This window comes from Streptomyces sp. NPDC046197 (assembly GCF_040646295.1).
Classification (GTDB): domain Bacteria; phylum Actinomycetota; class Actinomycetes; order Streptomycetales; family Streptomycetaceae; genus Streptomyces.
On the sequence record NZ_JBEYZY010000002.1, the window covers coordinates 114,963 to 172,490 of the forward strand.

The 57,528-nt window shown below is 71.3% G+C and carries 48 protein-coding genes, 2 pseudogenes and 1 riboswitch (1 of these 51 cut by a window edge); of the genes and pseudogenes, 29 read left to right on the forward strand and 21 right to left on the reverse strand.

The features are described from left to right. The 5 genes in view from AB0A61_RS03225 to nuoN are tightly spaced (at most 15 nt apart) and all read left to right on the forward strand, a layout consistent with a single transcriptional unit that may run on beyond the window. On the forward strand, positions 1–490 hold the 3' portion of the coding sequence (locus AB0A61_RS03225) for an NADH-quinone oxidoreductase subunit J (RefSeq protein ID WP_361285276.1). The gene continues 353 nt to the left of window position 1, outside the view; only the last 490 of its 843 coding nucleotides appear in the window; its start codon lies beyond the left edge, outside the window; its stop codon occupies positions 488–490. Next, on the forward strand, positions 487–786 hold the full coding sequence (nuoK, locus tag AB0A61_RS03230) for an NADH-quinone oxidoreductase subunit NuoK (protein WP_307133024.1): 300 nt from the start codon (positions 487–489) through the stop codon (positions 784–786). Before AB0A61_RS03225 ends, nuoK (AB0A61_RS03230) begins: the two co-directional genes overlap by 4 nt. Before the next feature lie 15 nt (positions 787–801). Next, positions 802–2,748, forward strand: a complete 1,947-nt coding sequence (gene nuoL / locus AB0A61_RS03235) for an NADH-quinone oxidoreductase subunit L (protein ID WP_361285279.1) — start codon at positions 802–804, stop codon at positions 2,746–2,748. Positions 2,749–2,753: 5 nt separating this feature from the next. Further along, entirely contained in the window at positions 2,754–4,325 is a 1,572-nt protein-coding gene (locus tag AB0A61_RS03240; protein ID WP_361285282.1) for an NADH-quinone oxidoreductase subunit M, read from the forward strand. Continuing rightward, positions 4,322–5,971 (forward strand): NADH-quinone oxidoreductase subunit NuoN, encoded by a 1,650-nt coding sequence (gene nuoN, locus AB0A61_RS03245; protein WP_361285285.1) that lies wholly within the window; start codon positions 4,322–4,324, stop codon positions 5,969–5,971. The genes AB0A61_RS03240 and nuoN overlap by 4 nt, the downstream gene beginning before the upstream one ends. A gap of 72 nt (positions 5,972–6,043) precedes the next feature. Here the strand turns inward: nuoN and AB0A61_RS03250 are convergent, their stop codons facing one another. Continuing rightward, positions 6,044–6,646 carry a Uma2 family endonuclease gene (locus AB0A61_RS03250; protein WP_361285288.1) on the reverse strand — a complete coding sequence of 201 codons (603 nt, stop codon included), beginning with the start codon at positions 6,644–6,646 and terminating at the stop codon, positions 6,044–6,046. Between the two features lie 200 nt (positions 6,647–6,846). On the opposite strand from AB0A61_RS03250, the gene recQ reads away from it, so the two are divergent. Further along, positions 6,847–8,817, forward strand: a complete 1,971-nt coding sequence (gene recQ, locus AB0A61_RS03255; RefSeq protein ID WP_361286219.1) for a DNA helicase RecQ — start codon at positions 6,847–6,849, stop codon at positions 8,815–8,817. A gap of 107 nt (positions 8,818–8,924) precedes the next feature. Here the strand turns inward: recQ and AB0A61_RS03260 are convergent, their stop codons facing one another. From AB0A61_RS03260 to fahA, 8 genes are all read right to left on the reverse strand, one after another. Next, positions 8,925–11,669, reverse strand: a complete 2,745-nt coding sequence (locus tag AB0A61_RS03260; protein WP_361286222.1) for a fumarate reductase/succinate dehydrogenase flavoprotein subunit — start codon at positions 11,667–11,669, stop codon at positions 8,925–8,927. Positions 11,670–11,731: 62 nt separating this feature from the next. Next, positions 11,732–12,631 carry an ABC transporter ATP-binding protein gene (locus AB0A61_RS03265; protein ID WP_361285291.1) on the reverse strand — a complete coding sequence of 300 codons (900 nt, stop codon included), beginning with the start codon at positions 12,629–12,631 and terminating at the stop codon, positions 11,732–11,734. Further along, positions 12,615–13,592 carry an ABC transporter permease gene (locus AB0A61_RS03270; RefSeq protein WP_361285294.1) on the reverse strand — a complete coding sequence of 326 codons (978 nt, stop codon included), beginning with the start codon at positions 13,590–13,592 and terminating at the stop codon, positions 12,615–12,617. The genes AB0A61_RS03265 and AB0A61_RS03270 overlap by 17 nt, the downstream gene beginning before the upstream one ends. A gap of 26 nt (positions 13,593–13,618) precedes the next feature. After that, positions 13,619–14,965 carry an ABC transporter substrate-binding protein gene (locus tag AB0A61_RS03275; RefSeq protein WP_361285297.1) on the reverse strand — a complete coding sequence of 449 codons (1,347 nt, stop codon included), beginning with the start codon at positions 14,963–14,965 and terminating at the stop codon, positions 13,619–13,621. Positions 14,966–14,981: 16 nt separating this feature from the next. After that, on the reverse strand, positions 14,982–15,209 hold the full coding sequence (locus tag AB0A61_RS03280) for a ferredoxin family protein (protein ID WP_361285300.1): 228 nt from the start codon (positions 15,207–15,209) through the stop codon (positions 14,982–14,984). A 91-nt stretch (positions 15,210–15,300) separates the two neighbouring features. After that, a complete protein-coding gene (locus AB0A61_RS03285; RefSeq protein ID WP_361285303.1) occupies positions 15,301–16,092 on the reverse strand; it encodes a GntR family transcriptional regulator in 792 nt (263 codons plus the stop codon). A gap of 174 nt (positions 16,093–16,266) precedes the next feature. Further along, complete coding sequence (locus AB0A61_RS03290) at positions 16,267–17,205, reverse strand: M56 family metallopeptidase (protein WP_361285306.1); 939 nt, start codon at positions 17,203–17,205, stop codon at positions 16,267–16,269. Positions 17,206–17,788: 583 nt separating this feature from the next. Next, on the reverse strand, positions 17,789–19,000 hold the full coding sequence (fahA, locus tag AB0A61_RS03295; RefSeq protein ID WP_361285308.1) for a fumarylacetoacetase: 1,212 nt from the start codon (positions 18,998–19,000) through the stop codon (positions 17,789–17,791). A gap of 196 nt (positions 19,001–19,196) precedes the next feature. On the opposite strand from fahA, the gene AB0A61_RS03300 reads away from it, so the two are divergent. The 3 genes from AB0A61_RS03300 (at position 19,197) to AB0A61_RS03310 (ending at position 23,012) form a co-directional block, all read left to right on the forward strand. Continuing rightward, complete coding sequence (locus tag AB0A61_RS03300) at positions 19,197–20,465, forward strand: ATP-grasp domain-containing protein (protein ID WP_361285311.1); 1,269 nt, start codon at positions 19,197–19,199, stop codon at positions 20,463–20,465. Between the two features lie 187 nt (positions 20,466–20,652). After that, positions 20,653–21,855, forward strand: coding sequence for an FAD-dependent oxidoreductase (locus AB0A61_RS03305; RefSeq protein ID WP_361285314.1), 1,203 nt, complete (start codon positions 20,653–20,655; stop codon positions 21,853–21,855). A 344-nt stretch (positions 21,856–22,199) separates the two neighbouring features. Next, positions 22,200–23,012, forward strand: a complete 813-nt coding sequence (locus tag AB0A61_RS03310) for an HAD family hydrolase (RefSeq protein WP_361285317.1) — start codon at positions 22,200–22,202, stop codon at positions 23,010–23,012. A gap of 96 nt (positions 23,013–23,108) precedes the next feature. Here the strand turns inward: AB0A61_RS03310 and AB0A61_RS03315 are convergent, their stop codons facing one another. Then, complete coding sequence (locus tag AB0A61_RS03315; RefSeq protein ID WP_361285320.1) at positions 23,109–23,594, reverse strand: transglycosylase SLT domain-containing protein; 486 nt, start codon at positions 23,592–23,594, stop codon at positions 23,109–23,111. 2 nt (positions 23,595–23,596) lie between these two features. Then, positions 23,597–23,786: riboswitch (cyclic di-AMP (ydaO/yuaA leader) on the reverse strand. A gap of 889 nt (positions 23,787–24,675) precedes the next feature. Here AB0A61_RS03315 and AB0A61_RS03320 point away from each other — a divergent pair. The 5 genes from AB0A61_RS03320 to AB0A61_RS03340 all read left to right on the forward strand — a co-directional run bounded on the left by AB0A61_RS03320 (position 24,676) and on the right by AB0A61_RS03340 (position 30,445). Further along, complete coding sequence (locus AB0A61_RS03320) at positions 24,676–25,686, forward strand: polyprenyl synthetase family protein (RefSeq protein ID WP_361285323.1); 1,011 nt, start codon at positions 24,676–24,678, stop codon at positions 25,684–25,686. 191 nt (positions 25,687–25,877) lie between these two features. Further along, positions 25,878–26,846 carry a CHRD domain-containing protein gene (locus AB0A61_RS03325; protein ID WP_361285326.1) on the forward strand — a complete coding sequence of 323 codons (969 nt, stop codon included), beginning with the start codon at positions 25,878–25,880 and terminating at the stop codon, positions 26,844–26,846. 372 nt (positions 26,847–27,218) lie between these two features. Beyond that, the gene (locus tag AB0A61_RS03330; RefSeq protein WP_361285329.1) at positions 27,219–28,421 is read left to right on the forward strand and encodes a DUF2092 domain-containing protein; all 1,203 of its coding nucleotides are present in this window, start codon (positions 27,219–27,221) and stop codon (positions 28,419–28,421) included. Between the two features lie 34 nt (positions 28,422–28,455). Next, positions 28,456–29,481 (forward strand): ABC transporter ATP-binding protein, encoded by a 1,026-nt coding sequence (locus tag AB0A61_RS03335; protein ID WP_361285332.1) that lies wholly within the window; start codon positions 28,456–28,458, stop codon positions 29,479–29,481. Beyond that, positions 29,468–30,445, forward strand: a complete 978-nt coding sequence (locus AB0A61_RS03340) for an ABC transporter permease (protein ID WP_361285335.1) — start codon at positions 29,468–29,470, stop codon at positions 30,443–30,445. The genes AB0A61_RS03335 and AB0A61_RS03340 overlap by 14 nt, the downstream gene beginning before the upstream one ends. 7 nt (positions 30,446–30,452) lie before the next feature. On the opposite strand, the gene AB0A61_RS03345 is transcribed toward AB0A61_RS03340, so the two are convergent. Together AB0A61_RS03345 and AB0A61_RS03350 are read right to left on the reverse strand one after the other, a co-directional pair. Then, on the reverse strand, positions 30,453–31,043 hold the full coding sequence (locus AB0A61_RS03345) for an NAD(P)H-dependent oxidoreductase (protein WP_361285338.1): 591 nt from the start codon (positions 31,041–31,043) through the stop codon (positions 30,453–30,455). Between the two features lie 81 nt (positions 31,044–31,124). Then, positions 31,125–31,646 (reverse strand): DUF6668 family protein, encoded by a 522-nt coding sequence (locus AB0A61_RS03350; protein ID WP_361286225.1) that lies wholly within the window; start codon positions 31,644–31,646, stop codon positions 31,125–31,127. A 178-nt stretch (positions 31,647–31,824) separates the two neighbouring features. Between AB0A61_RS03350 and AB0A61_RS03355 the strand changes: the two genes are divergently transcribed. Beyond that, entirely contained in the window at positions 31,825–33,585 is a 1,761-nt protein-coding gene (locus AB0A61_RS03355) for a tetratricopeptide repeat protein (protein WP_361285341.1), read from the forward strand. Positions 33,586–33,602: 17 nt separating this feature from the next. Here the strand turns inward: AB0A61_RS03355 and AB0A61_RS03360 are convergent, their stop codons facing one another. From AB0A61_RS03360 to AB0A61_RS03370, 3 genes and pseudogenes are all read right to left on the reverse strand, one after another. Beyond that, positions 33,603–34,073 (reverse strand): VOC family protein, encoded by a 471-nt coding sequence (locus AB0A61_RS03360; protein ID WP_361285344.1) that lies wholly within the window; start codon positions 34,071–34,073, stop codon positions 33,603–33,605. A 273-nt stretch (positions 34,074–34,346) separates the two neighbouring features. After that, positions 34,347–35,447: an EamA family transporter RarD gene (gene rarD / locus AB0A61_RS03365; protein ID WP_361285347.1), complete on the reverse strand. Its 1,101-nt coding sequence runs from the start codon at positions 35,445–35,447 to the stop codon at positions 34,347–34,349. A gap of 139 nt (positions 35,448–35,586) precedes the next feature. Next, positions 35,587–36,001 (reverse strand): annotated as a pseudogene (locus AB0A61_RS03370) (KR domain-containing protein); the annotation flags it as partial. A 65-nt stretch (positions 36,002–36,066) separates the two neighbouring features. Between AB0A61_RS03370 and AB0A61_RS03375 the strand changes: the two are divergent. Further along, positions 36,067–36,249 (forward strand): annotated as a pseudogene (locus AB0A61_RS03375) (winged helix-turn-helix transcriptional regulator); the annotation flags it as partial. A gap of 33 nt (positions 36,250–36,282) precedes the next feature. On the opposite strand, the gene AB0A61_RS03380 reads toward AB0A61_RS03375, so the two are convergent. From AB0A61_RS03380 to AB0A61_RS03400, 5 genes are all read right to left on the reverse strand, one after another. Next, the gene (locus AB0A61_RS03380; RefSeq protein WP_361285350.1) at positions 36,283–37,362 is read right to left on the reverse strand and encodes a 2-oxoacid:ferredoxin oxidoreductase subunit beta; all 1,080 of its coding nucleotides are present in this window, start codon (positions 37,360–37,362) and stop codon (positions 36,283–36,285) included. Further along, entirely contained in the window at positions 37,355–39,283 is a 1,929-nt protein-coding gene (locus AB0A61_RS03385) for a 2-oxoacid:acceptor oxidoreductase subunit alpha (RefSeq protein ID WP_361285353.1), read from the reverse strand. The genes AB0A61_RS03380 and AB0A61_RS03385 overlap by 8 nt, the downstream gene beginning before the upstream one ends. Positions 39,284–39,559: 276 nt before the next feature. Further along, on the reverse strand, positions 39,560–40,219 hold the full coding sequence (locus tag AB0A61_RS03390) for a response regulator transcription factor (protein WP_361286228.1): 660 nt from the start codon (positions 40,217–40,219) through the stop codon (positions 39,560–39,562). Positions 40,220–40,534: 315 nt separating this feature from the next. Further along, a complete protein-coding gene (locus tag AB0A61_RS03395; RefSeq protein WP_361285356.1) occupies positions 40,535–41,914 on the reverse strand; it encodes a sensor domain-containing protein in 1,380 nt (459 codons plus the stop codon). Between the two features lie 198 nt (positions 41,915–42,112). Then, positions 42,113–43,321: a sensor domain-containing protein gene (locus AB0A61_RS03400; RefSeq protein WP_361285359.1), complete on the reverse strand. Its 1,209-nt coding sequence runs from the start codon at positions 43,319–43,321 to the stop codon at positions 42,113–42,115. Positions 43,322–43,537: 216 nt separating this feature from the next. Here AB0A61_RS03400 and AB0A61_RS03405 point away from each other — a divergent pair, with 216 nt between their 5' ends. From AB0A61_RS03405 to AB0A61_RS03465, 13 genes are all read left to right on the forward strand, one after another. Then, a complete protein-coding gene (locus AB0A61_RS03405) occupies positions 43,538–43,945 on the forward strand; it encodes an NADH-quinone oxidoreductase subunit A (RefSeq protein ID WP_361285362.1) in 408 nt (135 codons plus the stop codon). Continuing rightward, positions 43,936–44,634 (forward strand): NADH-quinone oxidoreductase subunit B family protein, encoded by a 699-nt coding sequence (locus tag AB0A61_RS03410; protein ID WP_361285365.1) that lies wholly within the window; start codon positions 43,936–43,938, stop codon positions 44,632–44,634. Before AB0A61_RS03405 ends, AB0A61_RS03410 begins: the two co-directional genes overlap by 10 nt. Next, entirely contained in the window at positions 44,631–46,268 is a 1,638-nt protein-coding gene (locus AB0A61_RS03415; protein ID WP_361285368.1) for an NADH-quinone oxidoreductase subunit C, read from the forward strand. The genes AB0A61_RS03410 and AB0A61_RS03415 overlap by 4 nt, the downstream gene beginning before the upstream one ends. Next, on the forward strand, positions 46,265–47,233 hold the full coding sequence (locus AB0A61_RS03420; protein WP_361285371.1) for a complex I subunit 1 family protein: 969 nt from the start codon (positions 46,265–46,267) through the stop codon (positions 47,231–47,233). Before AB0A61_RS03415 ends, AB0A61_RS03420 begins: the two co-directional genes overlap by 4 nt. Further along, positions 47,233–47,796 (forward strand): NADH-quinone oxidoreductase subunit I, encoded by a 564-nt coding sequence (locus tag AB0A61_RS03425; RefSeq protein WP_361285374.1) that lies wholly within the window; start codon positions 47,233–47,235, stop codon positions 47,794–47,796. Before AB0A61_RS03420 ends, AB0A61_RS03425 begins: the two co-directional genes overlap by 1 nt. Then, positions 47,793–48,506, forward strand: coding sequence for an NADH-quinone oxidoreductase subunit J (locus AB0A61_RS03430; protein WP_361285377.1), 714 nt, complete (start codon positions 47,793–47,795; stop codon positions 48,504–48,506). Before AB0A61_RS03425 ends, AB0A61_RS03430 begins: the two co-directional genes overlap by 4 nt. After that, positions 48,506–48,895, forward strand: a complete 390-nt coding sequence (nuoK, locus tag AB0A61_RS03435) for an NADH-quinone oxidoreductase subunit NuoK (protein ID WP_361285380.1) — start codon at positions 48,506–48,508, stop codon at positions 48,893–48,895. The genes AB0A61_RS03430 and nuoK (AB0A61_RS03435) overlap by 1 nt, the downstream gene beginning before the upstream one ends. After that, positions 48,892–50,886, forward strand: coding sequence for an NADH-quinone oxidoreductase subunit L (locus AB0A61_RS03440; protein ID WP_361285383.1), 1,995 nt, complete (start codon positions 48,892–48,894; stop codon positions 50,884–50,886). The genes nuoK (AB0A61_RS03435) and AB0A61_RS03440 overlap by 4 nt, the downstream gene beginning before the upstream one ends. Positions 50,887–50,892: 6 nt before the next feature. Then, on the forward strand, positions 50,893–52,467 hold the full coding sequence (locus AB0A61_RS03445; RefSeq protein ID WP_361285386.1) for an NADH-quinone oxidoreductase subunit M: 1,575 nt from the start codon (positions 50,893–50,895) through the stop codon (positions 52,465–52,467). After that, positions 52,464–53,987, forward strand: coding sequence for an NADH-quinone oxidoreductase subunit N (locus tag AB0A61_RS03450; protein WP_361285389.1), 1,524 nt, complete (start codon positions 52,464–52,466; stop codon positions 53,985–53,987). Before AB0A61_RS03445 ends, AB0A61_RS03450 begins: the two co-directional genes overlap by 4 nt. Before the next feature lie 232 nt (positions 53,988–54,219). Beyond that, the gene (gene htpX, locus AB0A61_RS03455; RefSeq protein WP_361285392.1) at positions 54,220–55,083 is read left to right on the forward strand and encodes a zinc metalloprotease HtpX; all 864 of its coding nucleotides are present in this window, start codon (positions 54,220–54,222) and stop codon (positions 55,081–55,083) included. Further along, positions 55,080–55,472 (forward strand): YccF domain-containing protein, encoded by a 393-nt coding sequence (locus AB0A61_RS03460; RefSeq protein WP_361285395.1) that lies wholly within the window; start codon positions 55,080–55,082, stop codon positions 55,470–55,472. Before htpX ends, AB0A61_RS03460 begins: the two co-directional genes overlap by 4 nt. 98 nt (positions 55,473–55,570) lie before the next feature. Beyond that, positions 55,571–56,137, forward strand: coding sequence for an SMI1/KNR4 family protein (locus AB0A61_RS03465; protein ID WP_361285398.1), 567 nt, complete (start codon positions 55,571–55,573; stop codon positions 56,135–56,137). A gap of 84 nt (positions 56,138–56,221) precedes the next feature. Here the strand turns inward: AB0A61_RS03465 and AB0A61_RS03470 are convergent, their stop codons facing one another. Then, positions 56,222–57,472: an APC family permease gene (locus tag AB0A61_RS03470; protein WP_361285401.1), complete on the reverse strand. Its 1,251-nt coding sequence runs from the start codon at positions 57,470–57,472 to the stop codon at positions 56,222–56,224. Positions 57,473–57,528: the final 56 nt, after the last annotated feature.

Genomic DNA, 57,528 nt, shown 5'->3' on the forward strand with positions numbered 1-57,528 from the left:
CGCCGGCATCGCCAACGCCTCCCTCAAGGAGTTCGACGGCACCGGCAAGGCGAACGCCAACGGCAACGTGGAGGGCCTGGCGTCCCTCATCTTCACCAAGTACGTCTTCGCCTTCGAAATCACCGGCGCCCTGCTGATCACGGCCGCCGTGGGCGCCATGGTGCTCACCCACCGCGAGCGCACCGAGCGCGCCAGGACCCAGCGCGAGCTGGCCGAGCAGCGGGTGCGTGAGGGGAAGCACGTACCGCCGCTGCCGGCGCCCGGCGTCTACGCCCGGCACAACGCCGTCGACATCGCGGGCCTGCTGCCCGACGGCACCCCGTCCGATCTCACGGTCAGCAAGACGCTGCGAGAGCGCGGCCAGATCCGTGATGTGTCGGCCGAGGCGCTCAACGACCTCAAGGCCCTGGAGCAGCGCGCGGAGGAGCGGCTGGAGCGCACCGCGATCGAGCCGACGACCTTCAAGCGGTCCGAGGAGGCGTCCAAGTGAACCCCGTCAACTACCTCTACCTCGCCGCCCTGTTGTTCACGATCGGCGCCACCGGGGTGCTGGTCCGGCGCAACGCCATCGTGGTCTTCATGTGCATCGAGCTGATGCTGAACGCCTGCAACCTCGCGTTCGTCACCTTCTCCCGGATGCACGGCAACCTCGACGGCCAGATCATCGCCTTCTTCACGATGGTCGTCGCCGCAGCGGAGGTCGTGGTCGGACTCGCGATCATCGTGTCGCTGTTCCGTTCCCGCCACTCGGCCTCGGTCGACGACGCCAGCCTGATGAAGCTGTAAGGGGTCGGAAGAATCGTGGACAACCTGATTGCGCTGCTGATCGCGGCGCCCCTGCTCGGAGCGGCCGTCCTCCTGGTCGGTGGCCGGCGCCTGGACGCCGTCGGCCACTGGCTCGGCACCCTGATGTCGGCCGTCTCCTTCGTGATCGGCCTGGTCCTCTTCGCCGACCTGCTCGGCAAGGACGCCGAACACCGGACCCTGATCCAGCACCTGTACACGTGGCTCTCGGTCGGGAACTTCCAGGCGGACGTCACCTTCCGCCTCGACCAGCTGTCGATGACGTTCGTACTGCTGATCACCGGCGTCGGCTCCCTGATCCACCTGTACTCGGTCGGGTACATGGAGCACGACGAGCGGCGCCGCCGCTTCTTCGGCTACCTCAACCTGTTCCTCGCGGCGATGCTGCTGCTCGTCCTCGCCGACAACTACCTGCTGCTCTACGTCGGCTGGGAGGGCGTGGGCCTCGCGTCCTACCTGCTGATCGGCTTCTGGCAGCACAAGCCCAGCGCGGCCACCGCCGCGAAAAAGGCCTTCCTGGTCAACCGCGTCGGCGACATGGGCCTGTCGATCGCGATCATGCTGATGTTCACGACCTTCGGGTCCTTCACCTTCGGACCCGTCTTCAGCCACGTCGGCGACACCTCCCAGGGCAGGCTCACCGCCATCGGCCTGCTGCTGCTGCTCGCCGCCTGCGGCAAGTCCGCCCAGGTGCCGCTGCAGTCCTGGCTCGGGGACGCCATGGAGGGCCCGACCCCGGTCTCGGCCCTCATCCACGCGGCGACGATGGTGACCGCGGGCGTGTACCTGATCGTCCGCTCCGCGGCGATCTTCAACGCGGCGCCCGACGCGCAACTCGTGGTCACCGTGGTCGGCGGAGTCACGCTGCTGTTCGGTGCGATCGTCGGTTGCGCGAAGGACGACATCAAGAAGGCGCTGGCGGGCTCGACGATGTCGCAGATCGGCTACATGGTGCTGGCCGCGGGTCTCGGCCCCATCGGCTACGTCTTCGCGATCATGCACCTGGTGACGCACGGCTTCTTCAAGGCCGGGCTGTTCCTCGGCGCCGGTTCGGTCATGCACGGCATGAACGACGAGGTCGACATGCGCCGTTACGGCGGCCTGCGCAAGTACATGCCGATCACGTTCATCACCTTCGGCCTCGGCTATCTCGCCATCATCGGCTTCCCCGGCCTGTCCGGCTTCTTCTCCAAGGACAAGATCATCGAGGCGGCCTTCGCCAAGGGCGGCACCGAGGGCTGGATCCTCGGCGGTGTGGCCCTGCTGGGCGCGGCCATCACCGCGTTCTACATGACGCGCGTGATGCTGATGACCTTCTTCGGCGAGGAGCGCTGGCGGCACCGGCCGACCCCGTCCCCGGCCGAACCCAGTGTGGAACCGGCCGCCGAGGAGCGCGGTGAGCACACGGAACCGCACCCGCACGAGTCGCCCAAGGTCATGACGATCCCGATGATCGCGCTGGCGGTCGGATCCGTCTTCTGCGGCGCGTTCTTCAGCATCGGCGACCGCTTCCTGCACTGGCTGGAGCCGGTCACCGGGCACAGCGAGGGCCACTCGCCGGTCAGCGCCCTGACGGTCACCGGCGCGACCATGGTCTGCCTGGTCGTCGGCGTCGCCATCGCCTGGGCGCAGTACGGCCGCAAGCCGGTCCCGGCCGTGGCCCCCCGCGGGTCGCTGCTCACCCGGGCCGCCCGGCGCGACCTGCTGCAGGACGACTTCAACCACGTGGTCCTGGTCCGCGGTGGCGAGCACCTCACGCGCTCCCTGGTCTACGTCGACCACACCCTGGTGGACGGCGTCGTCAACGGCACGGCTGCCTCGGTCGGCGGTCTGTCCGGGCGGATGCGCCGACTGCAGAACGGCTTCGCGCGCTCCTACGCGGTCTCGATGTTCGGCGGTGCGGCACTCCTCGTCGCCGCGACCCTGCTGATGAGGGCGGTCTGATACCGATGTCCTTTCCTCTGCTGACAGCGACGGCGGCGCTCCCGGCCGTCGGGGCGGTCGCCACGGCCGCCGTGCCGGCCGCGCGGCGCACCACCGCCAAGTGGCTCGCGCTGGTCGTCTCCCTCGGCACACTCGCGCTGGCCGTCACGATCCTGGTCCGCTTCGACCCGAACGGCGCCCGCTACCAGCTCACCGAGTCCCACGCCTGGATCAAGGACTTCGGGGTCAGGTACGAGGTGGGCGTGGACGGCATCGCGGTGGCGCTGATCGCGCTGACCGCCCTGCTGATCCCGTTCGTCATTCTCGCCGGCTGGCACGACGCGGATCCGCTGGAGACCGGAAGCCGCCGCTGGCGGCCGACGCAGGGCTTCTTCGCGCTGATCCTCGCCGTCCAGGCGATGGTGGTCATCTCCTTCGAGGCCACCGACGTCTTCCTCTTCTACATCTTCTTCGAAGCCATGCTCATCCCGATGTACTTCCTCATCGGCGGCTTCGGGGACCGTGCCCACGAGCACGGGGAGGAGGCGGCGTCGACGCAGCGGTCGTACGCGGCGGTGAAGTTCCTGCTCTACAACCTGGTCGGCGGCCTGATCATGCTGGCCGCGGTGATCGGTCTGTACGTGGTAGCCGGGAACTTCTCGCTCACGGAGATCGCACAGGCCCGCGCCAACGGCTCCCTGCACATGGCGACCAGCACCGAACGCTGGCTGTTCCTCGGCTTCTTCTTCGCCTTCGCGGTGAAGGCGCCGCTGTGGCCGCTGCACACCTGGCTGCCCAACGCCATGGGGGAAGCCACCGCGCCGGTCGCCGTCCTCATCACGGCGGTCGTCGACAAGGTGGGCACCTTCGCGATGCTCCGCTTCTGCCTCCAGCTGTTCCCGCAGGCCAGCAAGTGGGCGACGCCGGTCATCCTCGTGCTGGCGCTCATCAGCATCATCTACGGGGCGCTGCTCGCGGTGGGTCAGCGGGACATCAAACGCCTGGTGGCCTACGCGTCGATCTCGCACTTCGGGTTCATCATCATGGGCATCTTCGCGATGACCAGCCAGGGCCAGTCCGGGGCCACGCTCTACATGGTCAACCACGGGATCTCCACGGCCGCGCTGATGCTGGTGGCCGGCTTCCTGATCTCCCGGCGCGGCTCCCGGCTCATCGCCGACTACGGCGGGGTGCAGAAGGTCGCTCCGGTGCTCGCCGGCACCTTCCTGATCGGCGGCCTCGCGACCCTGTCACTGCCGGGCCTCGCGCCCTTCGTGAGTGAGTTCCTGGTTCTCGTCGGCACGTTCACGCGCTATCCGGCGATCGGTATCGCCGCCACGTTCGGCATCGTGCTCGCCGCGCTCTACACCCTTGTCCTCTACCAGAGGACGATGACGGGCCCGGTGAGGCCGGAGGTGTCCGCGATGCCGGACCTGCGTGTGCGGGAGGTGCTGGTCGTGGCCCCGCTGATCGTGCTGCTGATCTTCCTGGGCGTCTACCCGAAGCCCGTCACGGACATCGTCAACCCGGCGGTCAAGCAGACCATGTCGGACGTACACAAGACCGACCCCAAGCCCGAGGTGGAGGCGGCCAAGTGAGCGCAGTAGCCGTCCACAGCCTGTGGACAACCGCGGCCGATTCGATTCCGAAGATCGGCGCTCCGAAGATCGAATACGGGCAGTTGTCGCCCACCCTGATCGTCATCGGCGCGGCGATCGTCGGGGTACTGGTGGAGGCGTTCGTCCCGCGCAAGTCCCGTTACTACGCGCAGGTGTTCGTGTCCGCCGTCGCACTCGCCGCGGCCTTCGCCGCGGTGATCGCACTCGCGGCGGACGGATACGGCACCACCAAGGCGCACATCGCCGCCATGGGCGCGATCGCGGTCGACGGGCCGTCGCTGTTCCTGCAGGGCACGATCCTGCTGGCGGGCCTGGTCGGCCTGTTCACCTTCGCCGAGCGGCGCCTGGACCCGGAGGCGCACGGCAACCGGGTCGACTCCTTCGCCGCACAGGCCGCGTCCGTGCCGGGCAGCGACAGCGAGAAGGCGGCGGTGAAGGCCGGTTTCACCACGACCGAGGTCTTCCCGCTGCTCCTCTTCGCCGTCGCGGGCATGCTGGTGTTCCCCTCGGCCAACGACCTGCTGACGCTGTTCGTGGCCCTGGAGGTCTTCTCCCTGCCGCTGTACCTGCTGTGCGCCCTGGCCCGTCGCAAGCGGCTCATGTCGCAGGAGGCCGCGGTCAAGTACTTCCTGCTCGGCGCGTTCGCCTCCGCGTTCACCCTGTTCGGCATCGCGATGCTGTACGGCTACGCGGGCTCGGTGTCGTACGCGACGATCGCGCAGGTCGTCGACGGGAACGTCCCCAACGTCGACCCCGCGCTGGCCAACACCATGGGCAACGACGCGCTGCTGCTGATCGGCGCCGCGATGGTGGTGATGGGGCTGCTGTTCAAGGTCGCCGCGGTGCCCTTCCACATGTGGACGCCGGACGTCTACCAGGGAGCGCCGACCCCGGTCACCGGGTTCATGGCGGCCGCGACCAAGGTGGCGGCGTTCGGTGCGCTGCTGCGGCTGCTGTACGTGGTGCTGCCGGGGATGCGCTGGGACTGGCGGCCGGTCATGTGGGCCGTCGCGATCCTCACCATGCTGGGCGGCGCGATCGTCGCGATCACTCAGACCGACATCAAGCGCCTGCTGGCGTACTCGTCGATCGCGCACGCGGGCTTCATCCTCGCGGGTGTCATCGCGACCTCGAAGAACGGCGTCTCGTCCGTCCTCTTCTATCTGGCCGCGTACTCCTTCGTCACGATCGGCGCGTTCGCCGTGGTGACGTTGGTGCGCGACGCGGGAGGCGAGGCGACCCACCTGTCCAAGTGGGCAGGGCTCGGCCGCCGTTCACCGCTGGTGGCGGCCGTGTTCGCGGTGTTCCTGTTGGCCTTCGCCGGTATCCCGCTGACCTCCGGCTTCGCCGGTAAGTTCGCCGTGTTCAAGGCGGCTGCGGAAGGCGGCGCCGTCCCGCTGGTCGTCATCGGTGTGATCTCCTCCGCGATCGCTGCGTTCTTCTACATCCGCGTGATCGTGCTGATGTTCTTCAGCGAGCCGCGGCCGGAGGGTCCGACGGTGGCCGTGCCGTCGCTGCTGACGACGACCGCGATCGGGTTCGGCGTGGTTGTGACGCTGGTCCTCGGTGTGGCCCCGCAGTACTTCCTGAACCTGGCGAGCCAGGCGAGCGTGTTCGTGCGCTGAGGCGCACCACTCACCTCACCCACGACCGCCCGGCACCTCCGTCAGGGGTGCCGGGCGGCGGTGCGCGTGAGGTCACTGCTCCTTGTCGCGGCGTGCCCTGATCCGGGTCAGGTCCAGGTCCACCGGGAAGGGAACGTCCATCTTCATCCGCTCACGGTGGATGCCGGTGCTGGTGTACGTGCCGGTGGTGGGCTCCAGCTCAAATGTGTGAACGGCGGCCCGGCCGTTCTCGTTCTCCACTCGCCAGTAGTGGGGGATCTTCGCCCGGGCGTACTTCAGCGGGTTGGTCTCGCGGTCGCGTGAGACGGAGTCCTCGGAGACGACCTCGATGGCGAGGACGACTGCATCCGCCGGGAAGCGAGTCTGCCCCGGATCTTCCACCACGTCCCCGCGTACGACGACCACGTCCGGCTCGGGCCGGTTCTGGCGGTCGAGGTCGCTGGTGAACTCGCGGACGACCTCAAGGTCCTCGGGCGCGACGGACTGTAGCTGCCAGTTGAAGAAGTCGACAGCGCGTGAGTGGAAAAGGGTCTGCGGACTCGCGAAGACGAGACTCCCGTCGATCAACTCCGTGTGCGGAGGGAGATTCGGGAGGCGGTCCAGGTCGTCGGCGGTCCAGCCGCCTTCCGGCGGGGTCGGCCAGCTGGGCGTGGACGCCTTCGGTGCGACGCTCATCAGTGCTCCCATGGGACGGAGTCACGCCGGTGCATTCAGACTATCGGCCGGAAACGGGCACGTCTCCCACGCACGTGCGAACGACTGGCACGTCCTTGACCTCGGCCGCTGGGGCCGGCCTGTGGATAACTCCGGAGCTGTCGGCGCTGCCCCCTATCGTGGAGGCAGTGGTCGAGGGACGACGTACGGGGGACGAGACGATGGGCGGGACGGGCGGTATCACCGAGATGCCAGTGACGGAGAGCGAGGCGCTGGCCACGCTGCACCGGGTCTTCGGATACGAGGCCTTCCGGGGCGAGCAGGAAGCGGTCATCGAGCATGTGGTGGCGGGTGGCGACGCCGTCGTCCTCATGCCCACCGGCGGCGGCAAGTCGCTGTGCTACCAGATCCCGGCCCTGGTCAGACCGGGTACGGGCGTCGTCGTATCCCCCCTCATCGCGCTGATGCAGGACCAGGTGGACGCCCTGCGGGCGCTGGGTGTGCGCGCCGGGTTCATCAACTCCACGCAGGACTTCGACGAGCGGCGCGTGGTGGAGGCGGAGTTCCTGGCAGGCGAGCTGGACCTGCTGTACCTGGCCCCGGAGCGCCTGCGCGTCGACGCCACGCTCGACCTGCTGTCCCGCGGCAAGATCGCCGTCTTCGCGATCGACGAGGCGCACTGCGTGTCCCAGTGGGGGCACGACTTCCGCCCCGACTACCTGACTCTGTCGTTGCTCGGCGAGCGCTGGCCGGACGTGCCGCGGATCGCGCTCACGGCGACCGCCACCCGAGCGACGCACCAGGAGATCACTCAGCGGCTGCACATGCCGCGGGCCCGGCACTTCGTGGCGAGCTTCGACCGGCCCAACATCCAGTACCGGATCGTGCCGAAGGCCGACCCCAAGAAGCAGCTGCTGACCTTCCTGCGCGAGGAGCACACGGGCGACGCGGGCATCGTGTACTGCCTCTCACGCAACTCCGTGGAGAAGACGGCGGAGTTCCTCACCCGCAACGGCGTCGAGGCGGTCCCCTACCACGCCGGCCTCGACGCCGGGACGCGCGCCGCCCACCAGTCCCGCTTCTTGCGCGAGGACGGCCTGGTGGTGGTCGCCACGATCGCCTTCGGCATGGGCATCGACAAGCCGGACGTGCGGTTCGTCGCCCACCTGGACCTGCCGAAGTCGGTGGAGGGCTACTACCAGGAGACCGGTCGAGCCGGACGCGACGGACTGGCCTCCACGGCCTGGATGGCGTACGGGCTGAACGACGTCATACAGCAGCGCAAGCTGATCCAGTCGGGTGAGGGCGACGAGGCTTTCCGCCGCCGGGCCGCCGCCCACCTGGACGCGATGCTCGCGCTGTGCGAGACGGCCCGGTGCCGCCGCGGTCAGCTGCTCGCCTACTTCGGCCAGGATCCGGACCCGTCCGGCTGCGGAAACTGCGACACATGCCTGACCCCGCCCGAGACCTGGGACGGCACCATCGCCGCCCAGAAGGTGCTGTCGACGGTGGTACGGCTGCAGCGGGAGCGGGGGCAGAAGTTCGGCGCGGTCCAGATCGTCGACATCCTGCTGGGCCGGCGGACCGCGAAGGTGATCCAGTTCGACCACGACCAGCTGTCCGTGTTCGGCATCGGCGAGGAGCTCACCGAGGGCGAATGGAGGGGTGTCGTACGGCAGTTGCTGGCGCAGGGGCTGCTCGCGGTCGAGGGCGAGTACGGCACGCTGGTCCTGACCGACACCAGTGCCTCGGTACTGCGGCGCGAGCTGGAGGTGCCCCTGCGCAAGGAGCCGAAGAAGCCGGTGACCACGCGGCCCGCCTCGTCGTCCTCGGGCTCCTCCTCGGGCCGCGGGAAGTCCAAGGCCGCGGCGGCCGAGCTGCCCGAGGAGCTGCTGCCCGCCTTCGAGGCCCTGCGGACCTGGCGCGCAGAACAGGCCCGTGAACAGGGCGTCCCGGCCTACGTCATCTTCCACGACGCCACGCTGCGCGAGATCGTCACGGTCTGGCCGGCGTCGGTGGCGCAGCTGGGCACGGTCAGCGGCGTGGGCGAGAAGAAGCTGGCCACTTACGGCGAGGGCGTGATCGGGGTGCTGCAGTCGCTGGGCGGTCCGTCCGCAGCGGCGACGCCAGACTCCGGCCAAGCGGAGCCGGCGGACGACTGGGACGAGCCCGCACCCGACGACTTGATATAGCGACGCGTCACGGACCGGGTGAGCCAAAGCGCAACAGGTCACGGGGCACAGCCACGGGGCACACGCCACGGGTCACGGGTCACAGGCCACGGGGTACAGGTCACGCGTCACAGGCCGCGTGACGCGTACGCCCTGACGTCCGCGTCCGTGTCCGTCGTCGCGGTGGCGAGCGCGGCGCGGGCGGATTCCGAGTCGCTGTGCCGGGCCAGGGCGAGGACGGCCGCCTTGCGGACGTCCGCGTTGGTGTCGGCGAGGGCCTCGGCCAGAGCCGGTACGGCGACCTCCGGGTCCGCGGCGGACAGAGCGGTGGCGGCACCGGAGCGGACCTGCCACGCCGGGTCGCCCAGCGCCGCAACGGCCCGCTCGGTCAGCGCGGCCGGCCCGTCCGAGGAGGCCAGCGCCGCGAACGCGGCACCGCGGACCAGGGGATCGGCATCCACGGTCAACCGGTCCAGCGCGGCCTCGGCGAGGTGGCCGCCGCGGAGGTTCGCCAGTGCCTTGGCCACCGTGACGCGCACCTCGCGAGCGGGGTCGCCGGCCGCGCGCGCGATCGGCTCGGCGGCATCCACCGACACCAGGGCGCGCACCGCCTCGACACGGACGGCGGTGTCGGCGTCGGCGAGGGCCGCGGCGAACAACTCGGCGCCGCACAGGCGCAGGGCGCGCAGTACGTCGAGGGCGGCTGCCCGCACCACCGGGTCCGACTCGGCCAGGGCGTCGGTGAGGCCCTCGCGCAGGGCCGGGTCGGGCGGCAGGGTCTCGACCAGTTCGCGCAGGGAGGCGGCCGCGGCGGCGCGGACGTCACCGTGCGGATCGCGCAGTGCGGCGGCGAGGGCGGGACCGGTCCCGGTCGGCACGGTCTCGGTGAGGACGCTCACGGCGGCCCGCCGGACATCGGCGTCGGGGTCGGCCAAGTAGCGCCGGAGCACGGGAAGTTCCGGCTCCCGGTCGGCCAGGGCGACCAGCTCCAGGAGCCGCGAGGCGGCTTCCGCGTCCCGGCCCGGCAGACCGGTACCGGACGGCTCGGCCCTACCCGGGCCGACGCCCTCGGGGACGAGCGAGGCGCCGAGCGATGCGGGAGCCGCGTCGCGCGACCCGGCGGTGGCCACGTCCTCGGCGTGGACCTCGCCCAGGTGCCGGGAGGGACCGCCCACGGGGGCGAAGCCCTCCACCGGCACCAGATACGGAGCCACGGGACGAGCCGTGAACTCCATCGCACCGGAGGGGGACTTGTGCAGATCGAGATGGTGGAACCAGGACACGTCGTCGCTGTGGGGATGGTCGAGACGGTCGTGGTAGAGGCCCCAGCGGGACTCCGTGCGGGCCAGGGAGGCCCGGGCGGCCATCTCCGCGCAGTCGCGGATGAAGGTGACCTCGGCGCAGCGCATGAGCTCGTGCGGGGTGCGGGCGCCCATGGCCGCGATCTCGGCGCGCATCCGTTCGAAGGCCGCCAGCGCCAGGGACAGCCGGGCGCCGGACTTCGGCGGAGCCACGTAGTCGTTCACGAAGCGGCGCAGCTTGTACTCGACCTGGGGCTGCGGCGGGCCGTCCGGGTTGCGCAGGGGGCGGTAGATCAACTCGTGCGCCTCGCGCAGCTGGTCGTCGGGCAACTCGCCCTCGTGGGCGCGGTATCGTGCCGCGTCCTCGCCCGCCAGCTCCCCGAAGACGAACGCGCCGATCATGTAGTTGTGCGGGACGCAGGCCAGGTCGCCGGCGGCGTACAGGCGGGGCACGGTCGTACGGGCGTGGTCGTCGACCCGTACGCCGGAGGCCGAGTGGCCGCCGCACAGGCCGATCTCGGAGATGTGCATCTCGACGTCGTGGGTGCGGTAGTCGTGGCCGCGACCCGCGTGGAAGGTGCCGCGGGTGGGGCGCTCGGTGGAGTGCAGGATCGACTCCAACGCCGAGATCGACTCCTCCGGCAGGTGGCTCAGCTTCAGGTAGACCGGCCCCCGGTCGCTCGCGACCTCCGCCGCGAACTCCGCCATCATCTGTCCCGACCAGTAGTCGGAGTCGACAAAGCGTTCGCCGTGCCGGTTGACCTGGTAGCCGCCGAAAGGGTTGGCGACATAGGCGCAGGCGGGGCCGTTGTAGTCCTTGATCAGCGGGTTGATCTGGAAGCACTCGATGCCGGTGAGCTCCGCGCCCGCGTGGTAGGCCATCGCGTAGCCGTCGCCCGCGTTGGTGGGGTTCTCGTAGGTGCCGTAGAGGTAGCCGGAGGCGGGCAGGCCCAGGCGGCCGCAGGCACCCGTCGCCAGGATCACCGCTCCCGCGCGGACGACGACGAACGCGCCGGTGCGGGTGTGGAATCCCACCGCGCCGACCGCCCGCCCGTCTTCGGCGGCGGTCAGCACGCGCACCGGCATCACCCGGTTCTCGATTCTGATCCGCTCCCGCATCTCGCGCCGCCGCAGCTGCCGGTACAGGACCTTCTTCACGTCCTTGCCCTCGGGCATGGGCAGGACGTAGGAGCCGGAGCGGTGCACCTGCCGGACGGCGTACTCGCCGTGCTCGTCCTTCTCGAACTTCACCCCGTAGGACTCCAGCCGCTGGACCATGGCGAAGCCGCGGGTGGCGGTCTGGCGGACGGTGGACTGGTCGACGATGCCGTCGTTGGCACGGGTGATCTCGGAGACGTAGTCGTCGGGCTCGGCGCGGCCGGGGACGACCGCGTTGTTGACGCCGTCCATGCCCATGGCGAGCGCGCCGGAGTGCCGCACGTGCGCCTTCTCCAGCAGCAGCACGTCCGCGCCGTGTTCGGCGGCGGTCAGGGCCGCCATGGTGCCGGCGGTGCCGCCGCCGATGACGAGGACGTCGCAGGAGAGCTCCTCGGCGTCACTGAGGGCGGGGATCGCCACAGGGGTCCGGTCGGGAGTGTCCGGGGTGTCCACCAGGGTGCCTTTCGGATGCTGGATCAGCTGCTCAGGGAGGTCAGGACGGTACGGCGCAGCGCCGTGCGCGCCGGGTCGTCGTGCGCCGCGCGGTCACGGGGCCGCGGCACGTCGCGCACGGCGATCAGGCGGCCGGTGCCGAGCAGGGCCACGCGGTCACCGAGGAACAGCGCCTCGTCCACGTCGTGCGTGACGAAGACGACCGTCGCGCCCGTGCCGCGCAGCACCTCCACCAGCAGGTCCTGCATGCCCGCGCGGGTCTGGGCGTCGAGGGCGCCGAAGGGTTCGTCCATCAGCACGGCACGCGGACTGCCCGCCAGCGCACGGGCCAGTTGGGCGCGCTGGCGCTGCCCGCCGGAGACGTGGTGCGGCAACTGCCCCGCCTGCCCGGCGAGTCCCACCCGCTCCAGCCAGGACTGGGCGCGGGTACGGCGGTCGGCACGGGACAGGCCGCCGATGGCGAGGGGGAGTTCGACGTTGGCGCGCAGGCTCCGCCAGGGCAGCAGGGCGTCCTCCTGGAAGACCAGCGCACGGTCGGCGGACGGGCCGGGCAGCGGGCCGCCGTCCTGGGTGATCGCCCCGGCGAGCGGTGGCAGCAGCCCGGCCAGGGTGCGCAGCAGCGTCGACTTGCCGCAACCGGACGGGCCCACGACGGTGAGGATCTCGCCGGGGGCGATGTCCAGGTCGACGTCGTGCAGCACGGGGGCGTCAGGTCGGCCGAGGGTGACCCCGGTGAGGCCGAGCCGCGCGCCGGCCGACGCGGCGCCGCCCTGCGGTGTGCCGCCGGCCCCGGCCCGCGCGCCGGCCGACGCGGCGCCGGCCCGTGGTGCGCCGCCGGCCCCGGAGGTACCCGTACCTGGACCGGCGACGGCTTCGGCGGCCGTCCGGCTCTCGGACGTCTCGGTCTCAGACGAGGTGCTCATCGCGCGCCTCCTCGTGCTCGGACCCGGTCTTCTCGGACTCGGGCTTCACACGTGCGGCGGCCCTGTGCCCGGTGTTCGTCGGCAGAGTGCCGGAGGCGGGGGATCCCGGGGCGACGGCCCTGGGGATCCGAGGCCGGGCACCGGACACGTACGAGGTGCTGGGGAGCCAGCGGGTGAGGCGGCGGCCCAGGAGTTCCACGGTCGTGGAGGTGAGCCAGCCGAGCATCCCGATGGTGACCATGCCGACGAAGACACCCGGGTAGTCGACCACCGTGTAGTCCTGCCAGGTGCGGTAGCCGACGCCGTACTGGCCGGAGATCATCTCGGCCGAGATCACACAGATCCACGAGACCCCGATGCCGACCGACAGGCCCCCGAAGATGCCGGGCAGCGCGCCGGGCAGCACGACCGAGCCGAGGATCCGCCACCTTCCCCCACCCATGGTGCGCACCGCCTCCTCCCACACGGGGGTCAGCGCGCGGACGGCGTGCCGGGTGGAGACCAGGACCGGGAAGAAGGCCGCGGCGCAGGTGATGAAGACGATGCCCTGTTCGTTGGAGGGGAAGAGGAGGATCGCGACGGGGACGAGGGCGATCGCCGGGATGGGGCGGACCACCTCCAGCAGCGGTCCCAGCAGGTCCTCGGCGAGCCGCGAGCGGGCCACGAGCACGCCCGTGGCCACGCCCAGGAAGGCGGCCAGCAGGAAGCCGGTGAGGATACGGGTGAGGCTGTCGGTCAGGTCCGTCCAGTAGTCGGCGCCGGTGAGCCGGCCCGCGAAGGCGCGGGCCACGTCGGTGACCGTCGGGAACTGCGAGAAACGCAGCCACAGGTCGATGTGCCGACTGGTCAGCAACTGCCACGCACCGAGGGCGGCGGCCGGCGACCCGGCCCGCAGCGCGTACCGGCCGGCCCGCGCAGCCCACCTGCTCGCCCCGCTCGCCCGCGGAGGCCACCCGCTCACGCCGCCCGTCGGGGCAGCCCGCCGGGTCATGACGCCCGTCCCAGCGCTTCGGCGTACGTGACCGTACGGGCGCCCGGGTGACCGCCGACGTACGCCTGGGCGGTCGCCGGTGCGACGAACGGGAGGAGACCGGTCCCGTCGGCGACCCACACCGCCTTGTCGGCGAACCACAGCGTGCCGGTGGTGGTGTCGGGGACGTACGCGGCACGGATGCCGTCCCGGTGCCGGGCGAGGTAGGCCAACAGGCCCTTCGGCGACTTGAAGCTGCGGGTCTGCTCGGCACCCTTCTCCCACACCTCGCCCGCGGCGGGCGCGGGTGTGGCGGCGAGATCCTTCGCGTAAGTGGACCCGAGAGCCTGCTTCACGTACCGGTCGTCGACGAAGGAGTCCACGTCGATGTCGCCGGTCAGCTTCGCGGACTTCAGGATCGACACGTCCTGCTTCAGGGCGGACACCAGTTGCGGCCTCAGGGCCGGGTCGAAGGTGGAGATGCCGTGGGCGCCGTTGTAGAGGTAGACGACCTCGGCGGGCAGGCCGGTGGCCTTCGCGACCTTCTCGGCGGCGGCGACGGGGTGGGCGTTGAGGTAGTCCGTGGCCTCGGCCTGGGCCCTGAGGAAGGTCTTGAGGACGGCGGGGTGTTTCTCGGCGAAGTCCTCGCGGGCCGTGACGCCGTGGAAGGTGGGGAGGTTCAGCTGGGCGCCGTCGTAGAGGGCCTTCGCCTTGCCCTGGTAGGTGAGCAGACCCGGCCAGGCGACGAACTGTGACAAGGCGTCCACACTGCCCGCCGAGAGGGCGGAGGCGCCCACCGCCGGCTGCTGGTTGAGCTTCTCGACACCCTTGTCGGCTTCGATGCCGGCACGCTGCAGGGCGCGGACGAGGGTGCCGTCGGCCGCCGATCCCACACTGGTGGAGACCCTCTTTCCCTTCAGGTCCGTCAGGGAGGTGAGCTTGGAGCCGGGCGATGTGACGATGGTGTTGAGTCCGCCGCGGAGGTTGTAACCGGTGACGGAGACCAGGCGGGTGGGTCGGCCGAGCTGCCTGCCCCGGGCCGCGTTGATCAGTAGCGGGAAGTCGCCCATCGAACCGATGTCGATCTTCCCCGCGGTCATCTGCGCGGTGATGGGAGCTCCGGTGGCGTAGTCCTGCCAGACGACCTTGTACGTATGGCCGTCGTGGAGGGAGTTCAGGTCCTTCTCGAAGGCCCCGAGTGCGCGCAGCAGGGTGCCCGCGGTGACGGTGTTGATGGTCTTGGACTGGTAGCCGACCGTGACGGTGACCGCGGAGCCGTCGCTTCCGGCCGAAGCGGTGCCGCCGCAGCCGGACAGGGGAAGGAGCACGGCGATCGCGGTCAGGGCAACTGGGGTGCGTTTCATGGCTGGTTCGCGCCTCTCACCGGAGCAGATAGGGCATGTTGACCGTGACGGCTCCGGTGGGACAGCGGGCCGCGCACGGGCCGCAGTACCAGCACTCGTCGACGTGCATGTAGGCCTTGCCGCTGCTCTCCTCGATCGCGAGGGAGTCCAGCGGGCACATGTCCACACAGAGCGTGCAGCCGTCGATGCACTTCGACTCGTCGATGGTCACGGGCACATCGGCCCGCTGGGGCGCCAAGGGCATGGCTGTCTCCAGGAAGGTCGAACTCGGTAAGCGGACCTGGTACGGGGACCTGGTACGGGGACCTGGTACGGGGACCTGGTACGCGGACTCGTCAGAGGGCTCGGCGCAGCAGGCCGTTCATGGCGATGCGGTCGCCGCGGAAGCGGATGAACTCCAGGTCCACCGGGCGGCCGTCGGCGAGGTGGGTGAGACGTTCCAGCATCAGCACGGCCGCGCCGCGTGGGGCCTGGAGCACGGCGGCGGAGTGGGTGTCCGCGTTCACCGCCTCCAGAGTGATCTCGGCGTGGCCGAGCGGCTGACCGGTGACGGCTTCCAGCAGGCGGAAGACGTCGGTGTTCTCCAGGTCGGCGCCGAGCAGGTCGGCGCCGATGTCGAGGGGGATGTAGGTGAGGTCGAGGGAGAGGGGGAGGCCGTTCAGGCGGCGCAGCCGCTCGATGTAGAGGACGTCGGCGCCGGCGGGGACGCGGAGGCGTTCGGCGACCGGGACGGGTGCGGGGGAGGGTCCCATGGTGCGGACCTCGTTGGTGACGCGGCCGTGTTCGCGGAGGGTTTCCGCGAGACCCATCAGGCGGTCGAGCCCGTGCGAATACTTCTGGGCGACGACCACCGTGCCGACACCGGGGAGGCGTTCCACGAGACCTTCGGCGCGCAGGAGGTCGAGGGCCTGGCGGACGGTGTTGCGGGAGGTGCGGTAGTCGGCGGCCAGGGTGGACTCGTGCGGGAGCGTGGCGTCGGGGAAGGCGTCGGTGAGCAGTTGGCGGCGGAGCAGGTCGGCGAGTTGCCGGGCCCGGTCGGCGCGCAGCCGGCGCCGGGCCCGGTGGGCGGCGACGGTGGTCGCTGCGCCCTGGGCGGCGTGGTCCCGGATGCGGTCGGCGGCTGGCATGGCTCGAACCATACCCAGACAGTAGGGAAAGTCGTGTTGCTGGAGTGTTGCGCCAGGCCCAGCGGTTGGGGGATACCCTCTGACCTGCTGATTCCCCGGCGGGTGGGCAAGATCTGCCAGTAGCTGCCGCTGTCCGGGCGGCGCGCTCACCGCGTGGCGAGGGTGCCGCTCGGCTCAGCCCAGAGCCGTCAGCCCCGGAGCGAACACGATCAGCAGCGGCAGCAGCGGCACCAGCGCCGCCACGGTCGTGGTGAGGGCGCGCCGCCCGCGGTTCAGCCGCGGCGGAGGTTCCAGGAGGCGGTCGACACGCTCGCCGAGCAGACGGTGGCTGGAGGCACAGGAGAGGACTCCCCGGTGCTGGTTGAGCTCGATCAGAGCGAGGGCCGTGGTCAGATGACCGTGGTGGCGGGAGGCCGTGTCGTCCGCCGCCAGTTCGACGAGCCGGTGGGTCTGGTCGCAGAAGTGGGTGAACAGCGGGACGCGCGGAAAGCCGGTGGCCAGCGCGGTCGACAGGTGCAGCAGCCAGTCGTGGTGGGCGCGGGCGTGGCCGCGTTCGTGGGCGAGGACGGCGTCGAGCTGGTGGCCGGTGAGGCGGTGCAGTGCGCCGGTGGTGACGATGAGCTGGGGCGGGTGACCCGGCAGCCACCAGGCGTCCGGGTACTCGTCCTCCAGCACGAGCATCGGGCCGCGCGCCGCCGGAAGGCCCGCGGGCAGGTCGGGGGCGCGCTCGCGCAGATGGGCGCGGGCCCGGCCCCGGCGCCGGCGTGCCTCGGCGAGCTCACGGGCGAGCATGGCCGTGGTCCAGCCGGCGCCGCCGGCCAGCAGCAGGGTGAGGGCGGCCGCCCACAGTGGCGTGGCCGAGAGGTCGTACGCGGCGGTCACGGCGGGCGGTGCGGGCGCGAACACCCGGTCGCGGACGGTGTGGAAGACGGCCGCGGCACCGAGGACCAGCGCGCCCAGACAGCACAGCAGGGCGGTGGCGACCAGGCACTGCCACACCCACAACGCGACCACGGGCTCCCGCTCGGGCCAGGCGGCCCGGGTCAGCGCGCGGGGAACCGGCACGGCGGCCGTCAGAGCGACGACGCTCAGCAGGAGCATGCACACGGTCATGCCACGGACTCCGGATCCTGATCGGAGGTGGGGCGGGTGTCGGGTGGTGCGGTGAGGGCGGACGACGCGATGCGCGCGCACGGCCTGCCGTCAGTATGACGGCGGCGGGCGGCGGGAGTCAGGGGTCATGCGACAACCGATCACACCCGCGCCCGCCCCCGACGCCCCCGGCCGCCCGTGTCGCCCAGGCCGCGAGGAGCTGAGCCGCCGGGGAGCGAGGATCCGAGCCACCACCGCGCCGCGCCCCGACCGGCAGCCCGCCATGACCCGGCCCGGCCCGGCACCCCGCCACGACCCGACCCGACCCCTCACCCCGCCACGACCGGTTGGGCCCGGCCCGACCCCTCACCCCGCCACGACCGGTTGGACCCGACCCGACCCGACCCGACCCGACCCCTCACCCCGCCACGACCGGTTGGACCCGACCCGGCACCTCGCCACGACCGACCCGACCCGGCCCGCCGCCACGACCGGTTGGACCCGGCCCGACCCGGCCCCCCGCCACGACCGGTTGGGCCCGGCCCGACCCGGCACCCTGCCACGACCCGGCCCAACCCGGCCCGCCGCCACCCGGCCTGACCCCTCACCCCGTCACGACCCGCCCCGTCACCTCCCCGAGGCCGACCCGGACTCCGTCCGGGCCCGGTGCCCATGCCGTCAGCGTCACCACGTCGCCGTCCTCCAGGAAGGTCCGCTTTCCGTCCGGGAGTTCGAGTGGGTCCCGTCCGTTCCAGGTCAGTTCCAGCAGCGAACCGCGCTGCGCCGGCTCCGGACCGCTCACCGTTCCAGAGCCGTACAGGTCCCCGGTGCGCAGGGAGGCGCCGTTGACCGTCATGTGGGCCAGCTGCTGCGCGGCCGTCCAGTACATTGTGGAGAACGGCGGCTCCGAGACCACGTGCCCATTGATCGCCACGGAGATCCGCAGGTCGTAGCCGCAGGGCTCCTCGTCGGAGTCGTCCAGGTACGGCAGCAGTGGATGGGTGCGCTCCGGCGGTGCCACTCGGGCCTCCTCCAGCGCGTCCAGCGGGGTGATCCACGCGGAGACCGAGGTGGCGAAGGACTTGCCGAGGAACGGGCCGAGCGGGACGTACTCCCAGGCCTGGATGTCGCGCGCCGACCAGTCGTTCAGCAGGCACAGCCCGAACACGTGCTCACGGAAGTCGGCCGTCGGCACCGGCGTGCCCAGCCGTGACGGCACGCCCACCACGAAGCCGACCTCCGCCTCGATGTCCAGACGGATCGACGGCCCGAAGACCGGGGCGGGGTCGGTAGGGGCCTTGCGCTGTCCCGAGGGCCGTACGACGTCCGTGCCCGACACGACGACCGTCCCCGAGCGGCCGTGGTAACCGATCGGCAGGTGCTTCCAGTTGGGGGTGAGCGAGTCCTCGGCCGCCGGGCGGAAGATGTGCCCGACGTTCCGCGCGTGGTTCTCCGAGGAGTAGAAGTCGACGTAGTCGGCGACCTCGAAGGGCAGGTGCAGGGCGACCGAGGACAGCGGGTACAGGAAGGGCGCCACGGTCTCCTGGTGGGACGGCACCGACACCCACGCCGTCAGCGCGCGCCGGACGTCGGACCACGCGGTACGGCCCGCGGCCAGGAGCGGGTTGAGGGTGGGCTGCGCGAGCAGGGAGGCGTAGGGCGAGCCCAGCGCCCGTGCCGCCGCGCCGGCGTCGAGGACGCGGTCGCCGAGCCGGACGCCGACGGTCCGCTCCGGCGAGCCGGCGCGGGAGAAGACGCCGTAGGGAAGGTTGTGCGGACCGAAGGGGTCGCCCTCGGGGACCTCGAAGGGGGGCATGGGGTACTGCCTTCCTTTCCCGTATTTCCATGTGGCCAGGCCACACGTTACGGGTGAGTCGGCCCTCTTGGGCAGTGTCTAAAGAGTTTGCAATGTCCGAATTGGTCTTGTCGGAGGGGGCAATTCCGGCTTAGCGTCCTTTGGGGGACGCGGACGGGGTGGGTCCGCTCCGTAGGGGGGACACGTGGGGGGACCCGTGGCCAGGAATGCCGTCAGTGTGCCTTTCGGGGCCGACCGTGACGTGCCGGGCCTGATCGTGAAGTTCGGCGACTACCCGCTGCATCACGGCGGAGTGGGTGCGATCCGCAGCCTGGGCCGGCTGGGCGTCCCCATGTACGCGATCACCGAGGACCGCTACACCCCTGCCGCCTCCTCCCGCTACCTCAAACGCGCGTTCGTCTGGCCGACCAGGGGTACCGAGGAGGCGGACCACCTGGTGGAGGGCCTGCTGCGCATCGCCCGCCGCGTCGGCCGGCCGGCCGTCCTCGTCCCCACCGACGAGGAGGCCGCCGTCCTGATCGCCGAACACCAGGACGAACTCAAGGGTCACTACCTCTTTCCGCGTGTCGCCCCCGGCCTCCCGCGCCGTCTGGCCAGCAAGCAGGGCCTGCACGAACTGTGCGTGGAGCACGGCATCCCGAGCCCGGCCGCCGCGTTCCCGCAGTCGTACGACGACATCGCCACCTTCGCCGAGAAGGCCAGGTTCCCGGTGGTGGCCAAGAACCGCGAGGCGTTCGTACGGCGCAGCCGGCCGGCCGTGAACGGCACGACCAGGATCACCACGCGCGAAGGCCTGCTCGCGCTCGCCCGCGACTGGGGCGAGCGGCCCGGCGTGATCCTCCAGGAGTACCTGCCGAGGGAGGAGGCCGAGGACTGGATCGTGCACGCCTACTTCGACCAGGACTCGACCCCGCTCGCGATGTTCACCGGTGTGAAGGTCCGCTCCTGGCCGCCGCACGCGGGCATGACGGCGAACGCGTACGTCGTGGACAACCCGGAACTCGCCGACCTCGCCGCACGTTTCATCAAACAGATCGGCTTCGCCGGCATCATCGACCTCGACCTGCGCTTCGACCGGCGCGACGGACAGTACAAGCTCCTCGACTTCAATCCGCGCATGGGCGCCCAGTTCCGGCTCTTCGAGAACGAGTCGGGGGTGGACGTCGTACGCGCCATGCATCTCGATCTGACCGGACGCACCGTTCCGGAGGGGGAACAGCGGGCCGGCCACCGGTACATCGTGGAGAACATCGACCTGCCCGCCCTCCTCGCCTACCGACGCAGCGGCTACACGACGCCGCACGCGCCGGGCCGGCCGAGCGGGACGGAGCTGGCCTGGCTCGCGGGTGACGACCCACTGCCGTTCTTCACGATGCTCGCACGCTTCGTGCGGCCGGGCGCGAAGCACCTCTATCAGCTGTGGCGGACCAACCGCCGCGGCAGCACGACCGGTTCGGGCAGCTGACCTTGGCAGCGCCTGGAACCGGCGCCGCACCGGGTCCGGGCGGCCACACCGTCGTCCGAACTGCGGCACACCGCCGCTCCGGGCGGCCCCGTCGTCCGGACCCGCGGCACCACCAGTTCGGACGGCCGGTCCCGTCGCCCGAACCGGCCCACGAAGTGACGAACAGTACGTCCTGGGGAGGGACTTCGTGAATCAACCGGTAGCAATCATCGGTGCCGGGCCGTTCGGCCTGTCCACTGCCGCGCATCTGCGAGCGCGCGGCATCCCGGTCCGCGTCTTCGGCGAGCCCATGGTCAGCTGGCGCGACCACATGCCCGTCGGAATGCTGCTGAAGTCGACTCCGGTCGCCTCCAGCATCGACGCCCCGCAGCAGGGCCACACGCTCGGCGACTACTGCGCCGCGGCGGGCATCAGGCGGCTGGTGACGGACGAGGACATCATCCCGGTCGAAACCTTCATCGCCTACGGAGAGTGGTTCCAGCAGAAGCTGGTGCCCGAGCTGGAGCGGGTGCGGGTGGTCTCCGCCGACCGGCGGCCGGGCGGCGGTTTCGACCTGAAGCTGGACTCCGGCGAGCAGTTCACGGCTCGCGCGGTCGTGGTGGCGACAGGGCTGTTCGGCCTGTCCCACCTGCCGCCGGAGCTGGCCGGAGCGGCGCCGGACGGCCCCGCGTCCACCGGTCCGGTCTCGCACAGCTCCCAGCACCACGACCTCAGCCGGTTCGCCGGCCAGGAGCTGATCGTCGTCGGCGCGGGCCAGTCCGCGCTGGAGACGGCCGCGCTGGCGGCCGAGGCCGGGGCGCAGGTGCGGCTGGTCTCGCGGGGCCGGGGCAAGGTCGCCTTCGGCGCACCGCCGTGGGGTCAGCCGAAGCTGCGCCCCGAGTCCCCGTTCGGCCGCGCCTGGTCGCTGTGGGCCCTGAGCTACTACCCGCACCCGTACCGCTATCTGCCCGCGCAGACCCGCCACTATCTCGTCCGCAGGGTCCTCGGCCCGCTCGGCGCCTGGTGGCTGCGCGACCGCTTCGAGGGCAAGGTGCCCGTCCACGAGGTGACCCGCATCCTCCGCGCCGAGGCCCCGGACGGCCGCCCGGCGCTGACCGTGCAGACCCTCGGCGGCAGCACGCAGGAGCTGACCGCCGACCACGTCATCGCGGCGACCGGCTACCGCGTCGACATCGCGGCGATGGACTTCCTCGGCCACGAACTGCGTACCGAACTCGCGGTGAGCCGCGGCGCCCCGAAGCTCGGCGCGGGCTACGTCTCCTCCGTCCCCGGCCTGTACTTCACCGGCCTGCCCGCGGCCGCGTCCTACGGCCCGGTCATGCGCTTCGTGTGCGGTACGGAGTTCGCCTCCCCGCGGCTGGCCAAACACCTGGCCGCGGCTCACGGCTGAAGGCCCCGGAAGGGGCTCACGGCTGAAGGATCGGGAAGGGGTCCTCGACTGAAGAACCGGGAGGGGGTCAACGGCTGAAGGACCGGGAGGAGAGCCACGGCTGAAGAACCGGGGGGTCCACGGCTGAAGAACCGAGAAGCGGAAGCGGCCCGCGCGGGTCGTCGTGATCCAGCTCACCACCAGGTTCGGCCGCCGCGGCAGCACCACGACGGAACCGGCGGGACCCCCTGGTGAAGAGCCGACGCGGCGAGGGGAGTTGGGGGTTGCGGCCGGGACGGCAGTGAGCGGCTGGGTCGTCCGATTCGCATCGAGTCGGTGGGGCGGCTCATCCGTATTCTCTGATCATGGCCGCACCCCTCGCATATGCCCTCATCGCCACGGACCTGGACGGAACGCTGCTGCGCGGCGACGACACCCTGTCCGACCGGTCCCTCGCCGCGCTCGCCCGGGTGGCGGCGGCCGGCGCCCGGCATCTGGTGGTGACCGGGCGGCCGGTGCCGCGGGTGCGCCCGCTGCTCGACGACCTGGGTACCGCCGGGCTCGCCGTGTGCGGGCAGGGCGCGCAGCTCTACGACGCCGGGGTGCACCGGCTGCTGTGGTCGGTCACCCTGGACCGGGAACTGGCCGAGACCGCGCTCGGCAAGATCGAGGCCGAGGTCGGGCAGGTGTATGCCGCAGTCGACCAGGACGGCGTGGACGGGCTGACGCTCATCGAGCCCGGGTACCTCATGCCGCACCCGACCCTGCCCGCGGTGCGGGTCGAGCGGCGCGACGACCTGTGGTGCGCGCCCATCAGCAAGGTGCTGCTGCGCCATCCCACGCTGTCCGACGACGAACTGGCGGCGGCGGCCCGGAGCGTGGTCGGTTCCCTCGCGACGGTCACCATGTCGGGGCCGGGGACGGTCGAGCTCCAGCCCTGCGGCATCAACAAGGCGACCGGGCTGGCGCTGGCCGCCGAACATCTGGGGCTCCGCCGCGAACACGCCCTGGCCTTCGGCGACATGCCGAACGACATCCCCATGTTCCAGTGGGCCGCCCGCGGCGTCGCCATGGCGAACGCGCATCCCGAGCTCAAGGCGGTGGCCGACGAGGTCACCTTGTCGAACGAGGACGACGGCATCGCCGTCGTCCTCGACCGACTGTTGCCGGGGCACTAGGCACCGGAGGGTGTCAGGGGGCCCTCGGGCAGCGCCGGGGAGCGTCAGGGAACGTCAGCGGGCGCACGGCTGCCGCGCGCCCGCCGGATCTCAATGTCAGTACGCGCCGTGGACGTTGTCTATCGAGCCGTACCGGGCGGCCGCGTAGTTGCAGGCTGCCGTGATGTTCGCGACCGGGTCGTAGATGTCGTAGGACGTGCCGGAGACGTGGTACGCCCGGAACGTCGGGTCGATGACCTGGAGCAGACCCTTGGACGGGATGCCCTTGGCCGCGTTCGAGTCCCACAGGTTGATGGCCAGCGGGTTGCCCGACGACTCGCGCATGACGTTGCGGTAGATGCCGTTGTACGTGCCCGGGATGCCCTTGTGCGCCATGAGCGCGAGCGACGCGCGGATCCAGCCGTCGAGGTTGTTCGGGTACCCGACCGTGGCGACGGCCTTGACGGACGTCGTGGGGGCCGCGGAGGCGGTGGTCGCGCCGACGAGCGGCAGGGCGAGAACGGCCGCACCGGTGCCGACGACGGCCAGGGTGCGGGCGGGGCGGGCGGTGCGGAAACGGCGGAGCAGACCCTTTGCGGGCATGGTTGATTCCTCTCCGTCGCCTGCGAGGTGAGCTGTCGGGTTCGGGCTGGGAGGTGCCCGGCCGTGCCCCTGAGGGCACCGGCTTCACCCCGAGCCGTTCCGGCACGGCGTACGACGGTTACGTACGACGCCGGCCCGGCGACTTACCTGGGTCCCCCGCTCCTGCCATGCGTGGTTCGGTCGATGGGTTCCCGGGCGGCGGCAGGATTCGGCGTCCGCCCGACGGCCGGGAACGTATGCGAGAGCACATGTCCGAAACAAGTAGCCGATTCACACATCGTCCTAGTTGACCTTGATGTGAGGCGTATGAGGAGATTGATCCTTTGCGAATGTCAAGGGTCAACTGGCGTGTGGAGAAAGGGGAAACGGGGATAAGCGGGGGAGGCGGCGTCGTGGGGCCGACGTGACCCAATTCACGGTTTGGTGGCTGAAGTGCATATGCGGCTAAGGGGAATTGGCGCCTCAATAAGGGTAAATCGGGCAATCCGGGAGCGGCGTGTGAGGGCTGTCACTTTCGGGGGTGTGCAGGCGCACCGAAGCCGGGCCGGCCCGCTCGGAGGAGGGCCCGGGGTCGAGCGCAGAGGGCCGAGGGCGGAGGTGCGCCGGGGTGGGCATGTCTCAAGGGGGTGGGGGTGGAGGTCCCGGCGAAGGTCGACGCCGCAGCTTCGGCACCGGTGGTCGAAGCCGGTGGTCGAAGCCGGTGGTCGGAGGCGGGTCGGAGTATCGGTTGCCGGGCATCGGGCACCGGGCGCCGGGTGCTGGTTGCGCGCGGATCGTGCGGCGTGTCGTGGCGGTGAGCGCCACCGTGGTCCGTTCGGATGTCGTCCGTGGGCGAGGGTGGCGCAGTGGCGTCGATCCGGTGACGAAGACGGATGAACGAGGTAAGAGGGGTAAGTCGACAAATATCTGTTCTTATTGGTTGATCAAAAACATACCGGGCGTGATCCGATACCGCCTGGCCTGTATGGGTGGGCGCTATCGGTGATCGAAACGTGACCGGATACGCTGACTTGAGTGTTGGCAGCGACCTATCGACAAACCGTGTAGTACCCAGCAGACACCAGCAGACAGGAGACCCCTCGTGACCGTCGTCGGGCCGTTCGGGCTGAGCGTGCGGGACCAGGCTCTCGAAGCCGATGTCCAGGCCGGGTTGGCGGCTGTCGAGGAAGGGTTGCTCGAAGCCACGAAGAGCGAGGTCCCCTTCATCACGGAGGCCGCCCAGCACCTCGTGCGGGCGGGCGGGAAGCGATTCAGGCCGCTGCTCGTGATGCTCGCGGCGCAGTTCGGAGACCCGTATGCGCCGGGGATCGTACCGTCGGCCGTGGTGGTGGAGCTGACCCATCTCGCGACGCTGTACCACGACGACGTGATGGACGAGGCCGCGGTGCGGCGTGGGGTGGCCAGCGCGAACACCCGCTGGGGGAACTCGGTCGCGGTCCTCACCGGCGACTTCCTGTTCGCCCGGGCCTCGCAGATCCTCGCCGACCTCGGCCCGGAGGCGGTGCGCGTGCAGGCCGTGGCGTTCGAGCGGCTGGTCACCGGGCAGATTCTGGAGACGGCGGGGCCGCAGGACGGGCGGGACCCGGTCGACCACTACCTGGACGTGCTGGGCGGCAAGACGGGCTCGCTGGTGGCCGTGTCCTGCCGGTTCGGGGCGATGATGTCCGGCGCCGACGAGACGGTCGTGGACGTGCTCACCCAGTACGGGGAGCGGCTGGGAGTCGCCTTCCAGCTGGCGGACGACGTGCTGGACATCGCGTCGGACTCGCACGAGTCCGGGAAGACGCCGGGAACGGATCTCCGGGAGGGGATCGCGACGCTTCCGGTGCTGCGGCTGCGGGAACGCGCGGCACGGCTGGGCCTGGCCGAGGACGTCGCGCTGTGCGAGCTGCTCGACTCCGACCTGAGCGACGACGCCCGGCACGCCCAGGCGCTGGCCGAGCTGCGGGTGCATCCCGCGCTGGAGCAGGCGCGGCGTGACACCGTGCGGTACGCCGAGGAGGCGCGGGCCGCGCTGGCACCGCTCAAGGAGTGCGACGCGAAGACCTCCCTGATGGAGCTGTGCGACGCGGTGGTCCACCGGGCGGGCTAGTTCTTCACCTGCCCCGGCGCCAACCCTCTGCGTGAAATGTCCTGATAGTTCTGTATGTCTGTCGGCATCCGGGTGTGTGACGCGGCTCACATTTCTGGACTGAGTCCAATCTGGGATCTATTCCGTACTCACGCCCAGAAGCTGACGCAGGGGGCGTCAGCTGAGATATGGGGGGAAACGACATCATGGGCATGAACGCGACGTTCTCGAAGCGCCGTAAGGGCCTGCTCGTCGCCGCGGTCGCGGTGGCCGCGATCGGCGGTGTGGCCGCCGCTGCGGTGCCGGCCGCCGCCGCGAGCGGACGCCACACGGGAGGCGGCGGCACGGCGAAGACCGGGGGAACGGTCCTCGTGGCAAGCCTTCGGGGTGCCAATGAGGTGCCCGTGCAGGGCGGGCCGGCCGTGGGGGACAAGGACGGCGCCGCACTCGAGTTCATCAAGGTCAGGGGCAGCAAGGTGTCCGTCGCCGTGACCTGGCGCGGCACCGGCACGCCGACCATGCTCCACATCCACCAGGGGGCCAAGGGCACCAACGGCGGAGTCAAGATCGACTTCAGCAAGCTGCTGGGCAAGGCCCACCGGCGCAACGGCCACAGCCTCGTCGGCACCGTCGACGTCCGCGACTCCGCCCTGCTCAAGCAGCTCACCAACGACCCCGGGTCCTTCTACGCCAATCTCCACACCGCCGGGTTCCCCGGCGGGGCCGTCCGGGGCCAGCTGCACAAGGTCACCACCGCCGTCGACTTCCGGCACGCCCTGGGCAACTTCCAGGCCTCGGTCATCAAGGGGCGGCAGATCTACCGGTGCGAGGCGGGCGCCGACGGCAGCCACGCCTTCGCCCGGCGGGACGTCGCCGCCCTGCTCGGCGGCGGAATCCGGCACTCGTTCGTGAAGCCCGGCTCCGGCACCCCGCGGTGGGTCGCGCCGGACGGCAGCGCTGTCACCGGGGTGGTCCTCACCAAGGCCCCGAACGGGGACGGCAACATCCCGGAGCTCGACCTCAAGGCCGCCCCGGCCGGCCGCCACCACGGCCTGCTCGCCGGTACCGCGGAGATCCTGCGGCTGAACACCGTCGGCGGTGTCGCCCCGACCGGCACGTGCTTCCCGGGCACCGTCGCCGCCGTCCCGTACCAGGCCGACTACGTGTTCGTGCAGCACTGAGTCACCGGCCACCGGCCACGCCGCCCGTCACCAGCCACGCCGGGGGCCACCGGTCACCCGGCGCCCCCCGGCCACTCGGGCGGCCACCGGCACCGGCCGCCCGTGGTGGCGCCTCCCCGTACGACCCCTACGGGGCGGGGGAGGCGCCGGGCCCTCGTGTCATACCCCAGGTGTACACGGAGTTGGCTCCGGAGTCTGACGCTTCTTCGGGGCGGATTTGGTCAGATGGAGAACACGGACAACACCACTCCTCACCGAAATGGGTGAGAATGGCGGCTCGGGGTGGTGGGGGCACCGCCCCGCTCCAGCGAAGCGCGAGCTCGGGGAGAGTGCAGACGGACAGCCGCCGCCGACGACGGAGGTAAGGCACAGATGGCACCGTACGAATCCGACGGCAGCTCGGGCGCCGAGGAGGCCGACGACCTGCGCTGGGGGCGGCGCAAGGCCGCTCGCTACGTCGTCCCGGTCGCGGTGGTGGGGGTGGCGGCGGCGACCATCGGGCTCGTCCCGGCGCTCGCCGACTCCGGCGACCCCAACCTGCCGAAGATCACCGCGCAGCAACTCATAGAGAAAATCGCCAAGTCAGACGTCCAGCAGCTGTCCGGCACGGTGAAGATCAGCACGGACCTCGGTCTGCCCGACCTCGGCGGCCTGGAGAGCGGCATCGCCTCCGGCCTCGCCAAGGGCGGTGACGGGTCGTCGGCCGACCCGACGTCCAAGCTCACCGAGCTGGCCTCCGGCACGCACACCGTGCGCGTGGCGGCCGACGGCCAGGACCGGCAGAAGGTCTCGCTCATCGAGAGCGCCGCCGAGTACAGCGTCATCCACAACGGCAAGGACGTCTGGGGCTACGACAGCAAGTCGAACGAGGTCTACCACGGCACCGCGTCCCAGGACGGCAAGCGGCACAAGGACGAGGCGCCCGCCACGCCCAAGGACTTCGCCGACCAGGCCCTGAAGTCGGTCGACGACACCACCTCGGTGACGGTCGACGGCACCGCCCAGGTCGCCGGCCGGGACGCCTACAAGCTCCTCATCAAGCCGAAGCACGCCTCCGGCACCACGGTCGGTGCGATCAGCATCGCCGTGGACGCTAAGACCGGTATGCCGCTGAAGTTCACGCTGACCCCGGCGAGCGGCGGCGCCGCCGTCGTGGACGCGGGCTTCACACGGGTCAGCTTCGCCAGGCCGGCCGCCTCGACCTTCGACTTCACGCCGCCCAAGGGCGCGAAGGTCACCGAGGAGAAGAAGGACGCCAGGGCGCCCGAACACGCACAGAGGCCGGGTGCCTCGCCCAAGGACTTCGCCAAGGCCGGCTCCAGGGTCCTCGGCAAGGGCTGGAACTCCATCGCCGTCTTCGACACCGGCACCAAGGGCGGCGTCCCGTCGTCCTCCGGCAAGGGCGACCTGAGCGGCTTCCTCGGTTCGCTCGGCGACCACGTGAGCGGCAAGTTCGGCAAGGGCACCGTCTTCTCCACCCGCCTGGTCAACGCCCTGATCACCGACGACGGCAAGGTCTATGTCGGTGCCGTCACCAAGGGCACGCTGGTGACGGCGGCGAACACCGGGCAGTAAGCACGCCCACGAGCACGACGAATCGAGGGAGCCGATGGACGTGGCGTCCGCCACGGAGCCGGATCCGGAACCGGCCGCGCGGCCGGCTCCGGCACCCGGCCCGGATGCGCAGGGCGCGGGGGGCGGCGCCGACGGTGTCATCCACACCCGCGCGCTCACCAAGCGCTACCGCGGCGGACAGCTCGCCGTCGACGGTCTCGACCTGACCGTCCCGGCGGGCAGCGTCTTCGGCTTCCTCGGTCCGAACGGCTCGGGAAAGACCACCACCATCCGCATGCTGATGGGCCTGATCGAGCCCACTTCCGGCACGGCGCGCGTCCTGGGGCGCCCCATGCCCCGCTCCTCGCGCTCCGTGCTCCCGCACGTGGGCGCGCTCATCGAGGGACCCGCCCTGTACGGCTTCCTCTCCGGCCGCGACAATCTGCTGCGCTACGACGCCGCCGACCCGACCGCCGACCCGAGCACCCGGCGTGCCCGCGTCGCCGCCGCGCTGGACCGGGTGGGGCTGACGGCGGCCGCGGGCAAGAAGGCCCGGGCCTACTCCCTGGGCATGAAGCAGCGCCTCGGCCTCGCGGCGGCGTTGCTCCAGCCGCGCAAGCTGCTCGTCCTCGACGAGCCGACCAACGGTCTCGACCCGCAGGGCATGCGCGAGATCCGCTCCCTGGTCCGGGAACTGCCCTCCGACGGCACGACCGTCTTCCTCTCCTCCCACCTGCTGGACGAGATCGAGCAGGTGTGCACGCACGCGGCGGTCATGGCGCAGGGCAGGCTGATCACCCAGGGCTCGGTGGCCGAGCTGGCCGCCGGAGTGCACGGCCGCCTGGTGGTGACCACGCCCGACACCGGGGAGGCGGCCCGGGTGCTGAAGGAGCAGGGAGCGGCCGACGTCGTCGTCGCCGAGGACCGGGTGACCGCAGAGCCGCCGGAACGGGACCTCGCCGAGGTGAACGCGGCATTGGTGACGGCGGGCGTCCGAGTCCGCGGATTCGGGGTCGAACGCGCCTCGCTGGAGGACGCGTTCGTGGCCCTGACGGGGGAGGGCTTCGATGTCGCAGGCTGAGGCCCCGACGGGCCAGGCGGACGCCTCCGAGGGCCAGGCGGACGCCTCAGAGGGGCAGGCGGAGGTCGCCGCGGGGCGGGCGGACCGTTCGACCGGCCGGGGCGGGACCGTCGTACGCAGGCCGGGCCCGCTGTGGACCTTCGGGCTGCTGCGCAGCGAGCTGGTCACCACCTTCCGGCGCTGGCGCACGCTCGCCCTGCTGGGCGTGCTGGCGGCCGTGCCGATCCTGGTCGGGGTGGCCGTCAAGATCGAAACCGGGGGCGGCTCACGGGCCGACCGTGGGGGCGGCGGGGGACCGGCGTTCATCACGCAGATCACCAACAACGGACTGTTCCTGGTGTTCACCGCGCTGGCCGCGACACTGCCGTTCTTCCTGCCCATGGCCATCGGTGTGATCGCCGGTGACGCGATCGCCGGCGAGGCCAACGCGGGCACGCTGCGCTATCTCCTGGTCGCTCCCGCGGGCCGCACCCGCCTGCTGCTCACCAAATACGCCACGACGATGGCCTTCTGCCTGGTCGCCACTGTGGTGGTCGCCGTCTCGGCCCTGACCGTCGGCGCGCTGCTCTTTCCGCTGGGCGACCTGACGACCATCTCCGGCACACAGATCAGCTTCGCCGACGGTCTGGGGCGGGCGCTGCTGATCGCCCTGGTGGTGGCCGTCTCGCTGATCGGGGTCGCCGCTCTCGGACTGTTCGTCTCGACGCTGACCAACAGCGGCATCGCCGCGATGGCGACCACCGTGGGGCTGCTGATCACCGTCCAGATCCTCGACCAGATTCCCCAGCTGCACGCGATCCACCCGTACCTCTTCTCCCACTACTGGCTGTCCTTCGCCGACCTCATGCGCGACCCGGTCTACTGGGACGACCTGGTGAAGAACCTGGAGCTGCAGGCCCTGTACGCGGCGGTGTTCGGTTCGGCGGCCTGGGCACGGTTCACGGCGAAGGACATCACCGCGTAGGCGCTCGCTACACGCCGGCGTCCGCGTACGGGAACCGCGCGAGCGGTGCCTGCCCCGCGAAGAACGTCTTGGCGCGGGCCAGTGCCTGCGTGTCCCTCAGCACGTCACCGGGTGCGGTGCCGTTGCCGAGCAGGACCCCGCCGAAGCGCATCTCCAGGTACGCGGCCGAGTTGTTGAGCGTGCCGACCAGGGGGTCGGCGACCTCGGTCCGGTCGTGAGCGAGGGCGGTGACGCCCCACAGCGTCCGCCCGGCCATGGTCGCCTTGAAGTCCAGGCCGGGGATGCGCAGCCAGGCCGACCAGTGGTCGAGGTAGCGCTTGGTCTGGCCGGACACCGAGTACCAGTACAGCGGTGAGGCGATCACGATGTCCGTCGCCGCGAGGGTGGCGTCGAGCAGCAGCGCGGCGTTGCCGTCCGCCGGACGTATGTGGTCGCTGTCGTGCCGGAGGTCCGTGAAGTCGGGCAGCGGGTGGTCGACGAGCCCGACCCACTGCTGTTCGACGTCGGCGGGCAGTTGCTCGGCGGCCCGGCGGGCCAGCAGTTCGGTGTTGCCGTCGCGGCGGGCACTGCCCAGCACGAACAGGAAGCGGCGCGTCATGAGTCCCCCAGGTGGTCGGCGTACGAAGGCATACGGGCCATACGTGCACATGCATTATATGCACACGCATCTAGCTTGCGCTCAGTACGCGCGGCCGAACGCCCTCGTGAGCCGGGCCAGCGTGTCCGCCTCGCGCGGTGGCGGCCCGCTCAGATCACCGACACGCCAGGCCGGCACCCAGGGCACGCGGTGCACATCGACGACCGACTCGATCGGCTTCAGCTGCTGGACGAGCTGACGCGGCAGCCGACCCGGCGCGTCCGCCACCAGCACGACGGAGTCGAGGTCAAGGCCCGGCGGTGCCCCGCCCCGGCGGAACGCCTCCAGGGCCCGCGTGACGGCGTTCAGCCCGGCCGCGTGCGTCCGGGCGACGAGCAGGACCGACTGCGGAGCTCCGGGGCCGGGCCAGCCCCGCCCGCAGTCGTGACCGCCGTAGACGGCCGCGAGGGTGGTCGTACCCGCTCCGCCGTGCGTGGCCACCCACGAGAATCGCCGTGGAGTTACGGGCAGGCCGGCGTGTCGATCGGCCGTATGCTCCGGCATGGCGGCGCCGACCGGTCCGCGGATCCAGATCTCCGGCCCCTGCTGCACGCCTGTCCGCATGCCCGCTTCCTCCCATGCCATCCCGACGATCCTCGCGCTCGACGCGCCACCCGTGTCACCTGCCCGGCGGTTCCTGGTGCGAGGCTGTGACGTCGTGGTGACGTGAGAGCCGCAGCCGAGCGGAGAGACTCGACAGTACGTGTACGACCGGATGGCACGCATCCGAGTGAGGGAGCCGATGTCTCGACTCAGCCGCGGGAAGAAGCGGGAACAGAAGCGCGCCGTGCGCTCGGCGGCATGTGTGGCGACCCCGATCACGGTCCACGTGCCCGCCGACGGCACGGGTGCCTCGGTCGGCGGCGTGCCTGTTCTCGCGGCTGCCGGTGAGGAGGTTCAGCAGGCCGTCCTGAACCACCTGCACCGCCTTGCCCTGACCACCGGCCACCCCGTCCTCGCCACGATCACCGACGAACGCATCGGCTACGTCGTCCCGCTCCGCGTCCACGCCGACGGCTCCAGTACCTTCACGGCCGAGCCCCTGCACACGGCTCCGCCGGAGGGCCCGGTCGCCGGGGCACCGTCGCAGGCGCCGCGCGAGCAGATGCCGGAACCGGAGGGGGAGTCCGCCCCGACGTTCCCGCTGCGCGCGGTGTCCGAGCCGCAGCCGCTCGGGGAGTCGGCGCCGACGTTCCCGTTCCGGGCGGTGTCCGAGCCGGAGCCGCTCGGGGAGTCGGCGCCGACGTTCCCGTTCCGGGCGGTGTCCGAGCCGGAGCCGCTCGGGGAGTCGGCGCCGACGTCCTCGTACCGCGCGGTGTCCGAGCCGGAGCCGCTCGGGGAGTCGGCGCCGACCTTCCCGTTCCGGGCGGTGTCCGAGCCGGAGCCGCTCGGGGAGTCGGCGCCGACCTTCCCGTTCCGGGCGGTGTCCGAGCCGGAGCCGCTCGGGGAGTCGGCGCCCACCTCCCCGTTCCGGGCGGTGCCGGAGTCGCAGCCGTCCGGCGAGTCGGCGCCGACGTTCCCGTTCCGGGCGGTGTCCGAGCCGGAGCCGCTCGGGGAGTCGGCGCCGACGTTCCCGTTCCGGGCGGTGCCGGAACCCGTTGAGAGCCCGGCTCCCGGAACGGTGGCGGCGCCGACGGGGGAGTTCGGCCCGCCTCCGGTGATGGGCCCGCGCACGGCCGACGCACCCGCCGCAGACGACGGTCCACCCGCCCCCGCACCCGCCGCAGACGACGGTCCACCCGCCCCCGCACCCGCCGCAGACGACGGTCCGCCCGCCCCCGCACCCGCCGCAGACGACGGTCCGCCCGCCCCCGGAGCCGCTGCCCACAAGCCCGCCTCCGTCAGGCCCGGCTCCGTCGGAACCATCCCGTCCGTCCCGGCCCCGGCCCGTGCGGTCAAGCCCCTCGTAGCGCCCGTTCCCCTTGACTCGGACCCGGAGCCCGACCCCAAGCCCACCCCCGCACGCGGGTTCGACGCCGTGGCCGAGGCCGTGCTCGGGGACGACCCCAGGGCCACGGCCGGTGACGGAGGGACCGCCCTCCTCGCCGAACCCGTGGCCCGGATCAACCTGGCCGTGAAGGACGGACGGATCGAGGAGGCGGCAGGGCTGGCGGAACGCACCGTCGCGGAGTCGTCCTCCACCCTCGGCCCGGAGCACCCCGAGGTGCTGCGCCTGCGCGAACTCACGGCGTACATCGCGTACTTGGCCGCCGACCCGCTGCGCTCCTTCCACCTCTCCCTCGACCTGGCCCGCATCCGCCGCCGCGCAGGCGACGGGGAGGCCGCCTACGGCAACGTGCAGAGCGCGGCCACTGCCTGGCGCGCGATCCGCGACCCCGAGGAGGGTCTGCGGCTCGGCCGCGACCTGATCGGCCTGTGGACCGAGCTCACGACCGAGGACGGCCCCGCGGCCGAGGACATCGAACAGCTGGAGTCGGCCCGCGCGCGCATGGGCCGCCTCACCGAACGCGCCCGCAGGGCGGCACCCCCGGCCACGGGCTGACGAGGGCACGGCGGATCCTAGGACACGCAGAACTCGTTCCCCTCGGGATCCGCCATCACCACCCACTCCCCGGCGGGCTCCTTCACATGCCGCAGCACGCTCGCCCCGAGTTCCTCCAGCCGTTCGGTCTCGGCCGCGCGGCGGCCCTCGCCGGGGTGGAGGTCGAGGTGGAGACGGTTCTTGACGGTCTTCGGCTCCGGCACCCGCTGGAACAGCAGCCGCCGCCCGAGCCCGGTACCGCGCTCGTTGTCGTACGGGTCGTCCGGATGCCGTACGCCGACCAGGTCCCGGAAGGCCGGGCGGCCGTGGAACTCTACGACCGCTTCGCCCGGCAGCGCGCCGAGTTCCAGCAGCCGCTCGATGAACGCGCCGTTGTCCTCGACCTCGTAGTGCAGCGCGGCGGCCCAGAAGTCGGCCTGCGCATGCGGGTCCGCGCAGTCGAGGACCAGCTTCCAGTGAATGGGTTCCGGTGCGGAAGGTTCGCTCATGTAACCACTTATAGCGGCCACTTCGATCCGGGGGGCGCTCTGTCTCGAGCCGGTCGGCAACTGGGCCTGGGCTCGCGTGAGCCGGAGCGTGCCCTGCCAGGCCGCTAGGGGGTGTCGTTCGGAACATCGCGGGTCCGCGACGCCTGGCACGGCACCTCGCCGCGTTGTCGCATCACCCGAGTACGCCCGCGGGTCATGCTCCGCCTTGCGATGCACCGGACCATGCGCCGCGGCCTGATCCGCGCCGATCCGAACGACACCCCCTAGGCCCCCCTAGGCCTCCACCGGATCGGAGCTCGGCTGGGCGTCCATCGGCTCGGAACCGGGCCGGGCCGCCACCGGATCGCAGTCCGGTCGGCCAGGTGCCGAAGGGGAGTCGTTCTCGGCGTCCGCCGGGCCGGAGCCGGGCCGGGCGAGTGCCGATGCGGAGGCGGAGGCCGGTGCCGGGGTGCGCGGTGCGCCGAGCCGGGCGCGGTTCAGTGCCGCCCGCCGTGCGGTGCGCAGCCCGTCCCAGGTCAGCAGGGTCAGGGCCAGCCACACCAGCGCGAAGCCCGCCCAGCGCTCGGCGGGCATGGCCTCGTGGAAGTAGAGGATGCCGAGCAGGAACTGGAAGACCGGGGCCAGGTACTGCAGCAGGCCCAGCGTGGAGAGCGGCACCCGGATCGCGGCCGCGCCGAAACAGACCAGCGGCAGCGCGGTGACGACACCGGTCGAGGCGAGCAGCGCCGCATGCCCGGGTCCGCCGCTGACGAACGTGGAGTCGCCGTGCGCGCTCAGCCACAGCAGATAGCCGAGCGCGGGGAGGAACTGGATCGCCGTCTCGGCGGCCAGGGACTCGATGCCGCCGAGGTTGACCTTCTTCTTCACCAGGCCGTAGGTCGCGAAGGAGAAGGCGAGGCACAGGGAGATCCACGGCGGACGGCCGTAGCCGATGGTCAGTACGGCGACGGCGGCGAAGCCGACCCCCACCGCGGCCCACTGCACGGGCCGCAGCCGCTCCTTGAGGATCAGCACGCCCATCGCGATGGTGACCAGCGGGTTGATGAAGTAGCCGAGCGAGGCCTCGACGACATGGCCGCTGTTGACGGCCCAGATGTAGACGCCCCAGTTGACGGTGATCACCGCGGCCGCGACGGCTATGAGCGCGAGCCTGCGCGGCTGCCGCAGCAGTTCGCCGAGCCAGGCCCAGCGCCGTCCGACGAGCAGCGCGACGGCGACGAAGGCCAGGGACCACACCATGCGGTGGGCGAGGATCTCCATCGCGTCGGCCGGCTTGAGCAGGGGCCAGAACAGGGGCACCAGGCCCCACATCCCGTAGGCCGCGAAGCCGTTCAGCAGTCCTGTGCGCCGCTCGCCCCTCGACTTCTCGGTCACCGGCCCCTCCTTCGTGCCTGGCTGCGTCCTGTGCAGCAAGCACGAAGGTAGCGCCGAGCACCCCCATCTGTCATGCCCGTATCGCTATACGGTCATGACAGGCGGGAGTGGGGTGGCTCACGGCCCCTGCCGGCCGGGTTCAGCTTTTGAGTGCGACGGCGATCGCCTCGGCCAGCGGCGTGGTCGGGCGGCCGGTCAGGCGGGACAGGTCACCGGTGGCCACGACCAGCTCGTTTCTGGCGACGGGAGACGTCCACGCCCGCCAGGATCGCGGCCGGCGGCCCGGGCAGCCCGGCGCCGGTCAGGACGCGCTCGTACTCCTCGACGGAGACCTCGGTGTACGTGGTCTCCCTGCCGGTCTGCCGGCTCAGCTCGGCGGCGAACCCGGCGAAACTCCACGCCTCGTCGCCGCTCAGCTCGTACGTCTTGTTCTCGTGGCCCTCGCCGGTCAGCACCGCGACGGCGGCGGCCGCGTAGTCGGCGCGGGAGGCGGAGGGGATGCGGCCCTCACCGGCGGCGTGCACGAGGGCGCCGTGCTCCAGTACGGGGGCGAGCTGCTCTCTCCAGCAACTGCTCCACGACGTGACGGCCGAGGTGCCCGTCGGCTCCGGTGACGACGACGCTGGAGCGCGACGGCCTGGTGCGCCGGGACGCCAAGCCCGTCATCCCGCCGCGCGTCGACTACTCCCTCACCGGCCTCGGCCGGGAGGCCGGTGAACAGGTGCGCGCGCCGGCGCCGTGGACGCAGGACCGGATGGCCGACGTGGAGCAGGCCCGCCAGACGTACGACGAGGCCCGGGCCTTGCGCGCCCTGGTGACGGGAAGGCTGAAACGCTCAGCCGACGACCGTCCAGGTGTCGCCGCCGGCCAGGAGCGCGGCCAGGTCGCCCTTGCCGCGTTCCTCGATCGCCGTGTCCAGCTGGTCGGCCATCTCGGTGTCGTAGACCGGGCGGTCCACGGACCGGAAGACACCGATCGGGGTGTGGTGAAGGGTGTCCGGGTCGGCCAGCCGGGACAGCGCGAAGGCGGTGGTCGGCGAGGCCGCGTGGGCGTCGTGCACCAGGAGTTCGGACTCGTTGTCCGGGGTGACGTCGACGACCCGCAGGTCACCTGTCTGCCGGTCCCGCACCACACCGCGCGAGCCGTCGGCGCCGAAGCGGACGGGCCGCCCGTGCTCCAGTCGGATCAGGGCCTCCTGGGCCTGCTGCTTGTCCTTGAGGGCGTCGAACGCGCCGTCGTTGAAGATGTTGCAGTTCTGGTAGATCTCGATCAGCGCGGTGCCGGGGTGGGCGGCCGCGGCGCGCAGGACCTCGGTGAGGTGCTTGCGGTCGGAGTCGATGGTGCGGGCCACGAAGGACGCCTCGGCGCCCAGCGCGAGGGAGACCGGGTTGAACGGCGCGTCCAGCGAGCCCATCGGGGTCGACTTGGTGATCTTGCCGACCTCGGAGGTCGGGGAGTACTGGCCCTTGGTCAGGCCATAGATCCGGTTGTTGAACAGCAGGATCTTGAGATTGACGTTGCGGCGCAGGGCGTGGATGAGGTGGTTGCCGCCGATGGAGAGGGCATCGCCGTCACCGGTGACCACCCACACCGACAGGTCGCGGCGCGAGGTCGCCAGACCGGTGGCGATCGCGGGCGCACGACCGTGGATGGAGTGCATCCCGTAGGTGTTCATGTAGTACGGGAAGCGGGAGGAACAGCCGATGCCGGAGACGAAGACGATGTTCTCCCGCGCGAGGCCGAGTTCCGGCATGAAGCCCTGAACGGCCGCGAGGATCGCGTAGTCGCCGCAGCCGGGGCACCAGCGCACTTCCTGATCGGACTTGAAGTCCTTCATGGACTGCCTGGCCTCGGCCTTCGGCACCAGGGAAAGTGCCTCGATCGTGCCCGTGCCTTCCGTGGTCGTCTCAGCCATCGATGGCCTCCTTGAGAGCCGTGGCGAGCTGTTCGGCCTTGAACGGCATGCCGTTGACCTGGTTGTACGAGTGCGCGTCCACCAGGTACTTCGCTCGCACGAGCGTGGCGAGCTGCCCGAGGTTCATCTCGGGGATCACCACCTTGTCGTAACGCTTCAGGACGGCGCCGAGATTCCTCGGGAAGGGGTTGAGGTGGCGCAGATGGGCCTGCGCGACGGACTCCCCGGCGTTGCGCAGCCGCCGGACGGCCGCGGTGATCGGCCCGTACGTCGAGCCCCAGCCGAGGACGAGGGTGTGCGCCTCGTGCGGGTCGTCGACCTCCAGGTCCGGGACGTCGATGCCGTCGATCTTCGCCTGCCGGGTGCGGACCATGAAGTCGTGGTTGGCGGGGTCGTAGGAGATGTTGCCGGTGCCGTCCTGCTTCTCGATGCCGCCGATGCGGTGCTCCAGGCCCGGCGTGCCCGGGAGGGCCCACGGCCGGGCCAGGGTCTTGGCGTCCCGCTTGTAGGGCCAGAAGACCTCGGTGCCGTCGGCCAGGGTGTGGTTCGGGCCCTGCGCGAACTGCACCCGCAGGTCGGGCAGCTCGTCCAGTTCGGGGATCCGCCAGGGTTCGGAGCCGTTGGCCAGGTAGCCGTCGGACAGCAGCATCACGGGGGTGCGGTAGGTCAGCGCGATCCGGGCCGCGTCCAGCGCCGCGTCGAAGCAGTCCGCGGGGGTGCGCGGCGCGACGACCGGGACCGGGGCCTCGCCGTTGCGGCCGTACATCGCCTGCAGCAGGTCCGCCTGCTCGGTCTTGGTGGGCAGGCCCGTCGAGGGGCCGCCGCGCTGGATGTCGACCACCAGCAGCGGCAGCTCCAGGGACACCGCCAGGCCGATGGTCTCGCTCTTGAGGGCGACGCCCGGACCGGAGGTGGTGGTGACCGCGAGCGAACCGCCGAAGGCGGCGCCCAGGGCGGCGCCGATGCCGGCGATCTCGTCCTCGGCCTGGAAGGTCCGCACGCCGAAGTTCTTGTGCTTGGACAGCTCGTGCAGGATGTCCGAGGCCGGGGTGATCGGGTAGGAGCCGAGGAAGAGCGGCAGGTCGGCCTGCCGGCTCGCGGCGATCAGGCCGTAGGCGAGGGCCAGGTTGCCGGAGATGTTCCGGTAGGTGCCGACGGGGAAGGCCTTGGCGGCCGGGGCGACCTCGTAGGAGACCGCGAAGTCCTCCGTGGTCTCGCCGAAGTTCCAGCCCGCGCGGAAGGCGGCGATGTTGGCGGCCGCGATGGCGGGCTTCTTGGCGAACTTGGTCTGCAGGAACTTCTCGGTGCCCTCGGTGGGCCGGTGGTACATCCACGACAGCAGGCCCAGGGCGAACATGTTCTTGCTGCGCTCGGCCTCCTTGCGGGAGAGCTCGAACTCCTTCAGTGCCTCGACCGTCAGCGTGGTCAGGGGCACGGGGTGGACCTGGTAGCCGTCCAGGGAGCCGTCCTCCAGCGGGGAGGCGGTGTAGCCGACCTTCTGCAGAGCGCGCTTGGTGAACTCGTCGGTGTTGACGATGAGCTCCGCGCCGCGGGGCAGGTCGCCGATGTTCGCCTTCAGAGCGGCCGGGTTCATCGCCACCAGCACGTTGGGCGCGTCACCCGGGGTGAGGATGTCGTGGTCGGCGAAGTGGAGCTGGAAGGAGGACACGCCGGGCAGGGTGCCGGCGGGGGCGCGGATCTCGGCCGGGAAGTTCGGCAGGGTCGACAGGTCGTTGCCGAAGGACGCCGTTTCCGAGGTGAACCGGTCACCGGTGAGCTGCATACCGTCACCGGAGTCACCCGCGAACCGGATGATCACCCGGTCCAGGCGGCGGACGTCCTTCGCGCCGGCCGCCCTGCGCTGCTCTCCTACGACGGCTCCGTCGGCCTGCTCCGCTGGACTGCTGACCTGGCTGGTCACTGAACTGGACCTCCTTCGAGGCGGCTGTGTGGGAGCGGCCTTCCCGAAGACCTTCCCAGGATCAACCCTACGTCCGTTAGGGTCGCCTTCCCTGTGTCGTTCGTATGGTGGACTCGCCCGTCGGGCGCGCTCTGTCCAGCTTTGCCACCCTTTGCCGATACCCCCGGTTCTCCTCGGAAGACGCTCCGCCCTGGTTCCCTGGTTCTAGGCTCGGCCTCCCGCCCGTGGTCACGCTCGCGGCACGGTCGACCCCTCATCTGACACAGTGTCAACCCATCAGGAGTTCAGATAGGTGAGCACGGCCAGAACACGCCGGTGATCCCCGTCACTCTGGGACAGGCCGAGCTTCAGGAAGATGTTGCTGACGTGCTTCTCCACCGCACCGTCGCTCACCACCAGCTGCCGGGCGATCGCGGAGTTCGTACGCCCCTCGGCCATCAGCCCCAGGACCTCCCGTTCGCGCGGGGTGAGGCCGGCGAGCACGTCCTGCTTGCGGCTGCGCCCCAGCAGCTGCGCGACCACCTCCGGATCCAGCGCCGTACCCCCCTGCGCCACCCGGACCACCGCGTCGACGAACTCGCGCACCTCGGCCACGCGGTCCTTCAGCAGATAGCCGACACCGCGGCTGGAACCGGCCAGCAGTTCGGTGGCGTACCGCTCCTCCACGTACTGCGACAGCACCAGCACGCCGAGACCGGGATGGGCCTTGCGCAGCCGCACCGCGGCCCGCACCCCCTCGTCGGTGTGCGTCGGCGGCATCCGTACGTCCGCCACGACCACGTCCGGCAGTGCGTCCTGCTCGTGCAGCTCGGTGATGGTCTTGATCAGCGCGTCGGCGTCGCCCACCCCGGCCACGACCTCGTGCCCTCGGTCGGTCAGCAACCGGGTCAGGCCCTCCCTGAGCAGCACCGAGTCCTCGGCGATGACCACCCGCACCCTGTCCTCCACGATCCTCGGCCCCCCACAGCCTCATCCCGTCCGCCGACAGCCGGCGCCGGTCCCGGCGCCGCCCGTACGGCGTCCGTACGGCGTCCGTACGGCACAGTCCAAGGGTCAAGCATCCCAGCATGGGGACCCTGCCGCGCGCGGGCCGTGGGAATGCGGTGGGAATGCCGTGGGGACAGCCGTGGGAACAGGGGGAGCACACGACGGGTTTCGGCCGCCGGTGATTCGGTGACGATCACCGGCCTCACGGTTTCACTGCGCGTTTCACCTTCACTGCGCGTTTCACCGCGCCTTTCAGCCCGCGTTTCACCCCCGCCAGGGCAGCTCCGCGGTCACCCGGGTCGGCCCGCCCGCCGGCGAGTCCACCACCAGGATCCCGTCGACCGCGTCGAGCCGCTCAGCCAGCCCGGCCAGCCCCGAACCGGCCGGGACGTCGGCGCCCCCCACCCCGTCGTCCACGACCTGCAGCATCAGCCGGTCTTCCGCCCGCCACACGTCGACCGAGGCGGACCTCGCCCCGCTGTGCTTGCTGATGTTCTGCAGCAGCTCGGACACCGTGAAGTACGCGATCCCCTCGATCGCCGGCGCCGGGCGCCGCGTCAGGTCCACCTCGACCTGCACCGGCACCGTGCAGCGGGAGGCGACCGCGGACAGCGCGGCGTCCAGGCCCCGGTCGGTCAGCACCGCCGGGTGGATCCCGCGCGCCAGGTCCCGCAGCTCCTGCAGCGCCGTCTTCACCTCGCCGTGCGCCTCATCGACCATCCGCGCGGCCGCCTGCGGATCCTCCGTGAGCTTTTCCTTCGCCAGCCCCAGATCCATCGCCAGCGCGACCAGCCGGGCCTGCGCACCGTCGTGCAGATCGCGTTCGATGCGCCGCAGGTCGGCGGCCGCCGTGTCGACCACGACCCCTCGGTCCGACTCCAGCTCGACCACCCGCGCCGACAGCTGCGACGGTCCGAGCAGCCCGTGCACCAGCACCCGGTCCACCGTCGTCAGCGCCCGCACGATCCATGGCGTGGCCAGCGTGATCAGCAGGCCGACCAGGGCGGTCACCGTGATCTCGAACGGGTTGTCGAGAAAGATCTGGTGGTGCTCGTCGCCGTAGAGCTGGATGCCACCCTGACCGGCCCACATGGGGAAGACCCAGAACCACAGCGGGTACGTCAGCAGTGACCAGCCCAGCGGCCAGAGGACCGCGGTGACCGTGAAGGAGAAGACCGCCCACGGGAACTGCAGCATCGCGTACAGCAGGGCCCGCCACGAGGAGCCGCTCTTCAGCACGGCCCCCATCCAGGCCAGCGCGCCCTGGCGCTGCATCCGCAGCGGCTGCGGCTCGGCCACCTGAAGACCCAGCAGCCCGCGCGCCCGCGCCCGCTCCAGCGCGCCGAACCCGCGGCAGCCGGCCAGCCCCGCCGCCAGCACCGGGATACCGAGGAACGTCACCAGCAGGCCGGCGCCCAGCGACACCATCGTGACGGCGTACGTGAACAGCGTGATGCCGATCGGCAGGCTCAGCAGCACATAGCCCAGCTCGCGCCAGGTCCGCCCCTCGAACGGCGCCCGCAGCCCGGCGGGCAGCCGGTGCCGCTCCCCGTCGGCGCCGTGTCCCGCGCCCGCCCCGGGGTGTCCGGCCCCGCCATAGGGCGCGTATCCCCGTCCGTACCCCTGTTCGTACTCGGTGGCCATCGGCGTGTCCCGTTCCCCTCGTCCTGCGTCCTGCGTCCTGCGTCCTGGGCACTGCGTACTTGCGTACTGCGTCGTGGGTGTCGTGTGTGCGGCGCCGTGCGTGTACCTCTGCACGGCGGTGTGCGTGTACCTCCACCCTGCTCGGTCGCAGGTCACCGGACCATGGAGGGCGTCGGCGTCTTGGCCGGGGGGTTTTCCCTACCCCTGGCCGGGGGCGTCCTTGCGGTCCCGCCAGGGCAGCTCCGCCGTGACGGTCGTCGGTCCGCCCGGCGGCGACTCCACGACGAACAGGCCGTCCACGGCGTCCAGCCGCTCGGCCAGACCGCGCATGCCCGTACCGCCGTCCAGGCGCGCTCCGCCGCGCCCGTCGTCCCACACCTGGATGAGCAGCCGGCCGTCGGACCGCCACACGTCGACCGAGGCTGACCTCGCCGCGCTGTGCTTGCTGATGTTCTGCAGCAGCTCGGAGACGGTGAAATAGGCGATCCCCTCGATGGCCGCGGCCGGACGCGTGTCCAGGTCGGCCGTCACCTTCACCGGAACCGTGCAGCGGGAGGCCACCGCCGACAGGGCCGCATCAAGACCCCGGTCCGTCAGCACGGCGGGATGGATGCCGCGGGCGAGGTCGCGCAGTTCCTGCAGCGCGAGCTTCACCTCGCCGTGCGCCTCCTCCACCATCGCCGCCACGTGCTCGTCGGCCCGGCCCTCCAGCAGCTTCTCCTTGGCCAGGCCCAGCCCCATGGCCAGGTTGACCAGCCGGGCCTGCGCACCGTCGTGCAGGTCGCGTTCGATGCGCCGCAGGTCGGCGGCCGCCGTGTCGACCACGACCCCCCGGTCGGACTCCAGTTCGGCGATCCGGCGCTCCAGCTCGTCCGAGGGCGAGAGCAGGGCCCGCACCATCGCCCGGTCCACGTTCGCCAGGCCCCGAGCGATGAACGGCAGCACCGGCCACAGCACGAACAGCGAGGTCAGCGTGACGACGAAGGTGAGGATCCCCCAGGGCAGCCGGATGAAGTCGTACAGGACCGTGCGCCAGCCCACCGGGTCCTTCAGCGCCAGCCACAGCCGGTTGAACGCCCCCTTCGTCCGGTGCAGCGGCAGCGGACTCGGTTCGTCGATCCGCACCCCGAGCAGCGCCCGGGCCCGGGCCCGCTCCAGCCGGCCCAGTTTCCGCGCCCCCAGCAGCCCGGCGGCGAGCAGCGGGAGACCGACCACGGTGATCGTCAGCGCGGCGCCGGTGACCAGCACCGTCATCACGTAGGTGAAGCCGAGCAGCGACACGGGGAGGTTCACCAGGAGATGCGTGATCTCCTTCCAGGTGGGCAGGTCGTAGGCGAGACGAGCCCGCGGCGGGCGGTCGTCGGCGCCGGTCGCCGCCGGGCCGGTGGACGAGATGCGTGCGGTCATACGGGCCAGCGTGCCGCGCTGTGTGCGACGGCGCCATGAGGTCGGCCGCCCTGGCCCGACGGGGGAAAACCCCACCCGCGTGTCTCAAGGTGTGACGGGCTGCTTACCGTCTCTTTATCAGGGCCTAGACTCCCGTGCGTACAGATCGTCGAACACAGGGTTCACGACGGTACCCGGGGCACAGAAGTCACGAGGTCAGGGAGCGAGGGACGGACGGTGCGGGAGACGTTGCGGGGGTCGACCGCCGTCGTCGCGGCGGACTACTTCCAGTCCTATTCGGTCGTCGGGCTGCTCGCCCTCGTGGGCGTGCTGTTCGTGGCGATCGCCTTCGGCGCGGGCCGCCTGCTGCGTCCGGTGGTGCCCACGCCGGAGAAACTCCTGACGTACGAGTGCGGCGTCGACCCCGTCGGCGAGGGCTGGGCCCACACCCAGGTCCGCTACTACGTCTACGCCTTCCTGTACGTGATCTTCGCCGTCGACTCGATCTTCCTGTTCCCGTGGGCGACGGTCTTCGCCGCCCCCGGCTACGGCGCGACGACGCTGGTGGAGATGTTCATCTTCCTCGGCTTCCTGGCCGTGGGCCTGCTGTACGCATACAAGAAGGGCGTCCTGGCATGGACGTGAACCCGACGACTTCCGAGGCACCTTCGGCTCTCCCGGCCCCCGCGGCCCCTTCTGGCTCGCCGGGCTCGCCGGCCCCCTCGGTCTCCGAGCCGGTGCTGCTGCCCGAGCCCAAGCGGCTCGGCGCGCTCGCACGCCTTGCCCCCGAGCCGATGAAGGTCGTCCTGAACTGGGGCCGCCGCTACTCCCTGTGGGTCTTCAACTTCGGTCTCGCCTGCTGCGCGATCGAGTTCATCGCCGCCTCGATGGCCCGCCACGACTTCATCCGCCTCGGCGTGATCCCCTTCGCGCCGGGCCCCCGCCAGGCCGACCTGATGGTGGTGTCCGGCACGGTCACGGACAAGATGGCCCCGGCGGTGAAGCGTCTGTACGAACAGATGCCCGAACCGAAGTACGTGATCTCCTTCGGCGCCTGCTCCAACTGCGGCGGCCCGTACTGGGACTCCTACTCGGTCACCAAGGGCGTCGACCAGATCATCCCGGTCGACGTCTACGTCCCCGGCTGCCCGCCACGTCCCGAAGCGCTGCTCCAGGGGATTCTCAAGCTCCAGGAGAAGATCGCCCGCGAGTCGCTGGGCGAGCGGTACGGCGCCGAGGCACCCAGGGCCTCCGTGGCCGCGCTGCAGAGCGGGCTGGTGCGCCCGCCGGCCCCGACTCCGGCCTCGGCCCCGGCCACCGAGGAGGGGCGATGACCGCCGTCGGCTGGCTGCCCGCGTCCGCCGAGGAGCTCTTCGGCGCCGAGGCCACGGCGGAGCAGTCTTACGAGGTCCTCACCGTGGACGTACCGCCGTCGTCCTGGATCTCCGCGCTGCGCACCGCCCGTGACGAACTCGGCTGCACCTATTTCGACTGGCTGAGCGCGGTCGACGAACCCGGCACGGGCTTTCGCGTCTCGGCCCACGTCGTCGCCCTGTCCCCGGTACGTCGGCTGCTCCTGCGGACCACCGTTCCGCACGAGGCGCCGGTCCTGCCGACCGGCGTGGAGGTGTACGCCGGCGCGACCTGGCACGAGCGCGAGACACACGAAATGTTCGGCGTCGTCTTCGAGGGCCACCCGGGCCTGGACCACCTGCTCCTGCCGGAGACCTTCGAGGGTCACCCCCTGCGCAAGGACTTCGTCCTCGCGTCCCGCGTCGCCAAGGCCTGGCCCGGAGCCAAGGAACCGGGCGAATCGGACCACGGCGGTCCGAAGCGTCGGCAGATGCTGCCCCCGGGCGTCCCCGACCCCAACGAGTGGGGCCCCTTGAAGGGCCAGCTGCCACCTGCCCCGGCCCGCCCGGCCCGGGGCGCGGGACGCGCGGCCGGCGAGCGCCCGGCGCGGGCGGCCGGTGAACGTCCGGCGCGGGCGGCCGGTGAGCGTCCGGCGCGGCGCACGCGCACGGCGGCGGAGGGCTCGGCGAGCCAGACGGCGGCGACGGAGCAGCAGGCCGCGGCTGAGGCTGCGCTGACGGGGACATCGACGGAGGCGCCGGCGGAGACATCGACGAAGGCGCCGGCGGAGACATCGACGAAGGCGCCGGCGGAGACATCGACGAAGGCGCCGGCGGAGACATCGACGGAGACCCCGACGGAGACCCCGACGGTGGAAAGGCCGGCTGCGGAGCCTTCCGGGGCGCAGGAGCCGGTGGGTCCGGGTGCGGGCTCGGGCGCGGGTGCAGGTGCTGGTGCGGGCTCGGGTGCAGGTGCGGCCGGTGCCGCACGTGCCGGCGGCCCGCGTCGTGCCCGCAGCGCCTCCGGGGGCTCGGCGTCGCAGCGAACGGAACTGTCGGACGCCGCCGAACAGACCTCCCGGCCGGCCGGACCCCACCGTGCCCGGAGTGCCTCCGGGGGCTCGGCGTCGCAGCGAACGGAACTGTCGGACGCCGCCGAACAGACCTCCCGGCCGGCCGGACCCCACCGTGCCCGCAGCGCCTCTGAGGATTCGGCCTCTCAGCGAGCCCGGTCGGCAGCCTCCACGCCGCCCGAGCCGCCCACGCCCCCGCGCGGCTCGGACGCCCCCTGGCACCACGCCCGGCCGGCCTTCGACGCCCCCGAACCAAAGGCAGCGCGAACCCCCGAGGAACCGCCCGCGACAGAACCCGCCCCCGCACCGCAGGCCACCGGCCACCTGCCCGAGCCCGCACGCGACCAGCCCGCGCGCGACGACCGGCCCGGGCCGACATCGGATGACCCGGCCGAGTCCGCGCATGACGACCGGACCGGAGCCGCGGCCCGGCACCGGCCCGGATCCGACACCGGCAAGAAGCCCGGCCCCACGGCCGACCAGCTCCCGGGCGACCCGGCCGAAGCCCAGACCACCGACGACCCCGAAGGAGGCCCGCAGTGAACGACGCGGTGGACGTCGCCCTGCGACTCCTCATCGTCTTCGTCGTCTTCCTCACCTTCCCCCTGATCGTCGGTCAGACCGAGCACAAGGTGATGGCCCACATGCAGGGCCGCCTCGGCCCGATGTACGCGGGCGGCTTCCACGGCTGGGCCCAACTGGTCGCGGACGGCGTGAAGTTTGTGCAGAAGGAGGACGTGGTCCCGGCCGGCGCTGACCGCCGCATCTTCCAGCTCGCCCCCGCCGTGGCGCTGCTCCCGTATCTCCTGATCCTGCTCGCCATTCCGATCGGCCCCGGTGAAGGAGCCGTCGGACAGGTCCTCGACGCGGGCATCTTCTTCGTGCTCGCGGTCATGGGCGTCGGCGTCCTCGGCTCCCTCATGGCCGGCTGGGCCTCCGCCAACAAGTTCTCCCTCCTCGGCGGTCTGCGCACCGCCGCTCAGCTCCTCGCCTACGAACTCCCGATGCTGCTCGCCGCCGCCTCCGTCGCGATGGCGGCCGGCACCGTCTCGATCCCCGGCATCCTCCACGCCTTCCACTGGTGGTGGCTGCCCTGGCAGATCGTCGGCGCGATCGTCTTCTTCGTCGCCGGACTCGCCGAACTGCAACGTCCCCCGTTCGACATGCCCGTCGCCGACTCGGAGATCATCTTCGGCGCGTACACCGAGTACACCGGTCTGCGCTTCGCCCTGTTCCTCCTCGCCGAGTACGCCGGAATCATCGTCCTGTGCGGCCTGACCACCGTTCTCTTCCTGGGCGGCTGGCACGGCCCCTGGGGCGCCGACGGCCTCGGCTGGCTCTGGACCCTCCTGAAGACGGCCGTCCTCGCCTTCGTCGTCATCTGGCTGCGCGTGACCTATCCCCGTCTGCGCGAAGACCAGCTCCAGAAGCTCTCCTGGACCCTCCTCGTCCCTCTCTCCCTCGCCCAGATCGCCCTCACCGGCATCGTCAAGGTGGTGATCTCCTGATGGCCCCGATTCCTGGCTCCGGCCTCGCCAAGGGCCTGGCCGTCACCCTGCGCACGATGACGAAGAAGACCGTCACCGAGCAGTACCCGGAGACCAAGCCGGACCTCCCGCCGCGCACCCGCGGCGTCATCGGCCTGTTCGAGGAGAACTGCACGGTCTGCATGCTGTGCGCCCGCGAGTGCCCGGACTGGTGCATCTACATCGACTCCCACAAGGAGACGGTCCCGGCGCCCACCCCCGGCGGACGCGAACGCAGCCGGAACGTCCTCGACCGCTTCGCCATCGACTTCTCCCTGTGCATGTACTGCGGTATCTGCATCGAGGTCTGTCCTTTCGACGCCCTGTTCTGGTCCCCGGAGTTCGAGTACGCCGAGACCGACATCCGCGACCTCACCCACGAGCGCGAAAAGCTCCGCGAGTGGATGTGGACCGTCCCCGCCCCGCCCGCCCTGGATCCCGGCGCGGAGGAACCCAAGGAGATCGCCGCCGCCCGCAAGACCGCCGAGAAGCTGGCGGCGGCGCGGGCCGAGCAACAGGCCGAGTCGCAGGAGGGAGAATCGTGAGCACCGCCGCAGCCGCTGCTGCCACCGCGACGCACGCCACGACGACCGCCGCCGCGCAGAGCCACGGCTTTCTCTCCCCGACCGGCGTCGAGATCGCCTTCCTCCTCGTCGGCCTGGTCACCTTCGGCGCCGCCCTCGTCACGGTCACCACCCGGCAGCTGGTGCACGCCGCCCTCTGGCTGGTGGTGGCCCTCGGCGGCCTCGCCGTCGAGTACCTCCTGCTCACCGCCGAGTTCATCGCCTGGATGCAGGTCCTCATCTACGTCGGTTCCGTCGTCGTTCTCCTCCTGTTCGGTCTGATGCTCACCAAGGCCCCCATCGGCCGCTCCCCGGACGCCGACTCCGGGAACCGCTGGGCCGCCCTCACCGTGGCCGTCGCCGCCGCGGCCGCCCTGGTCTGGGTGGTCGTCGACGCCTTCCGCACCACCTGGATCGACCTGGACGGAGCCGCCGCCGGCTCGACGAAGGTCACCGGCGCAAGCCTCTTCCAGAACTGGGTGCTGCCCTTCGAGGCCCTCTCCGTCCTCCTCCTCGCCGCCCTGGTCGGCGCGATCGTCCTGTCCCGCAGGGCGAAGGCGGACGCGGACGCGGCCGGGACGACCACCGCGACCGCCCAGGCCGCCCCCACCGCTCCCGCCACGCCGAGCGACCAGGCGACCGCCCCGGACACCCGCGGCGAAGCCCGTGGCGCGAAGGAAGGTGTCCGCTGATGCACCTCGCCTATCCCGCCGTGCTGTCCGCCCTCCTGTTCTGCACGGGCTTGTACGGCGTCCTCGCCCGGCGCAACGCGATCCTGGTCCTGATGTCGGTCGAGCTGATGCTCAACGCCGTCAACCTCAACCTGGTCGCCTTCGACGTCTGGCTCAGCAAGGCCGCCGTGGAGACCCTGCACTCCGGCCAGGCCCTGACCCTGTTCACCATCGCCATCGCGGCCGCCGAGATCGGCATCGGCCTGGCGATCGTCCTCGCCGTCTACCGCAACCGCGGCACCTCGGACATCGACCGGCTCCGTGATGCCGCCGAGGGCCACGACGACGGCCCCGACAGCGACACCGCCGCGACCGCGCAGGCCGCTGAGAAGGCTGAGGCCACCGCGTGACCACCACCACCCTCGCCGTCCTCGTCCCTCTCCTTCCGTTCCTGGGCGCCGCCGCCGGCCTGCTGCTCGGCCGCACCGCTCCCGGGTTCGTCCGACCGCTCGCCGTACTTCCGACGTTCACGTCCCTGGTCCTGGCCGTGGTGGTCGCCGTACACCAGGGCGGCGGCCAGGCCATCGACGCCGCAACCGAGCTCACCCCCACCGGTTCGGTCCCGATCTACCTCGCCCTGTACATCGACGGCTTCGCCGCGCTCGTCGCCGTCCTGGTCGGCGTCGTCGCCACCTGCGTGCAGATCTACTCGACGGGCTACCTGCGCGACGACCCGCGCTACCCCTCGTACGCCGCTCTCGTCTCCCTGTTCACCTCCGCGATGCTGCTCGTCGTTTACTCGGGCGACCTGATGGTGCTGCTGGTCGGCTGGGAAGTCATGGGCATCTGCTCGTACTTCCTGGTCGGCCACTACTGGGAGACCCCGGAGGCCCGTGCCGCCTCCATCAAGGCCTTCCTGGTCACCAAGCTCGGCGACGTGCCCTTCCTGATCGGTCTGTTCGCGCTCGGCACCGACGCCGGTTCCTTCCGCATCACAAAGGTGCTCGGCGCCGTCGCGAGCGGGGGCCTGCACCACCCGACGCTGATCGGCCTGCTTCTGCTCGCGGGCGTGGCGGGCAAGTCGGCGCAGTTCCCGCTGCACACCTGGCTCCCCGACGCGATGGCGGGCCCGACACCCGTCTCCGCACTGATCCACGCCGCGACCATGGTCGCGGCCGGCGTCTACTTCGTCGCCCGTCTCCTCCCCGTCTTCCAAGCCTCGTCGGCCACGATGATCGTCCTCGCCGCCATGGCCGCTGTGACGATGGCCGGCTCGGGCCTCGCCGCGCTCGCCCAGGACGACATCAAGCGCGTCCTCGCCTACTCGACGATCAGCCAGCTCGGCTACATGACCGGCGCCCTCGCCGTCGGCGACCGCGGCGCCGCCGTCTTCCACCTCCTGTCCCACGGCGCCTTCAAGGCGCTGCTCTTCCTCGCGGCCGGTGTGATCATCCACGCCGCCGGCACCAACTCGCTCGCCGCCATGTCCCGCATGAGCAACCTGCGCGACCGCGTCCCCGACGCCTACTGGACGATGACCGTGGCACTGCTCGCACTCGCCGCGATCCCGCCCTTCAGCGGCTTCTTCTCCAAGGAGTCCGTCCTCGGCGCCGCCGAGCGGGTCGCCGCCGGCCACACCGACCACGTCCCCGGCGCCACGGGCTGGATCGTCCTGGTCGCCGGTCTCGTCACCGCCCTGCTCACCGGCGCCTACGCCATGCGCCTGTGGCTGCTGGCCTTCCGCGGCCGGGGCGCCGAAGCCCCCGACCACGGCAAGCAGCCCCTGGCGATGAACGCCGTGCTGTGGGTGCTCGCCGTGCCGTCCCTCGCCCTCGGCGGGCTCACCTTCCGCGTGCTGCCTCACTGGTTCGACGGCCGCGACCTCAGCCCGACCCTCGCCACCTCCGTGCTCGGCACGGGCGTGGCCCTGGTCGGAGGCATCGTCACCTACGGCGCCTGGCGGCACACGACGGCTCTAGCAGCCCGAGTCCCGCTGGGCGCGGTCGTGGCTCACCCGGAGGCCGACGCCGGCCTGGTCGAGGCCGAGGCCATCGCCATGCACAAGCCGGTGTACGGAGACGTCGCCTACGCGGCCGACCCCGCGGACCCGGGACGGCTGCTGCTCGGCCCGCTGCACCGGCACGCGGCCGTCGGCTTCCACCTCGACACCGTGTACAGGGTCCTCTTCGTCCGCCCGGTCCTGGCCGGAGCAAGTCTCGTCCGGTTCCTCGACCGCGAGGTCGTCGAGACCTACGTACGCGGCGCCGGCGCCCTACCCCGCCTGCTCGGGGCCGCCGTACGGCGCGCCCAGACCGGCAATGTGCAGACCTATGTGAGCGCGCTGCTCGCCGGCACCGTCGTCCTGGTGGTCGCCGCCGTCCTCGTCGCCACGGGAGCGTGAGCAGGCGTGATCGATATCAACGAGTCCGTGATGCAGTTCCTTCTGGCATTCGTCGTCGTCGGCCCGCTCCTCGGCGCGCTCGCCGCCCTCCTGCCGGCCCCGCCCGGGCTGAAGGGGAAGTCACCCGAGCAGGCCGTGCTGCGGCACGGCGTGACCGTCACCGGCGTGGTCCTCGCCGCCGCCATCGTCCTCGCGCTCGGCTTCGACCACGGCCACCCGTCGAAGATGCAGGCCACGACCGACATCAGCTGGATTCCCGCGCTCCATGTGCGCATCCACCTCGGCATCGACGGCATTTCCCTCCCCCTTGTCGTCCTGACCGCGCTGCTGACCTTCCTGTGCGCGCTGTACTCCTACTTCAAGATGCCCTCGGGCCCCACCCCGAAGGCCTTCGTCGCGCTGCTGCTCGTCCTGGAGTCCGGCACCCTCGCGACCTTCGCCGTCCTCGATCTGCTGTTGTTCTTCCTCGCCTTCGAGACGGTGCTCGTCCCGATGTACTTCCTCATCGCCCGCTGGGGCGGCGAGGGCCGCCAGGCCGCCGCCTGGCGCTTCATCCTCTACACACTGCTCGGTTCCGTCGTCATGCTGCTCGGCCTGCTCCTGATCGGAATCAAGGCGGGCACATTCGACATGGTGGCACTCGCCACTGACAACGGCCGGTCGCTGACCGCATCCGTGCAGGTCATCGCCGTTTTGGCGATCGGGATCGGACTCGCGGTCAAGACGCCGATGTGGCCGCTGCACAGCTGGCTGCCCGACGCCCACACCTCCGCGCCGACCGTCGGCTCGGTCCTGCTGGCCGGCGTCCTGCTGAAGATGGGTACGTACGGTTTCATCCGAATCCTGCTGCCGATCGCACCCCACGGCTTCCACACCTTCGCGCCCTACCTCGCCGCCTTCGCCGTCGTCGGGATCATCTACGGGTCCCTGGCCTGCCTCGCCCTCGCCAAGCAGGGCGCGAAGGGCGACCTCAAGCGGCTCATCGCCTACTCCTCCGTCGGCCACATGGGCTTCGTCCTGCTCGGCATCGCCACCACGACCCCGACCGGCGTGAACGGCGCATTGTTCGCCAACATCGCCCACGGCCTCATCACCGGCCTGCTGTTCTTCCTGGTCGGCGCGCTGAAGGACCGCACCGGCACCACCGACCTCGACACCCTCGCCGAGGAGTCCGGCGCCGGCCTCTACGGCAAGGCGCCGCGCCTCGGCGGTCTGCTCGCGTTCGGCGCGGTCGCCTCGCTCGGCCTGCCCGGGCTGGCCGGGTTCTGGGGAGAGATGCTCGCGCTGTTCGGGGCCTTCAAGCCCGCCGCCGACCTCAGCCGGCCCGCCTTCCTCACCTTCATGGCCATCGCCGCGTTCGGCACACTGCTGACCGCCGCGTACATGCTCGTCGTGGTCCGCCGGGTCTGCATGGGAGCCGTGCCGCAGCAGGCCCCGAAGCTCGCCGACGTCCACACGTACGAGTTCGCGGCCTGGACCCCGCTCGTCGCCCTCACCGTCCTCGCCGGGCTGTGGCCGAGGGCCCTGCTCGGGCTGACCGACCCGGCCGTGCAGCAGCTTCTGGCAGGAGGCACCCGATGAGCGCCCTGGCCCAGCCCCTCGTCCAGTCGGTGGTCGAGTCCGTCGACTGGCTCGCGATCGCTCCGCCCACCATCACCGCGGTGGCGGGAATCGCCGTGCTCATCGCCGACCTGTTCGTGCCACAGGCGCGCAAGCCCCTCCTCGGCTGGGCCTCCGTGGCAGGCCTCGCCGCCGCGGCCCTCATGCTGCTGCCCCTCCTGCACGGTAACCGCAGCACCTTCTGCCTGACGCAGCACGCAGACGTCTGCAGTTACACCGCCGACCACTTCACCCTCGTCATCCAGTTCCTGGTCCTCGGCGCCGCCCTCCTCGCCGCCCTGCTCTCGGTCACCACCCTCAAGGACGCGCGCGGGGGACTCCCCGAGGGGGAGTACTGGTTCCTGCTGCTGTCCGCCGCCGCCGGTGCCGCACTCCTGCCCGCCTCCCGCGACCTGGCCACCCTGGTCGTCGCCCTGGAGGTCGCCTCGCTTCCCGTCTTCGCACTGGTCGGCCTGCGGTACGGCAACCGCAAGTCCTCCGACGCGGCCCTGAAGTTCTTCCTGTCGTCGGTCACCGCGACCTCCGTCAGCCTCCTGGGCATCAGCTTCGTCTACGCCTGCACCGGCACCCTCTACCTCACCCAGATCGCCGGCCGGATCCAGCACGTCGACGGACAACTCCACACGCTCGCCCAGACCGGCGTCGTCCTCACCCTCGTCGGCTTCGCCTTCAAGACGGCAGCCGTCCCCTTCCACTTCTGGGTGCCCGACAGCTACGTGGGCGCGCCCCTGCCGATCGCCGCCTACCTGTCGGTCGTCGGCAAGGCGGTCGGCTTCACCGGCCTGATCCTCGTCACCGTGGTCGCCTTCCCGTCGTACGCCGACGTGTGGGGACCCGCGCTGGCCGCGCTCGCGGCGCTCACCATGACCGTCGGCAACGTCGGTGCCCTGCGCCAGCAGGGCACGCGCGCGTACAGCGCGGTACGGCTGCTGGCCTGGTCCTCCGTCGGCCAGGCCGGTTACCTCCTCGTACCGATCGCCGCCGCCGGGTACTCCCAGGACGCCCAGAAGGCGATCGGCTCCACGGTCGCGTACGCCCTCATGTACGCCGCGGTGAACCTCGGAGCCTTCGCCGTGGTCGCGGTCGTGGGCCGTGCGCGGACCCGCAACCGCGTCACGGACTACCGCGGCCTGTACACCACGAACCCGCTCACCGCCCTGCTCCTGGCCTTCTTCCTGCTGTGCCTCGCAGGGCTGCCGCCGGGCGTCATCGGCCTCTTCGCGAAGGTCACCGTGTTCTCCGCGGCCGTCGACGCCGGACTCGGCTGGCTCGCCGTCGTCATGGCCGTCAACGTCGTCATCGCGCTGTTCTACTACCTCCAGTGGACGGCACTGCTGTTCCGCGCCCCCGAGGGCGAACCCGTCAAACACCGTGTCCCGGCCCCCCTCACGGCCGCGATCACCCTGACGGCCGTACTGGGCATCGCCCTGTCCGGAGCACCCCAGCTCGTGCTGCGGTTCGCGAACACCGGCCTGTTCTGAACACCCAGGACGTCTCCACGCGCGCAGGGGGCACTCGACCCGCACGCGCGCGTGCCGCCCGGCGTCCCGCTCACCCGGACGGCCCGCGCGCCGTCGCACCCACCGGGGAACCCGCGGCCCTCGCCTGGCGTTGACCAGTACGGAAGGGTCCACTGGATGTGACGACACGACACCAGTGGCGTCGAAGCAGCAAGCGAAGGGTTCCCCTGCCGCACCACTTGGAGGGTGTACCGTGCACCGCCGGCACAACGGGCTCAGGACCGCAGTACTCCTTGGGGGACTGTCCGCACTCATCATCGTCATCGGCAGCTTTTTCGGCCGCACCGGCCTGATCGTCGCGGTCCTCGTGGCTCTCGGCACCAACGCGTACGCGTACTGGAACAGCGACAAACTGGCACTGCGTTCGATGCGCGCCCGCCCGGTCAGCGAGTTCGAGGCCCCCGCCCTGTACCGCATGGTCCGCGAGCTCTCCACCCAGGCCCGCCAGCCCATGCCGCGCCTGTACATCTCCCCGACGGAGGCACCGAACGCCTTCGCGACCGGCCGTAACCCGCGCAACGCCGCCGTGTGCTGCACCGAAGGCATTCTGCGCCTGCTGGACGAGCGCGAGCTGCGGGGCGTCATCGGCCACGAGCTCAGCCACGTCTACAACCGCGACATCCTGATCTCGTCCGTCGCCGGCGCCCTCGCCTCCGTGATCATGTTCCTGGTCAACTTCGCCTGGCTGATTCCCGTCGGGCGCTCCGACGACGACGACGGCCCCGGCATCCTCGGCATGCTCCTGATCATGATCCTGGGCCCGCTCGCGGCCACGCTCATCCAACTGGCCATCAGCCGTTCGAGGGAGTACGAGGCAGACGCCTCCGGTGCCCGGATCACCGGCGACCCCCTCGCCCTCGCCAGCGCCCTGCGCAAGCTGGAGGCCGGCACCCAGCAGCTGCCCCTGCCGCCCGAGCCGCGCATCCAGGCCACGAGCCACATGATGATCGCGAATCCCTTCCGCCCGGACCAAGGACTGGCCAAGATGTTCTCGACCCACCCGCCGATGGCGGAACGCATCGCCCGACTCCAACAGATGGCGGGGCGCCACCAGTGAAGACCATCCTCAACGTCATTTGGCTGATCCTGAGCGGCTTCTGGCTGTTCCTCGGGTACCTCCTCGCGGGCGTGCTGCTATGCATCACCATCATCGGCATCCCGTTCGGGATCGCGGCCTTCCGAATCGGTGTCTACGCCCTGTGGCCCTTCGGGTACACCACCGTCGAGCGCCGTGACGCCGGCGCCCCCTCCTGCGTCGGCAACGTACTGTGGCTGGTCCTCGCCGGCTGGTGGCTGGCCCTCGCCCACATCGCCACGGGCATCGCCCTGTGCCTGACGATCATCGGCATCCCGTTCGGCATCGCCAACTTCAAGCTGATCCCGGTCTCCCTGTTTCCGCTGGGCCGCGAGATCGTCCGCACGGACGAGCCGTTCGCGACGCGCTGACGTCCGTTTTCCACAACCTGCCGACTGCTGGTTGTCCACAACCCGCCGGTTTTCCACAGGCCGGCCCGGCTGTCGGTGGCGGCCTGCATGATGAACCCATGACCGAGCACGAGCAGTTGCTGTCACAGGTGGAGGCCAAGGCCCGCAACACCCGTCCATGGGGCTGGCCTTCGCTTCCCGCCCCCGCGGATGCGGACACCATCGCCCGCGCCGAGGCCGCGTTGGGGTTCCGTCTGCCCACCCTGCTCGCGGATCTCTACCTGCGCATAGGAAACGGCGGATTCGGCCCCGAGTACGGCCTGTTGCCCCTGCTCGACAGCGCGCCGGCCGGTGAGCCCGCCGCCGTTGCGCAGTACCTCGCCAACCGTGAGAGCGGCCGGAAGGACCCGGACTGGCCCTGGCCCGAGGGCGTGCTGCCGATATCCCACTGGGGTTGCGCGATGTACGCGTGCGTGGACTGTCGCTCGCCGCAGGCCACGGTGCTGCTCTTCGAGCCGAACCCGGGCGACCCCGACCTCGCCTGGTTCGTGGACGCCCCCAGCCTCGCCGACTGGCTGCGCGCCTGGGTCGAAGGCACGGGGTGGTACGAGGAGAGCGCCGAGGAGCCGGAGATGCTTCCCTGGTCCGACCCCCGCATACGCACGGCACCGCTACCGGCGCCCTGACAGGCACACGCGCGCCAAGGGTGACAGGCGCCGCGCGCACGAAGGTGCCGGGCTCCGCTCGCGCACGCGGTGCCGCTGGGGTGGCTACCGCGCCGCCACCCACCGCCGCGCGCCGTACGCAGCCACGCCCGCCGCCAGCACCGCTGCACCCGCAACCACGGAAACCCACGGCAACGCGAACGCCAGCGTCACGCAGCCGACGAGTCCCACCGCCGGCACCACCCGTGACGCGGGAGCGCGATCGAGGGTCCACGCGGAGGCATTGGCCACCGCGTAATACGCCAGCACCCCGAAGGAGGAGAAGCCGATCGCGCCCCGGACGTCGACCGTGGCGGCCAGGACCGCGACCACCGCACCCACCGCCGGCTCCGCCCGGTGCGGCACCTGGAAGCGGGGATGCACGGCCGCGAGCGCGCCGGGCAGATACCGGTCCCGGGCCATGGCCAAGGTGGTGCGCGAGACCCCCAGGATCAGGGCGAGCAGCGAGCCCAGAGCGGCCACGGCGGCGCCGACCCGTACCACCGGCACCAGTGCGGGTGCCCCCGCCGCGCGCACCGCGTCGGCCAGAGGCGCGCCCGACTGCCCGAGGCCGGCCGGACCCAGCACGGAAAGGACAGCCACCGCCACACATACGTACACGGCCAGCGTGATGCCGAGAGCCAGCGGGATGGCACGAGGGATGGTGCGCGCGGGGTCCCGTACCTCTTCGCCGAGGGTCGCGATCCGTGCGTACCCGGCGAACGCGAAGAAGAGCAGCCCGGCCGCCTGCAGCACACCGTCGGCGCCCTCGGAACCCACGATGGCCAGCCGCCCGGCGTCGGCGGTACCGGATCCCAGGCATACGACCACCACGGAAGCGAGGACAGCGAGCACGACCGCCACGATCACGCGCGTCACCCAGGCGGACTTCTGGATGCCGCCGTAGTTCACCGCGGTGAGCGCCACCACCGATGCGACCGCCACCGCATGCGCCTGTCCTGGCCAGACGTACGCGCCCACGGTGAGCGCCATCGCGGCACAGGAGGCCGTCTTCCCCACGACGAACGACCAGCCCGCGAGGTACCCCCAGAACGCCCCGAGCCGCTCACGGCCGTACACGTAGGTGCCACCGGACGCCGGGTAGAGGGCGGCCAGCCGGGCCGACGACGTGGCGTTGCAGTACGCGACCACGGCGGCGACGGCGAGGCCGACCAGCAGCCATGATCCCGCCGCGCGGGCCGCCGGTCCGAGGGCGGCGAAGATCCCGGCCCCGATCATCGAGCCGAGCCCGATGACCACGGCGTCTCCGGCCCCCAGGGTGCGTCGCAGCTCGGATGTGGAGGCGGATGGCGTCATGGCTGGCACCCTACTGACCGATGCAACCGCCGGGTGTCGTCGTGACGTCCTCTTCA

Bases quoted from the DNA above. Each gene is read 5' to 3' on its own strand.
- AB0A61_RS03340 (WP_361285335.1), top strand. From the start codon at position 29,468: ATGTCGCAGGCTGAGGCCCCGACGGGCCAGGCGGACGCCTCCGAGGGC.
- AB0A61_RS03355 (WP_361285341.1), top strand. From the start codon at position 31,825: ATGTCTCGACTCAGCCGCGGGAAGAAGCGGGAACAGAAGCGCGCCGTG.
- AB0A61_RS03240 (WP_361285282.1), top strand. From the start codon at position 2,754: ATGTCCTTTCCTCTGCTGACAGCGACGGCGGCGCTCCCGGCCGTCGGG.
- fahA (WP_361285308.1), bottom strand. From the start codon at position 19,000: ATGCCCCCCTTCGAGGTCCCCGAGGGCGACCCCTTCGGTCCGCACAAC.
- AB0A61_RS03290 (WP_361285306.1), bottom strand. From the start codon at position 17,205: ATGACCGTGTGCATGCTCCTGCTGAGCGTCGTCGCTCTGACGGCCGCC.
- AB0A61_RS03395 (WP_361285356.1), bottom strand. From the start codon at position 41,914: ATGGCCACCGAGTACGAACAGGGGTACGGACGGGGATACGCGCCCTAT.
- AB0A61_RS03470 (WP_361285401.1), bottom strand. From the start codon at position 57,472: ATGACGCCATCCGCCTCCACATCCGAGCTGCGACGCACCCTGGGGGCC.
- AB0A61_RS03380 (WP_361285350.1), bottom strand. From the start codon at position 37,362: ATGGCTGAGACGACCACGGAAGGCACGGGCACGATCGAGGCACTTTCC.
- AB0A61_RS03345 (WP_361285338.1), bottom strand. From the start codon at position 31,043: ATGACGCGCCGCTTCCTGTTCGTGCTGGGCAGTGCCCGCCGCGACGGC.
- AB0A61_RS03415 (WP_361285368.1), top strand. From the start codon at position 44,631: ATGACCGCCGTCGGCTGGCTGCCCGCGTCCGCCGAGGAGCTCTTCGGC.
- AB0A61_RS03280 (WP_361285300.1), bottom strand. From the start codon at position 15,209: ATGCCCTTGGCGCCCCAGCGGGCCGATGTGCCCGTGACCATCGACGAG.
- recQ (WP_361286219.1), top strand. From the start codon at position 6,847: ATGGGCGGGACGGGCGGTATCACCGAGATGCCAGTGACGGAGAGCGAG.
- AB0A61_RS03410 (WP_361285365.1), top strand. From the start codon at position 43,936: ATGGACGTGAACCCGACGACTTCCGAGGCACCTTCGGCTCTCCCGGCC.
- AB0A61_RS03335 (WP_361285332.1), top strand. From the start codon at position 28,456: ATGGACGTGGCGTCCGCCACGGAGCCGGATCCGGAACCGGCCGCGCGG.
- AB0A61_RS03325 (WP_361285326.1), top strand. From the start codon at position 25,878: ATGAACGCGACGTTCTCGAAGCGCCGTAAGGGCCTGCTCGTCGCCGCG.
- AB0A61_RS03360 (WP_361285344.1), bottom strand. From the start codon at position 34,073: ATGAGCGAACCTTCCGCACCGGAACCCATTCACTGGAAGCTGGTCCTC.
- AB0A61_RS03330 (WP_361285329.1), top strand. From the start codon at position 27,219: ATGGCACCGTACGAATCCGACGGCAGCTCGGGCGCCGAGGAGGCCGAC.
- AB0A61_RS03275 (WP_361285297.1), bottom strand. From the start codon at position 14,965: ATGAAACGCACCCCAGTTGCCCTGACCGCGATCGCCGTGCTCCTTCCC.
- AB0A61_RS03450 (WP_361285389.1), top strand. From the start codon at position 52,464: ATGAGCGCCCTGGCCCAGCCCCTCGTCCAGTCGGTGGTCGAGTCCGTC.
- AB0A61_RS03425 (WP_361285374.1), top strand. From the start codon at position 47,233: ATGGCCCCGATTCCTGGCTCCGGCCTCGCCAAGGGCCTGGCCGTCACC.
- AB0A61_RS03465 (WP_361285398.1), top strand. From the start codon at position 55,571: ATGACCGAGCACGAGCAGTTGCTGTCACAGGTGGAGGCCAAGGCCCGC.
- AB0A61_RS03285 (WP_361285303.1), bottom strand. From the start codon at position 16,092: ATGCCAGCCGCCGACCGCATCCGGGACCACGCCGCCCAGGGCGCAGCG.
- AB0A61_RS03265 (WP_361285291.1), bottom strand. From the start codon at position 12,631: ATGAGCACCTCGTCTGAGACCGAGACGTCCGAGAGCCGGACGGCCGCC.
- AB0A61_RS03315 (WP_361285320.1), bottom strand. From the start codon at position 23,594: ATGCCCGCAAAGGGTCTGCTCCGCCGTTTCCGCACCGCCCGCCCCGCC.
- AB0A61_RS03310 (WP_361285317.1), top strand. From the start codon at position 22,200: ATGGCCGCACCCCTCGCATATGCCCTCATCGCCACGGACCTGGACGGA.
- nuoK (WP_361285380.1), top strand. From the start codon at position 48,506: ATGCACCTCGCCTATCCCGCCGTGCTGTCCGCCCTCCTGTTCTGCACG.
- AB0A61_RS03400 (WP_361285359.1), bottom strand. From the start codon at position 43,321: ATGACCGCACGCATCTCGTCCACCGGCCCGGCGGCGACCGGCGCCGAC.
- AB0A61_RS03350 (WP_361286225.1), bottom strand. From the start codon at position 31,646: ATGCGGACAGGCGTGCAGCAGGGGCCGGAGATCTGGATCCGCGGACCG.
- AB0A61_RS03250 (WP_361285288.1), bottom strand. From the start codon at position 6,646: ATGAGCGTCGCACCGAAGGCGTCCACGCCCAGCTGGCCGACCCCGCCG.